This is a genomic window from Duganella zoogloeoides (assembly GCF_034479515.1).
GTDB classification, from domain to species: domain Bacteria; phylum Pseudomonadota; class Gammaproteobacteria; order Burkholderiales; family Burkholderiaceae_D; genus Rugamonas; species Rugamonas zoogloeoides.
On the sequence record NZ_CP140152.1, the window covers coordinates 3,437,691 to 3,495,361 of the forward strand.

Below are 57,671 nucleotides of genomic sequence, written 5' to 3' on the forward strand. Positions count from 1 at the left end.
GCCTCCACCGACGCCAGCTGATCCTTGTCGCCAAGCAGGATCAGGGTGGCGGTGGACGGCAGCGCCGCCAGCAGCGCTGCCATCATTTCGAGGTGAATCATCGACGCTTCATCGACGATCAGCACATCGACGTCAAGCTGGTTGCCGGCATGGTGGCGGAAGGCGCGCGTATCGGGCCGGGCGCCGAGCAGGCTGTGCAAGGTGCGCGCGGCGCCCAGTTCGCGCTGCGGCATCACCGCCCGCACGCGATGGTCCAGGCCGGCCAGCGCCACGTCGATCGACTGTTTCAGGCGCGCCGCCGCCTTGCCGGTGGGCGCGGCCAGCGCTACCCGCAAGCTCGACTCCTGGCCGCCGCTGGTGGCAAACAGCAGCGCCAGCAAGCGCGCCACCGCATACGTCTTGCCGGTGCCAGGTCCGCCGGTGATGATGCCAAGCTTGCCGCGCATGGCCACCGCGCAGGCGGTCTTTTGCCAGTCCACGCCGTCCGCGTGGGCGCCCGGTGCGAACAGGATGTCGAGCCAGTGGCGCACGGCCCCGGTCTGGTCGTCGGCGTCGCTGGCGACCAGGCCGCCCAGCGCCCGGGCGCGCACCGCGTGCGCCACCTGGGTTTCATCGCGCCAGTAGCGGCGCAGGTACAGGCGTTCGCCGTCGAGCACCAGCGGTTGCTGGAAATCGAGGTCGCCCACCGGCCATACCTGCTCGCACCTGGCCAGCAGCGTACGCCAGGCGGCGACATTTTTCGGCCACGGCCCGGCAGCGGCCACTGCCGCGCGCAGCGCCGCCCACTCTTCGGCGTCCAGCCCCAGCAGCGGCGCCGGGTCGCCAGCGAGTTCGGCCAGCATCAGGCAGCTGTGGCCGCGCCCTTCCAATTCGGACAACAGCACGCAGGCGATCATCAGTGGCGGCGAGCCGCCGCCGATCGAGGCGATAAAGCGGGCAAAAGCTCCGCTCAGGCGCCGCAGCCGGCCGTTTTCGGTCAGCGCATCGACTTGGGCCAGCAGTGGTGCGGATAATTCAGGCGTCATGGTGGTCATTCGTGTCAACTAGTGCGGCTGGTTGCGCCAGCGCCGCTGCGGGTTCAGGGCGCGCGTGGCGGTTGCTGCCGGCTGGCGCCCGGACTTCTGCCGGCAATGGCATGCATCGCTCAGGCGTCATGGTGGCTCCCGGCGTCGAACAATGCGTCCAGTTGCCGTAGCAGTTCCGGGTCGGGCGCGATCCAGTAGCAGCCGCGCGTGGTTGGGTTGGCGATTCCGCGCAGGAACAGGAAGACTGCGCCGCCCAGGTGTTCGGCCGGGTCGTAGTCCTCGCCCAGGCGGCTTTGCAGCAGCCGGTGCAGCGCCAGCATGTAGATGGCGCCCTGGATGTCGTAGCGGTGTTCGGCCATGGCCGCCATCAGCGCCGGCTTCTGGTAGGCGGCGTCGCCGGCGCCCAGCGCATTCGATTTGTAATCGAGCACCCAGTAGCGGCCTTCATGTTCGAACACCAGGTCGGCGAAGCCCTTGAGCATGCCGTGCAGTTGGCGCTCGGGCAGGGACGGACGCGCCATGCCGTCGAGCAGCCGCGCCACGCACAGGCGGTCGAGCGCACCGGTGGACAGCCGCTCGCTGGGGAACCAGAACTCCATTTCGGCCAGCGGCGTGTCGATGCCTGACAGCGGCGTTTCAAGATATGGCAGCGGCGTACGGGCGATTTCGCGCACCCACGCCAGCGTGTCATCAAGGCGGTTGCCCCAGCCGGCGCGCTCCACCCGGCGCGTGAGGCGCGCATCGAAGTGCTCGTCATCGACCGTATAAAACCCTTCCTGCCCCAGCCACTCGAGCTGCTCGTGCAGGAAGTTGCCGGGGACGGAACCACGCGGGAAGCGGTGCCACGGCGCGTCTTCGACCTTCATGGCCGGCACGGTGGCCGGCAGGTCGGCATCTTCGAGCACTTTTTCCTGGGCCGCGTCGCGTGGCACCGGCAACGCAGTCACTGGATCGCCGCCGATGGTGGCGGTGGGACCAGTGCGCCGCGCGAGCGAGCTGAAACTGCCCACCGACCAGTCGCGCTCAAAGCGGCCCGTGTAATGGGGGGCGTCGACCAGCTGCGGGCGGTCGTCCACCCGGTGCAGCATGGTGGGCGGCATGCCATCGCCCTTCAGATCTGCGATGCTGATCGCCGGGCAGTCCTTGCAGGTGTCGTTCCAGCGCCCGATCATCGCATCGGTTGGCAATGGCGCGCCGCCAGTGAGCAGGTAGCCGAGCGCCGAGTCGTGCAGGCCGTTGGCGCCACCCTTGCGCGCGCCCAGCGCGGCCACGCCCAGCCACAGGAAGTGGCGCGCGCGGGTGAGCGCGACGTACAGCAGGCGCAGGTCTTCCTGCAACCGGGCGTTTTCCACCAGCGCCAGCGCGGTGTCGGTGAGCGCCATGTCGATGCGGCGCGTGCCGTCATCGTCGCTGAATTCGAAGAAGCTGCGGTTGCGCCGGTCCACCTTGCGCGCCGTGACGGCGAACGGCAGGTACACCAGCGGGTATTCGAGGCCCTTCGATTTGTGGACCGTGACCACCTTCACCAGTTCGGCGTCGCTCTCCAGGCGCAGCACCCGCTCGTCGCCCTCCCCGCCAGCGCCACCCTCGATCTGTTCCGCCAGCCAGCGGATCAGCGCCTGTTCGCCATCGAGCTGGCGGCTGGCCGATTGCAGCAGTTCGGCCAGGTGCAGCAAATTGGTCAGGCGCCGCTCGCCGCCCGGCTGCAGCAGCAAGGCGGCCGGCAGTTGCAGCTCGTGGATGAAGCGGCGCAGCATGGCCAGCACGCCCTGGCGCTGCCAGACGATGTGCAGACCCTTGAGCTGCTCCACCCGCGCTTCCCACGCCAGTTCGTCGGACGACAGCGCGGCCAGTTCCGCCAGCGGCAGGCCGGCGGTGCGGGTGGCGTATGCGGCGCGGGCCAGGCCGCCGTCGAGCGGATTGGCGACTGCCGACAGCCAGCGCAGCACGTCGCCCGCCTCCTCGCTGTTGGTGACCGAGTCCTTGTCGGACAGGTACACGCTGGCCACCTTGCGCCGCTGCAGCGCGCGGCGGATGGCAGCGGCTTCGTTGCGGTCGCGTACCAGCACGGCGATGTCGGCGGGTTTCAGGCGCTGCAAGCCGTCCGGGCCGGCAAAGCCGGCCTTGGCGTCGTTGAGTCGGGCGACGATGTCTTCGGCGCAGTGATTGGCGAAGAACTCGCGGTATTGGTCGCTTTTCAGTTCCAGCCCGGTGCAGGCCACCACCAGCGCCGGTGCATCGCCAGCGCCGCCCACCAGCCGGTCGGCGCGTCCTTGCGCCGCCACCGCCTCGAACGGCAGCGGATTTTTGCGGGTGCCGGGATCGCGGAAGCGGAACGCGCCGCGCCCGAAACCGCCCGCACCGGATGCGCCTTCGGCATTGAGGAACAAGTGGTTGACGGCAGCGACCACCGGGCCGGTCGAGCGGTAGTTGGTGCCCAGCTGATAATGGCGCCCCTCGGTGGCGGTGCGCGCCGACAGGTAGCTGTGGATGTCGGCGCCGCGGAAGCCGTAAATCGACTGCTTGGGGTCGCCGATCAGGAACAGGCCCGTGTTACGGTCGTTGTCCGCCACCCGGTACAGCAGGTTGAAAATCTGGTACTGGTTGGGCGCCGTATCCTGGAACTCGTCCACCAGCGCCACCGGGTACTGCTCGACGATGCGCTGGCGCAGCGCTGCCGCATTCTCGCCCTGCAGCGCCGCGTTCAGGCGGTCGAGCATGTCGGCAAAGCCGAACTGGCGGTTGCGCTTTTTCAGTTCCGCCATGCGCAGCGACACCGATCCCGCCGCGTGGCGATACAGCGCATGCGCGAGCGGCTCGAACTCGTCGAGCGCTTGTTTCAGTTCGGCGATGGCGTCGAAGTCGTCGGGCACCACCGCGTGGCTGTCCTTGGAAAACGCATCGGCGATGCCGTCCGGCGTGAGCCGGTTCCAGGCGGTGGCGGTAAGGTCCGGCATGACAGCGGCCGGATCCTGGGCCCAGGACCGCAGCGCTTCGAACCATGCCGCCACCGACGCGGCGCGCATCTTGACGCCATTGAAAAACTTGGGCGTGGCGGCGGTAAGCTGGGCGATCCACTGCTCCATGCGGTTGGCGCGGTCCACCCAGCCGGTTTTCAGAACAGCCAGCGCGGCCTGCTGTTGGCGCTGCACGGCGGCGATCAGCGTGCCGAGCGATCGTTGCAGGTCATCGTCGCCGATGATGTCGGCGCGGCGCACCAGGTCGCGAATTGATTTTTTCAGCACCTCGACATCGCCCCAGCAGGCCAGCAGCGCTTCGAGTTCCGGCGCGGCCAGCGGATACACCTGCTGGCGCCAGTAATCGTTGGCGGCATCCTCGAACAGCGCCTGCTCGTCGCTGACCAGTTCCTCGTCGAACAGGCTGCCACTGTCGAACGCGTGCTCGCGCAGCATGCGCTGGCACCAGGCATCGATGGTGAAAATCGCCGCTTCATCCATGGTTTCCGCCGCCAGCATCAGGCGGTGTGCGGCGCGCTGGCGTTCGCCCCGGTCCGGGTACGATTGGAGGATGGCGTCGAGGTAGGCATCCGGTGCGATGGTTTGCGCTTCGTCGCTGTCAACGTGGCGGAAGTACGCGGCCGCTGCCACCAGGCGCTCGCGCACGCGGTTGGACAGCTCGCGCGTGGCGGCGCGGGTAAAGGTCATCACCAGGATGTCGGCCGGCAGCAGCGGGCGGACAAAGCCGTCGTCGCCGCCGTGCCCCAGCACCAGCCGCACGTACAGCGCGGCGATGGTCCAGGTTTTACCGGTACCGGCGCTCGCTTCGATCAGGCGCGAGCCGTGCAGCGGAAAGGTGAGCGGTTTGAGCTCGTTGGCGGTGTTTGGTACGGTGCTCATGCTGCGTCCTCGCCGTCGATCGGCGTCATGGTGATACATTGCTCGAGCCAGCGCGCCAGCGGTCCGTACAGTTCCTGCGACACGCGTTCGAAATCCGGCTGCGCCGATAAGGCGCTGTAATCGGGCCACAGGCGCGCCAGGCACAGGTCCTGGTTTTCGCCCTGCAGTTCGAAGCTGCCGTCGTATGCGGTCCGGGCGTTGGCCTTGTTCTCCCCGCTACCGCCATCGCCACCGTCGCCAACCAGCGCCAGCGCCGTCTTGCAGGCGGTAGGCAACGGACGGTCCATGCCATCGCGCCACCACGCCGCCAGCACGCGCAGCGCCTGCAAGGCTTCGTCGCGGTCCAGCGGCGCCATGGTGACGACCATGTCGCGCGCCACCAGGTAACCGGTCACGGACAGCCCGGCAGCGGCGGCCGCCAGCTGGCGCACCCACATTGCGATCAGCTTGTCGCCACGGGCTTTACCCTGCTTGTCAGCCACGCGCGAGGACAGCTGCATCAGCCACACGGTTTGGGCGCCATCGCTGCGCAGCTGGTCGAGCCAGTCGTCGAGCTGCACCGGACCCAGGTCCAGGCTCAGCGCCAACTTGGCGGCCGGCTTGCTGTAGCGCTGGCGCAGCGTCAGCCACGCATGGCGCACGGGCGCCAGCGAAGTGACAAGCTGGCGCTGGTACTGGCGGCCGATCAGGCCGATGGGCAGCACGCCTTCGCGCGCCAGCTGTTCGGCGCGTTCGGTGAGCTTGTCGTGGATTTCGTCGAGCTGCTCGGTGTCGGCGTCGTTGTCGAGCATGGTGTCTTCAAGCAGGTAGCGCTCGAGCGCATTGAACGAGAACGGTTCCTCGTCGTCGCCCAGCTGCGCCGCCTCGCCGAACACCACGGCCAGGCGTTCGCGGAAGAAGTAGCGCACCGGCTGGAGCAGAAAGCCCGCCAGTGCGCCGAGCTTAAGGCGGTATTTTTCGTCCAGCGCGAACGGTGGCAGCACGTCGGCGGGCGCATCGGCGTCCGCCTCGTCGGCATAGTCAACGTCGTGCGCCGCCCGCCATTCGCGCGCGTACGTGAGCAGGCCGTCGCGCTCGAAATAGCGGCGGCTGAACGGTTGCAGCGCGTGCTCGGTGGTGCGCTCTGCCAATGTCATGTTCCAGCCGGCTTTCAGGTAGTCGCACAGTTGCGAGACCAGCACCGATGGCGGCTGCTCGCTGTTGTCGCGCACATTGCGGCCCACCCAGCTGATATACAGCTTTTCGCGCGCAGCCAGCACGGCTTCGAGCATCAGGTAGCGGTCGTCGTCGCGGCGCGAACGGTCGCCCGGGCGCGCCATGCCGGGCAATGCCAGCAGGTCGAAGTCGGCCTTGGGGGCGCGACGCGGGAAGTCCCCGTCGTTCATGCCCAGCAGGCACACCACGCGGAACGGCACCGCGCGCATCGGCATCAGGGTGCAGAAGGTGACGCCGCCGGAGACGAACTGGTGGTTCAGCGTGGGCTCGTCCATCAGCCCGAGCCACGCTTCGCGCAGCACCGCCAGCGGCACTTCCTCCTGGAACTGCGCGCTGTCGCAGGTTTCCAGCCAGTTGTTGAGCGCATCGTCCAGTTGCGCCAGCGTGAGGCGGTCGCCCTCCTCGCCGGCCTTGAAGAACGCCGCCATGAGCGCGCGCGCCTGCACGCCCCAATCGGCGGGCGTGCGCGCCTGCGCCAGCGCCGCGCGCCAGTGCAGCAATGACTCCACCATTTGCGCCAGCGAACCGGCCAGCGCGGCGTCCAAGCCGCCCACTTCGCCGTATGGTTCGATGCCGGCAAAGCTGGCGGTGGCGCCACCGCCCCCGCCGCCACTGGCGTAACCGAGCAGCATGCGGCGCACGCCGAAAATCCAGGCATTCTGTTCGCCGGCGGAGCCGAGTCCCAGCCCGCTGCGGTGCTCGATATCGAGGCCCCAGCGCACGCCCGAGCCTTCGATCCACTGGCCCAGGGTGGCCAGGTCGTCGTCGCCGAGGCCGAAGCGCGCCGCCAGTGCCGGCACGTCGAGCAGGTCGCGGATTTCGCTCTGGCGGCAGCGCTGCTGCGGCAGCCGCAGCAGCCACTCCAGCGCGACCAGCAGCGGATTGACGCTGCGGTCGTTGACATCGCCGATCTCGAACGGAATGTAGCGCGGGTCGCTGCGGCGGTGCTGGGCGAACACGGCGTGGATGGCGGCGGTAAAGGTGTCGATGTCGGGCACCATCACCACCACGTCGCGCGGGCGCAGTGGCGTGCCGCCGTCCGGCGTCGCCGCAAACATTTGCAGCAGCTGGTCATGCAGCACCTCGACCTCGCGCTGCACGCTGTGGGTGACGTGGAATTCGATCGAGCGGTCCGCCGCACCGGGCGGAACGTGCGGGTGCTCGGACAGCGGCAGCAGGTCGCGCACGGCGGCCTGCACCTGGGCCAGCAGCGTGCCGCCGTCCTCATCGCCGAACAGGTCCACGCGCAGCGGTGTCACCGCGTCGTCATCGCCGGAAGCGGCTGCGGCATGGGCCGCCGCTTCGTCGAATTCGTCGAGCATGCGGATGAAGTCGCGGCCCTGGCGCCCCCAGCTGGCCAGCAGCGGATGGCTGTGGGCGTGCAGCTCTTCGAGCGGCAGCGCGCCCAGGTCCTGGCCGTTGCGCAGCTGCTGACGACGGTACGCGGAGCGCAGCAGGTCGCGGCCCTCGATGATGTCGCCCCAGTAGTAGCGGCACGGGTTGGGCACGGCCAGCACCACCTGGGTGTGGCGCGCCAGCGTGGCCAGCGCTTCGAGCGTCTGGTACGGCAGCGCCGAGACGCCGAAGATGACGATGCGGCGTGGCAGGCGGCCCAGCGGCAGTTCGCCGGCCGCGCTGGCGCGCACGAATTCGGTGTGGACGGTGGCGCGGCCCAATGCGCGTTCGTGCGGTTCGACGTCGTCGATCACCGCGCGCCACAACTGGCCCTGCCAGCGCTGCTCGGGCGGCAATGCGATGATGTCGCCACGGGCGCAGCGCAGCTGGTCGCGGCCGCCGGCCCAGTCGTCGAGCCAGTCGGCGCGGTACACCTGGTACTGGTCGAACAGGTCGGCCAGCCGTTCGGCCAGTTGCAGCCGGCGTTCGGCCTCGCCGTCGGCCAGGAAGTGGCGCAGCGGCGCAAAGACCGGGTCGGCCAGCAGCGTGGGCAACAGGCGCATCAGGCGCCAGGTGAGCGGGCCCTTGTCGAACGCGGAGCGCCGGGGGACGCGGTCGCGCCCCAGCATGCCGCGATAGGTCTCCCACAGGAAGCGCGCCGGCAGCGCCACGCGGGTGGCGGCGCACACGCGCATTTCCTCGGCCAGCGCGATCTTGAGCCACTCGGCCACGCCGTTCGATTGCACCAGGAAGGTTTCCGGCTCCAGGGGCCCCAGCGGATGGTTGTGCAACCACTGGAACACGGCCGCGCGCAGCTGCTCCATCTGGTTGCCGTGCAAAATCAACAGGCCGGGGGTGATGCTGGAATGCATAGGGCTCTCGAGGGCGTGACGAAACGCGTATTTTTAAAAGCCCTATTATCTCCCTAGCCGGGATCGTAGGCCAGCAGTTCCTGTTCCATGTGCGGGCCTAGCACCAGCAACAGCGCGTGCATCTGCGCCACCAGCGCGCCAGCCCTGGCCGTGTCGGCGTCCTGGCGGCCCTGTTCCAGCGCCAGGCACAGGTTACCGAAGCGCATGGCGCCCACCGCGCGGGCCGACGACTTGAGACGGTGGCCCAGTTCCGACAGCCGCGCCAGGTCGGCAGCGGCCAGCGCGGCATCGATTTCCACCATGGTGTCGCGCGCGGAGTCGAGGAACAGCTGGGTGTACTTGCGCATCTTGTCCGGCTTGCCGGCAAAGGTCTGCGCCAGCGCGGCGATGTCGAACAGTTCGCCTTCGGCCGGCGGCGCTGACGGCGGTGATGGCGGCTGCGGTGATTGCTGTGATGGCGGCCGCGGTGATTGCGGCGGTAGCGCTGTCGGCGGTGTTGGCGCGCCTGGCGCAGCGGCCGGCCCGTGCGCCGCCAGGCTGTCCGCAGCAGCGGCCTGCGGCTCAGCCGCCTGCAGCACCACCGCGCCAGCGGCCGTGGGCTGGCCGTCGGCCATGGTGAAGAACGACGGTGGCGGCGGCACCACCGGCCGCAGCGCCGCTTCCGGCGTGGCGGCGCGCTGGTCCAGCCACTTGGCCAGCACCGCAAACAGCAGCCGCGGCGCCACCGGCTTGGTCACGAATTCGTCCATGCCGGCGTCCATGCAGCGCTGCTGGTCGTCGCGGCCGGCGTTGGCGGTCATGGCAATCACCAGGGTGCCGGACAGCCTGGGGTGGGCGCGGATGAGGCGCGTGGCCTCGAAACCGTCCATCACCGGCATCTGCACATCCATCAGCACGCAGTCGAAGCGCTCCTTGAGCAGCAGGTCGATCGCCTCCTTGCCGTTGTTGGCCACGCACACGGTGGCGCCGCCGTCTTCCAACAGTTCCTGCCCCACCTGCTGGCTGAAGATATTGTCTTCCACCAGCAGGATCGAGGCGCCTCGAATGCTCTCGAACAGGCCCGCCTGCTGCGGATCGTACACATTGGCGCCATCGCCGCTATCGCCGCCATCAGCTTCGTCGGACATGGCGCGGGAAGGCCGGTCCAGGCGCGCCGTGAACCAGAACGTGCTGCCTTCGCCGAGCCGGCTCTCCACGCCCACCCGGCCGCCCATCAACTCAGCCAGCTGCTGGCTGATCACCAGTCCAAGGCCGGTGCCGCCGTAGCGGCGCGTCGTGGAAGTGTCCGCCTGGTGGAACGACTGGAACAGCTGCGCCACCTCGTCCTCGCTCATGCCGATGCCCCGGTCCTGCACCTCGAAACGCACCACCATGTGATGGTCGCGCTCTTCGAGCAGGCGCGCGCGCACGTGCACCCTGCCCTGCTCGGAAAACTTGATGGCGTTGCTGGTGAAATTGATCAGCACCTGCTCCAGGCGCAGCGGATCGCCGCGCAACTGGCGCGGCAGGTCGGGATGGATCTCGTACACCAGCTCCAGCCCGCGCGCGGTGGCCACCTCGCCCAGCTGGCTGGTGAGGTTGGTGAGCAGCATGTCGATGGAAAAATCGAGCACCTCGAGGTCCATCTTGCCCGCCTCGATCTTGGAAAAATCGAGGATATCGTTGATGATGCCCAGCAGGTGCTGGCCCGAGTGATAAATCTTTTGCAGGTAGTCGCGCTGTTTGGGGTGGGTGACCGTTTTCAGCGCCAGATGGGCCATGCCGATGATGCTGTTCATCGGTGTGCGGATCTCGTGGCTCATGTTCGACAAAAAATCGCTCTTGGCGCGGTTGGCGGTATCGGCCCGGTCCTTCAACTGATGCAATTCCGTGACATCGGTCGAGACGCCAATCACCGCCGTCACCGAGCGTCCCAGCGTGACCGGCACCCGCACGTTCCAGTGGTACTGCGCCACACCGGCGGGACAGGCGAACTGGGTTTCGCTGGCGCGCTTGACGCCATCGGCAAACACCGGCTGCTCCAGCGCCCACGCGGCATCGGCCTTCTCCTCGGGCATCAGCTCGCGGTCGCGCCGGCCCACGATTTCCGCTGCCGGCAGCCCCAGGTGCTCGGCCATCTTCGGGTTGACATAGATGTAGCGGCGGTTCTGGTCCTTCATGTACACGTGCGCGTCGAGGTTGTTGAGCACTGTATCGAGCAGCACGCGGTGCTTGACCGCACGCCGCCGTGACAGGTACAGCACCGCCAGGTAGCTGTAGAGCAGCAGCGTGCCGGCCCCGCCTACCAGTGCGGATGCGAGCGGGAAGTACACATCGAAGCCGTTGCGCAGCGCCGTCTTGCGCACCTGGAACCGCGCCTTCCACAAGGCGCCGTTGAAATCGACCGGCAGCACCGACTCGAAATAGTCGCCATCCGCCAGCGCCGCAGCGGGCGCCGCACCGTGTTCGCTGAACAGCAGCCGGTCGCGCGGCTCGATCACCAGCCGGCGGCGGTCGGGATCGACGCTGCCATCGGCGTACAGATCGAGGCGCACGTCGCGCACCATGGTTTCATCGAGCACGATCTGCATCAGCTTGGCGACCGAAAAATTCAGGCCCGCCATGCCGCGATAAGCGGCGCGGCGCTGGGCAGCATCATCCTGCGGCATGCCATCCCGGTACACCGGCAGGCCGATACCAAACTCGCCCCCGGCGCCGGCATGGCCGGCAGGATAGGCGCCCTGGTAGGCGACGAAACCGGCGCCAGCCTCGGGTTCCCAGGTCATCGCCACCACGGCGGGAAACTGGCGCGGCAGGTCCAGGCCGGCGACATACTGCTGGAACTGGCGGCGATCGAGCGCGTCGTTGGTCTGCAACAGCGCCGCCAGCCCGCGCGTGACATTGGCGTACGCCTTGATGCGCACGGACATCGCATACTGGGTGCTGCGGGCCAGGTGATCGAAACGCTGGCGGGCATCGGCATCGACAATGCGGTCGCCCACGCAATATGCGGCAACGCCCACGGCCATTGCCAATGCCCAGCCGGCGCCCCACAGCAGCAGGCGCGCGCTGTTGACAGATTTCGTGTTAATACCCGATGTGAGCATGAGATCGCTTCTCGAATGCAAAAAGTTGCAGCGGAAGCATACTATTAATGCCGAAATGTAACCAGTAGAAGAATTGGTGAGAATTGTCATGTAGGATACTCGCTTGATTTAGTCACATTGAGATCGCATGACCGACAATACCTTTGACCCCGCTGCCGCCACCGCGCGCCTGCAGAAAGCCGGCCGCACGGCGCAACTGCTGGTCGCCCTGCCGCCGGACGAGCGTCCCGCCACCGTGGACGACGGCTACCTGGTGCAAACCACCGTGCTGGCGGCGGGCGGCGAACCGGTGATCGGCTGGAAGATCGCTGGCGCCTCGCCGCGCTGCCTGCGCGGTGAACTGCCGGCCGTGCCGCTGATCGGCGCGGTGGTGCCGTCGCGGCTTGTGCACGCCGGCGCCACGCTGGCCATCCACGCCGGCGCGCCGCTGACGCTGGAGGCGGAAGTGGCGGTATCGTTCGCGCGCGGCGTGGTACCGGCCGACGAACCATTCGACCACGCCATGGTGGACCGGGTGTTCGCTGCGATCGAAGTGGTGCGCAGCCGCTTTGTCGACCGCAAGGCCGTGGGCCAGCCCAGCTTTGCTGCCGACAACGTGGGCTTTCACGCGCTGGTATGCGGCGACGCCGTGGACCTGTCGCGCACCGAGCCGTTCCTGGCCCCTGTCGAAATGCGCTTCAACGATGAAGTGATTGCCACGTCGCTGCAAGGCGATGACCGCACCGAGCCCTTCGCGGCAGTGGCCTTCCTGTGGAGCGAGTTCGCCCGCCGTGGCATCACAATTCCGCGCGGCGCGGTCATCACCACCGGGACGCTGACGGCGCCGGTGGACGTGACCGGACCGGGCCTGGTCGAAGCGCGCGTGGGCGGCGTGCGCGTGGCGCTGCATCTGACCCAGCGGTGAATCCCATGACCGGTCCGGACGACCGGCTTGACGCCGGCTTGTTGCTGCAAACGCTGACAGCCCTGAAAAACGGCGATTTTTCCGCCCGCATGCCGTCCGGCGGCGCCGGGGTGGCCGGCCAGGTGGCGGACACGCTCAACCAGATCATGGCGGCCAGCGAAAAAATGGATGCCGACAGCCGGGCCGGCGCCCTGCTCACGCAGTCGCAATCGCTGGCGCAGGAACTGCGGCAGACCAACCAGGAACTGGCGGAAAAGGCGCGGCTGCTGTCGGAGCAGAACATCGAGGTCGAGCAGGCCAAGCTGGCACTGGAGGAAAAGGCCACCCAGCTGGCGCTGTCGTCCAGGTACAAATCCGAGTTCCTGGCCAATATGTCGCACGAGCTGCGCACGCCGCTCAATTCCCTGCTGATCCTGGCGCAGCAACTGGGCGACAACCCGGACGGCAACCTGTCGGACAAGCAGGTGGAATTCGCCCGCACCATCCATGGCTCCGGCTCCGACCTGCTCACCCTCATCAACGACATCCTCGACCTGTCCAAGATCGAATCGGGCACGGTCACGCTCGAGTTTTCCGAATACCGGTTCGAGCACCTGCACCAGTATGTCGAGCGCACCTTCCGCCACATGGCCGAGGCCCGGCACCTGGATTTTTCGATCGAACTGCAGGGCGACCTGCCCGCCGCCCTGATGACCGACACCACGCGCCTGCAGCAGGTCCTCAAAAACCTGCTGTCGAACGCGTTCAAGTTTACCTCCCACGGCCGCGTGGCGCTGACGATCGGGCTGGCCGACGGCGGCTATTCCAGCGACCTGCCCGCCCTGTGCCGCGCCGATGCGGTGCTGGCGTTTGCCGTCACCGACACCGGCGTGGGCATCGTCGCGGACAAGCTGCAACTGATCTTCGAGGCGTTCCAGCAGGCCGACGGCTCCACCGCCCGCAAGTACGGCGGCACCGGCCTGGGACTGTCGATCTCGCGCGAACTGGCGCGCCTGCTGGGCGGCGAGATCCGGGTAGAGTCGGTGGTGGGCGGCGGTTCCACGTTTACCCTGTTCCTGCCATGGTATCGGGCCGGCTGTGTTGCGTCCGAACCCGCACTGGAACCGGCGCCGGCGCCCAGGGCCGTGGCAATGCAAGTCGTGGAACTGCCGGAGCTGCTCCACGAGGAATCGGCAGACGAGATCGACTACCACGACGACCGCGCACTGCTGGCGCCAGGCGATCCGTCGGTGCTGATCATCACCGACGACGAGCGGCTTGCCGCGATGCTGCTGGACCTGGCGCGCGCTCATCGCTTCAAGGGCGTGGTGACCCCCAACGGCGACTCGGCCCTGAGCCTGGCGCGCGACTACCTGCCCTCGGCCATCCTGCTCGACCTCGACCTGCCCGACATCGACGGCCTGACCGTGCTTGAACGCGTGAAACGCGATCCGGGCACGCGCCATATTCCCGTGCATGCAGTGTCCAACCGTCGCGAGCAGGAACGCGACCGGCAGCAGGCGCTGCGCCTGGGAGCCCAGTCCTATCTGTACCTCTACCTGAATCTGTACCAGTACCAGCCGGCCGACCGCGAAGCGCTGCGCGACCTGTTCGCGCGCATCCGCGCCTTTCTTGCGCGCATGCAGCGCAGCCTGCTGGTGGTGACTGACGACGCCACCGGGCGCGACGCCATCGTGGCGCTGCTCGGCGCCGCCGACCTGGACATCGTGGCCGTAAATACCGGCATGGCCGCGCTGGCAGCACTGCGCACGCGGCGCTTCGACTGCATGGTGCTCGACCTGGCGCTGCCCGACATGAGCGGCTTCGAACTGCTGGGCGCCATCGCTGCCGACCGCGCGCTGCGCGACCTGCCGCTGGTGGTCAACACCGCTGGCGACATCGATCGCAAGCAGCTCGACCGGCTCGCCCGCCTCGAACGCGGCGCCAACGGCATCGTGATCCGGGAAGCGCGCACGCCCGAACGTCTGCTCGACGAGACCGCGCTGTTCCTGCACCGGTCACCGGCCAATCTGTCCGAGTCCCAGCGCCGCATGCTCGAAGATATCCACGAAGCCGAGGGCAGCCTGGCCGGGCGCAGTGTGCTGATCGTCGATGACGACGTGCGCAATATCTTCGCCCTGTCGTCGCTGCTCGAACGCCAACAGATGCAGGTATCATTCGCAGAAAACGGCCGCGATGGCATCGCGGTGCTGGAGCGCGATCCGTCCATCGAGATCGTCCTGATGGACATCATGATGCCGGAAATGGATGGCTACGACACGATGCGCGCGATCCGGCGCATCGCCAGGTTCCGTTCGCTGCCGATTATTACGCTTACCGCCAAGGCCATGAAGGGCGATCGTGACAAATGCATCGCCGCCGGCGCGTCGGACTACATCAGCAAGCCGGTCGATGTGGGGCAACTGCTGTCGCTGCTCAGGGTCTGGCTGAATTAACCATTACAAGGAAAACCATGCAACGCAGTTTGATGTCGATCGCCGTGACGGCGGCTCTGGCCCTGGGCCCTGTCCTCACCCATGCAGCGCAGGCAGGACCAGCGACCAAATCCAGGGCAGCCGCGCAACAGACTACCCAGCTCCCGCGCAATGCCGCGCCCACGCACTACGCGGTGTCGCTCACGCCGGACGCCGCCAGCCGCACGTTCAGCGCCAGCGTCGTCATCTCGCTCGATATCACGCAGGCGACCGACCGCCTGGTGCTCAATGCCGCCGACCTGGCATTTTCCAGCGCTGCGCTCAGCGCCGGCGCCGGCCAGCCGCCACAAGCGGCTACCGCCATCGACCTCGACGCCGACCAGCAAACCGCCACCTTCCGCTTCGGCCGCACGCTGCAACCGGGCAGCTACCAGCTACAACTGGCGTACACGGGCCTGATCGGCACCCAGGCCGCCGGCCTGTTCGCGCTGGACTACCAGAACGGCGGCGCAGCCAGGCGGGCGCTGTACACCCAGTTTGAAAACTCCGAGGCGCGCCGCGTGATCCCGTCATGGGACGAGCCGTTTTATAAAGCCACGTTCGCACTGGAGGCGACCATTCCCGCCGGCCAGATGGCGGTGTCGAACATGCCGGTGGCAGCGACCACCACGCTGGCCGACGGGCGCGAACTGGTGCGCTTTGCCACGTCGCCGAAGATGTCCACCTACCTGCTGTTCTTCGGCCTCGGTGAATTCGAGCGCGCCACCACGTCCGAAGGCGGCACCGAGATCGGCGTGATCACGCAAACCGGCACGCTGAACCAGGCCCAGTTCGCGCTCGACTCGTCGCGCGCCGTATTGCGCGAGTATAACGACTACTTCGGCGTCAAGTACCCGCTGCCAAAACTGGACAATATCGGCGCGCCGGGCCAGAGCCAGTTCTTCAGCGCCATGGAAAACTGGGGCGCCATCTTTACCTTCGAATACGCGATCCTGCTCGACCCGCGCACCGCCACCCAGGAAGACCGCGAAGGGGTGTTTGTCACCGCCGCCCACGAAATCGCCCACCAGTGGTTCGGCAACCTGGTTACCATGGCCTGGTGGGACGACCTGTGGCTCAACGAAGGTTTTGCATCGTGGATGGAATCACGCACCACCGCGCGCCTGCACCCGGAATGGGACTGGCACCTGCGCGCGGTGCACACGCGCGAAGGCGCGATGGCCAGCGACGCCCTGGCCTCCACCCACCCGGTGATACAGCGCATCGCTACCGTGGAACAGGCCAGCCAGGCCTTCGACAACATCACCTACCAGAAGGGCGAAGCGGTGATCCGCATGCTGGAAGAATACGTGGGTACGGACGCCTGGCGCAACGGCGTGCGCGCGTACATCGCCAGGCATGCATACGGCAATACGGTGTCCGACGACCTGTGGCGCCAGGTGGAAAAGGCGGCGCACAAGCCGGTCACCGCCATCGCCCACGACTTCACGCTGCAACCGGGCGTGCCGCTGATCCGCGTGGCTGATGCCGTATGCAGGAACGGCAAGGCCACCGTCGCCCTCACCCAGGGTGAATTCGCCAAGGACGACACCCCCCGTAAACCTTTGAGCTGGCGCGTGCCGGTCATCGCCGGGACCGTGGGCGGCGCCACTGTGCGCACGGTGGTTGCCGGCGGTAAGGCCACCATCACCCTGCCCGAGTGCGGCGCGGTGCTGGTCAACGCCGGCCAGAGCGGCTACTACCGCACGCTCTATACGCCGAAGGGCTTTGCCGCGCTGGCCGGGCGCTTCGCCCACCTGCCGGCCATCGATCAAATGGGGTTGCTGGCCGATGCCGCCGCGCTGGGCATGTCCGGCCACATGCCGGCGCCCGGCTACCTGGAACTGGTGGCCACCACGCCGGTGGCAGCCGCGCCTCAGGTGTGGGAAGACATCGCCGGCACGCTGGCCGGCCTGCACGCCAGCTACGAGGGCAAGCCGGAACAGCGGGCCGCCTTCGACAGCTTTGCGCGTGCGCGCCTGGCGCCGGTGCTCGCGCGGGTAGGCTGGACAGCCGTCCCCGGCGAGGCCGCACCTGTCGCCAACCTGCGCGCCACGCTGATCGCCGCCCTCGGCGACATGGGTGACGCTGGCGTGCTGGCCGAAGCGCGCCGCCGCTATGCGCTGCGCCACAGCGACCAGGACGCCATGCCGGTGACCTTACGCCGTCCGATCCTGGGCGTGATCGCCGCCAACGCCGATGCAGCGACCTGGGATGCGCTGCTGGCCGAGGCGCGCGCCGAAACATCGGCCATGGTCAAGGCCGAGCAATACGGTTTGCTCGGTTCCAGCCGCAACCCGGCACTGGCCCGCCGCGCGCTGGACCTGGCGCTGACCGACGAAGCCGGCGCCACCAACAGCGCCAGCATGATCAGCCACGTCGCCAACCAGCATCCGGACCTGGCGTTCGACTACGCGGTGGCGCACCGCGAGCAGGTGGAACAGAAGATCGACGCCACGTCGCGCAGCCGCTTCTTCCCCGGCCTGGCCCGCCGCTCGGCCGATCCGGCCATGGTGGCCAAGCTCAACACCTACGCCGACCAGCACCTGGCCGCCGACGCGCGCGGCGACGTCAAGATCGCGATCGCCTCGATCGAGTACCGCGTCAAGGTGCGCAAGGAGCGGCTGCCAGAAATCGACGCCTGGCTGGCGCACCATCGCTGAAGCGTCTGAGGCCTCGCAAACCGTAGCGAGCGGCCCGATATCGTCTTGAGTAGCGCAAGCGTACGGAGGTACGCTGAGCAACGGATAGGCGATAGCGGGCCGCGCAGTAGGTTTGCGAGCCCCCACCATCAAAAAAAAACCAGCGCCACCGTGAGGTGATGCTGGTTGCAAAACGCTCGAAAGCGTGGGGATGGCCGGTGGTCCGGCGGCTGGTCTGCGCCGCCTGGACTGAATTTGTGCCGGAATGAAGGTCCGGCAGCCGGGCGCTTGGTTTAACCGCGCGCTACAGGTATTACTTTGCCAGTTAATCGAAAAGACAGGCTTAGGACTTCATTAAACTTGATGAAGCCTGCCGTTGGAGGGGGCATTGAGATGATTGAATTGGTGCCGGTGTTACAGGCCACCGGCAAGCCCGCTGAGCGATGTTCCGTGAAATCCCGTGCCAACCTGGACACGGCGACCAGCTGGAAGATGCTGGGACCAGCGCTACGCATCATAATCGGGCAATATGACGAGCCAATGACGGATACTACAATGCACACAACCATGTTATCGACATCACCACTGCGCGCGTACCTGCTGGCGGCCCCGTTCATCGTGGCGCTGGCCGCCTGCTCGCCGCTGCCGCCTTCCACGCCCGCCACCGCGCCGGCGACGATCACGCAGGCGCCACCGGCCGAGCCGGCGCCGCCAGCCGCTCCAGCAGCGGGGGCACTCGCCATCGACAGCGCCAACTCGCTGATCGCCGTCACCGTGCGGCGCGGCGGTGTGCTGGCGCGCCTGGGCCACGACCATGTGGTGGCCGCACGCACTATCACCGGCACCGTCACGCCGACCGACAATCGCGCGCAGTTCCAGTTCCGCCTCGACCAGATGACGGTGGACGAACCGGCGCTGCGCCAGGTCGCGGGGCTGGAAAAGCAGCCTTCACCGGAAGCCGTCGCCGGCACCCGCACCAATATGCTGACCAGGGTGCTCGACGCCGACCGCTATCCGCTGGTCACCGTGCGCGCCGAACGCATTGCCGACGACCAGCCGCTGGGCGTGGCCATTACCCTGCACGGTGTCACACGCGCGTACCAGATCCCGGTGGTGTTCGCCCGCGAAGGCAATACCCTGACGGTGAGCGGCACGGTCGATCTGAAGCAGACCGATTTCGGCCTGGTGCCGTTCTCGGTGATGGGCGGCGCCATGGCGGTGGAAGACCGGATGGAGCTGCGCTTCACCGTGGTGGCGAAATAACGGCGCGATAAAAAAAAGCCCGCGGCACAAACGGCGCGGGCTGAAAGGTTTCAAATCGGGAGAGACTTGAAAGAGCAAGTGCAGTATCTCCCCTCAACATGACGGCGTGATGACATCAACACGCGCTATCTCGAAATAATCAGTTTTAATCCCAGGCCCACGAATACTGCCCCCGCCACCCGGTCCATCCACATCCCGGCGCCGGGGTGGCGATTGATCCACGCCCCCACTGCGCCGGAAAAATAGCCGAGCAGCGAAAACAGCACCGCCGCCTGCACCGTGAACAGCAAGCCCAGTTGCGCCGTCTGCCAGCTGGCATCACCGCGTTCGGCCACCACGAACTGCGGCAAGAACGACAGGAAGAACAGCACCACCTTGGGATTGATGGCATTGGCGAACAACCCCTTGACGAACAGCCGCCCCAGGCTTTCGTCAGGCAGGCCGGCTTGCGCCACGCGCGCTCCGCCCCGGCTGCGCAATGCACCGATGCCGAGCCACACCAGGTAGGCGCCGCCGATGATCTTCAAGGCGCCAAACGCTGTCGGGGAAGCGGCGATCAGCGCGCTCACGCCCAGTGCGGCCAGCACCGTGTGACTGAGGCAGCCCAGCGCGCAGCCGATGCCGAACACCATGCCCTGGCGGCGGCCGCGCGAGACGCCCACGCTGAGCACCATCAGGTTGTCGGGCCCGGGCGAGATCGTAATCAGCAAGGCGGCGCTGAGAAAACCGATGAACTGTTCTGGCGAAATTAACATGTGGGTGCTCGGTAAAGGCTGGAACCCGTGATGATAGCTGTCGCATCGTTATGTCACAATGCCAATGAAGACTTCGAGACGCGTCCAAAACCCTACAGACCGCATTAGTCCCAGAGCATTGGATTTCTACTATGGCTGGAATGGTCTGATCTGGTCTGGGTTTCCGCCCAAATTTCGCCCACGTTTCCCGATATAGTGCACACGTACCGCCATCTCAAGACGTAGATCAAAACCCACTGTCGGCGACCTGCCATCGTTTGGTTTGATACCGACAACTTACAGGGGCGAGCGTGGCAAAACATCAACAGTGCAAACGACCTACGCAGGGACTGGCGGCAGTCGAGTTCTGCCTGGTATTGCCGCTGCTCTTGGTCATGCTGGCGTTCCCGCTCTACTTCGGGCGATATTGCTACCATTACAGCGTCGCCCATGCGGCGGCTACTAGTGCTGCCACCTTCATGTCGAAAGTACCCCTGGGCGATATGCTCAACACAACGAAGGCGCCCGTCGCCATCTCAGTTGCCAAGGAGATTATTGGCGCGATGACGGCCGAGTTAAATCCAGGGCCGTCGAAGCCTTTCATTGCGATCGACTGCGTGCAGAGTAATTGCGGAGGAAATTCCAAACCCAACGTTGTACGGGTGTCCATCGAAATGACGATGGAGGATATTTTTTTTCGTGATGTCACTCAACTGAGTCTGCCCATATATGTTTCGATCACGCTACCCTATCGAGGACGGTGATCGCGTGGATTCGCACGAACACTATGCACGCCCAGACCGCGCCACCGAGCGCGTGGTAAATGAGGGGCTGGCCATCGCTGAACAGAGACGAGGCGCTCGTCCGTGGCGCCGCCGATCGTCAGCTTGCCTTCGCTGGCATAGGATGGTCGATCCACAAGCTGGCGGCGCGGTAGCGCCAGGCCACGATCGTAGATACCGCGCATGCGGTACCCGACCACGTGAAGCGGCTCGTCGAGCTTGCACAAAGGGGGGAGCGTTTGGCCTCTCAATCACTTCCCCAAAATCTGGCGACGTCTGGATGTGCCGGGCGAGATGAAGAAAACCCTTACCAAATAGTTTTGCGAGATTTCGCCCACGTTTCGCCCACGTGCGGACGTAGTTCGCACGCAGCCCTTGCGCCTACTGGCTCCGGTCACGATCGACGTAGTTATGTCACAACTACATCATATTTTCTGAAAACAACATGTTCTCGTATAAAATGACCGAATTCCTGCCTCCGCAACGGCGGCCGACATCCCTACATATCAATAACCGAAGCTTGCAAGATGTACCACGCGCTGAGCGCCTTTGCGGGCCAAGTCCCCCGCCACCTGTCGTCGCCGCTGCTGTTGTTACGCATCATGGCGCTGCTGCTGGCCGCACTGTGCATTGCCGGTCCGGGGCGCGCGCAGGCGCTGCCGTTGTCAACGATCCCGCTCACCCACGCCGGCGCCGATATCGCCCGCACCGGTAAGCTCTACCTGGACGAAGGCGAACTGGCGCCGGCCAATGCCGGTGCGCTGCCGGCACTGGTCGCCGGCCTGCGGCCTGCGGACAAGGTGGATTTGCTGGGCGGCGGTTACTGGCTGGTGGCCGAATTGCGCAACGACGGCGTGCTGACCGACTGGGTCATCGATCCCAACGACACCCTGATCGACGTGGTCGATATCTACCTGTACCAGCCCGACGGCACGGTGCGGCTGCTGAAAACCGGCTACCGCCAGCCGCACGACTACCTGCTCCACTACGGCAAGGACGTGCAGCTCGAACCGGGCAAGAGCTACCCCGTGCTGATCCGCTTCTCCAGTCCCTATTACGCGCGCACGCCCATGTTTACCGCGCTGCCGCGCAGCGACTACCAGCGCCTGGTGGCGCGCGAAAACGTCATGATCATCGGCTCCATCGGCGCGCTGCTGGCGCTCACGGTGTTCAATTTCTTCATCTACTCGATCACGCGCGACCGCTCGTCGCTGTACTACTCGCTGTACGTGCTGTGCTACGCGGTGGCCTGGGGCATGACCTTCCACCTGTCGGCCGACATGTTCGACTGGCACAACCTGCACTGGCACTACGTGCCGTTCTTCCTGCTGCCGGTGATCAGCACCCTGTTCTACACCAGCTTCCTGCGCCTGCGCGAGACCGCGCCGCGCCTGTTCCTGCTCAGCCGCGTCAACATCGTGCTGCCGCTGCTGACGCTGCCCTCGTGCTTTTTGGCGCTCAGCTACGCCCACACCATCGCCACCGTCGTCATTGCGATCTGGGTGTCGATGGCGCTGGTGACCGGCATCGTGGTGTGGCGCCGGGGCTACCAGCCGGCGCGCTTCTTCGTGCTCGGCTTCCTGGCGCTGCTGTTACCAAGTTTGCTGATCCTGCCGGCCAACGTGGGCCTGATCCCGGCGCTGGTGACCAACGCCCAGCTCTTCACGCTGCTGGGCGGCACGCTCGACGGCGTGCTGCTGGCGTTTGCGCTGGCCGACCAGATTCGCCTGCTGCGCAACACCCTGGAACAACGCGTGCAGGAGCGCACGGCCGAACTGACCGAGGCCAAGGAACACGCCGAGGTGGTGAGCCGCCACCGCATCGATTTTCTGTCGGCCATGAGCCACGACATCCGCACCCCGCTGGCCGGCGTGATCGGCATGATCAAGTTTGCCATGCGCGACCAGTCGGTGCGCGGCCGGACCGAGGAATACCTGCGCATCGGCCTGCAAAACAGCGAGTCGCTGCTGGCCATCCTCAACGACATCCTCGATTTTTCCAAGATCGACGCCGGCCGCCTGTCGATCGAAACCGTGGACTTCGATCTGATCGCGCTGATCGACGACGCCATCGGCATCCTGCAAGGCCAGGCCGACGCCAAGAGCCTGCTGCTGCGCTGCGAACTGGCGCCGGACCTGCCGCGCTTCGTGCGCGGCGACCCCACCCGGCTGCGCCAGATCCTGCTCAATTTGCTCGGCAACGCCATCAAGTTCACCGACCGGGGCGAGGTGCGGCTGCATGCCTCCGCGCTCGATCCGGTGGCCGGTCTCACCAGCGTCAGCTTCGAAATCATCGACACCGGCCCGGGCATCCCGCCCGACACCCTGCCGCGCCTGTTCCAGAAGTTCGAACAGGCCGATCATTCCACCACGCGCCGCTACGGCGGCACCGGCCTGGGACTGGCCATCTGCAAGGAGCTGGTGGAGCTGATGGATGGCGCCATCGCCGCCGAAAGCCGGGTGGGCGTGGGCTCGACCTTCAGCTTTACCCTGCCGCTGGCGGTGGGCGCCGCGCCGCTGGCCGGTCCGGACACGGGCCCGCACCGCGAGTACCACGCCTACCGCCTGCGCATCCTGTGCGCCGAGGACGTGCGCACCAACCAGATCATCGTCAGCACGCTGCTCGAGAACATGGGCCACGACATCCGTATCGTGGAAAACGGCCTGCAGGCGCTGCATGCACTGGCCGAATCGGACTACGACCTGGTGCTGATGGACGGGCGCATGCCGATGATGGACGGCGAACAGGCCACGCGCCTGATCCGCGCCGGCGGCAACGAGGACTACCGCATGCGCGACGCCGGCATTCCGATCATCGCCCTCACCGCCAACGCCAGCGACCATGACCGCGCGCGCTACCTCGGCGTGGGCATGGACGGCTTCCTCAGCAAGCCGGTCGATGAACGCCTGCTGTACGACCAGATCGAAAAGATCATTGCCCTGCACCTGGCCCGTGGACGTCCGCTGCGTGCGGTCGATCCGGCGCAGCTGCCGTCCGCTTGCCATGCGGACCTCGACGCCCAGTTCGGCGTGGCGCCGGCGGCCTGCGGTGAAGATTCCGGCGCCGGCAAGGCGGTGCAGATCATGCCGCTGGCCGGCCTGTCGCACAAGCATTTGCAGCGCATTACCGACGCCTTCCTCGACGAAGCGCCGCGCCGCCTGCGCACCGCGCGCGCGGCGGTCAGCGCCGGGAACGCGCAGGCGGCAGCCGCCGCCATCCACGCCCTGAAGGGAAGCGCCGGCTACCTCAGTTCCAACCACCTGCACGCGCTGTGCGCGGAACTGGAAGCGGAAGCGAACGCCGGCCGCATCGACCACGTGGAGCACATGCTGGGGGAAGTAGAAGCGGCACTGGACCAGGCCTGTGCCGATTTGCAGGCGTCGAACCGGACCTGCACTTCCTGACCCATCACAACGCCGTGCCCCAGCCAAGCGCCTGGTACAGTGAGATCGCCTCGACATACGAGGCGGTTTCCGCCTGCAGTGCGGCGCGCCGGATCGCGTGCAGCGCGCGCTGGTTTTCCAGCACCGACTGGTAACTGCCGGCGCCGGCCGCGAACCGGGTATTGGCGATGCCGAGCGCGGCGCCGCCGTGGCTGGCCGATTGCGCCAGCGACGCGAGCCGCGACTGGTTCTCCACCAGCCGGGTGACCGCATTTTCCACTTCTTCCTGCGCCAGCAACAGCGCCTGCCGGTACCCTGCCAGCGCGCCCTGCGCCTCGGCCCCGGTGGCGCGCACCCTGGCCCTGGCGCTGCCGATGTGCAGCGCCGGCAGCGTGACCGCCGGGGTTACCTCGAACGCGCGCGCCCCGGCATCGAACACGCTGCTGCCGCGCAGCGCGAAAAAGCCCACGAAGCCGCCCAGACCCAGGCGCGGATACAGGTCCGCCGTCGCCGCGCCCACTTCCTCATTCGCGGCGGCCAGCAGGCGTTCGGCGCGCACCACGTCGGGCCGTTGCCGGATCAGGGCATTGACGTCGCCCAGCGGCAGCTGGCCGGCCAGCGGCGCGCGCTGCCAGGCACCCGGGGCGAACATGGTGGGGCCGGGCGCCCTGCCCTGCAGGACATCGAGCCGGTACTGCGCCCGCTGCAATCCTGCCTGCAGGGCCGGCAACTCGGCCTCGCTGCGCGCCAGGTTGGCCGAGGCGTTCTGCAACTCTTCCGGCAGGCCGCTGCCGGCGGCAATACGGGCCGACAGCAGCGCCACCGTCTCGCGCCAGCTCGCGATATCGGCGGCGGCAAGCGCCAGTTCCTGCTGGTAACCGAGCGCTTCGTAATAGTTGCGCGCCACGTCGGCCGCGATCACCAGGCGCGCCTGGCGCAGGTCCGCTTGTGCGGCGTCGGCCCGGGCCTGCGCCGCGCGGCTCAGGTGCGCCAGCCGGCCGAACAGGTCGATCTCCCATTGCGCATCGAGACCCACGCGGCTGGCGGCGGTGGCGCCGCGCGCCTGCGGCGTGACCTGCTCCACGCTGCGCTGCCACTGCGCGCGGCCGGTTACCGCCGGCAACCGGTCCAGCTGCCGCTCGTCGAATACCGCGCGTGCAGCAAGCAGGCTCGCTTGCGCGCGCGCGATATCGTGGTTGTGCGCCAGCGCCCGGTCGACCAGTTGCGCCAGGCGTTCATCATCGAAAAAAGTCCACCAGGCGGCGTTGCCGGTAACGCCCTGGCCGGCGGCAAAACGTTCCTGCTGCGGGCTGGCCAGCGCGATGACCGGGGTATCGGGCGTGGCATGCGGCGGCGTGACAGCGCAGCCGGCCAGCAGCGCGAACAATACAGGTACGGTACGGCGATGTGTGATCATGAAGGTTCCTTGGTTGCCGAGGCGGCGTGGTTGCGGGCCAAAAACGCATACATGGTGGGCAGCACGAACAGCGTAAACAGCGTGCCCACCACCATCCCCGAGACGATCACCACGCCCAGGCCGAAACGGCTGTTGGCGCCGGCGCCCGAGGCGAACAGCAGCGGCACCAGGCCCACTACCATGGCAGCCGTGGTCATCAGGATCGGCCGCAGGCGCAGGCGCGCGGCCTTGACGATGGCGTCCACCCGGTTCAGCTGCTCGTGCACCTGCAGTTCGTTGGCAAATTCCACCATCAGGATGCCGTGCTTGCTGATCAAGCCGATCAGCGTCACCAGCCCGATCTGGGTGTAGATGTTGACCGTGGCCCAGCCCAGCGCCAGCGGTATCAAAGCGCCGCAGATCGACAGCGGCACCGTGATCAGGATGATCAGCGGATCGCGCAGGCTTTCGTACTGCGCCGCCAGCACCAGGTAGATCACCACCACGGCCGCCAGGAACGCCATCAGCAGCGCATTGCCTTCGGTGGCGAACTGGCGCGCATCCGACTGCCAGTCGTAGGAAAAGCCCGGCGGCAGCGTCTTGCCCACGCCGTCGAGGAACGCCACGGCGTCGCCCAGCGTAACGCCGGGCGCCGGCACGCCCTGGAACGTGGCCGCGTTCTGCTGGTTGAACTGGGTGAGCCGGTTCGGCTCGATTTCCTGCGCGACCGACACCACGTTCGACAGCGGCACCAGGCTGCCGTCGCCGGCGCGCACGAACTGGCGCGTGAGCGCCGGCGCCGTCAGGCGCTGCTCGCGCGGGCTCTGGGCGATCACGTCGTAGGCGCGGCCGTCCAGGCCAAAGCGGTTCAGGTAGTTTTCGCCCACCAGCACCGCCAGCGACTGGCCGATGTCCTCCATCCCGATGCCCAGGCTGCCGGCCTTGCTGCGGTCCACCCGCACTTTCACGACCGGGTTGTTGTAATCGAGATCGCTGTCCACCACCGCGAACAGGCCGCTGGCGCGGGCGCGCTGCTTGATGTCTTCCATGGTGCGGAACACGGTGGCGTAATCCTGGGCGCTGCGCAGCACCATCTGCACCGGCAGGCCGCCGCTCGATCCCGGCAGGGGCGCCAGCTGGAAGGCGAAGATGCTGGTGCCCTCCACGTCGCCCGCCGCCTGCTGCAATTCGGCCTGCACCACGGCGGCGCTGCGCGCGCGCTCGCCCCACGGCGTCAGGTTGATGCCGCCGATGCTCGACGCCGGCCCGTCGCTGCCGTTGATGATCCAGCGCGACGCGGTTTCCGGCATGCTGCGGTAGATGCCATCGAGCTTGGACGAAAAGCGCTGGACGTAATCGAGGCTGGCGTGCTGCGGCGCCTTGATGGCGGTGAGCACGCTGGCCTGGTCCTCGGACGGCGCCAGCTCGCGCTGCGGCATCAGGTACAAAAACGGCAGGCTCACCATCACCACCAGCGCCACGCCGCCGCCGAGCCAGCGGCGCTGCAACGAGCGCTCCAGCAAATACGTGTAACGGCGCGCGAGGCCGCCGAAAAAGTGTTCTGCCGCGCGCGCCATGCGGCCCTCGTTCTGCTTCGGTTGCAGCAGCAGGGAACTCATCACCGGCGACAGCGTGAGCGCCACCACGCCCGACACCACCACCGCGCCAGCGAGCGTGAGGGCGAATTCCCTGAACAGCGCACCGGTCAGGCCGCCCATCATGCCGATCGGCGCGTACACCGCCGCCAGCGTGATGGTCATGGCCACCACCGGACCCGCCACTTCGCGCGCACCGGCCAGGGCGGCCGCCACCGGCGTCTTGCCTTCCTCGATGTGGCGGTGGACGTTTTCCACCACCACGATGGCGTCATCCACCACCAGGCCCACCGCCAGCACCATGGCCAGCAGCGTCAACAGGTTGATGCTGAAGCCGAAGGCGAGCATCAGCGCGGCCGCGCCCAGCATCGACAGCGGAATCGTCACCACCGGGATCAGCACCGACCGCAGCGATCCCATGCAGAGATAGATCACCACCACCACGATCAGCAGCGCCTCGATCAGCGTGCGCGCCACTTCGTCGATCGATGCCTGGATGAAGCGCGCGGTCTCGAACGCCAGCTCCACCTTCACCCCGGGCGGCAGGGTCTTTTCGATCTCGGGCAGCAGCTGCCGGATGCCCTCGACGATCACCAGCGGATTGCCGCCCGGCGTGGGAAACACGCCCAGGTGCACGGCCGGCACGCCGTCCATGCTGGCGCTGGTGTCGCTCGAGGCCGCGCCCAGCTCCACCGTGCCCACGTCCTTCAGGCGCACCAGCGCCCCGCCATTGCCTTTGCCGACGACCATCTCGCGAAAGCCGGCCACGCTGGCCAGGTCGGTATCGACGCTGAGGTTCGACACCACGTACTGCCCTTTCACCTTGCCCGGCGCGGCCTGGTAGTTATTGCGCCGCACGCTGTCGGCGACGTCGGCGGCGGTGAGGCCGCGCGCGGCCAGCTTGTCCGGGTCGATCCACAGCCGCATGGCCAGTTGCTGGCCGCCGAACACCTCCACCTTGGCCACGCCCGCGATGGTGGAAAACATCGGCTGCACCACGCGCGCCAGGTAGTCGGTGAGCGCGGCGGCGGATACGCTGTCGCTGGCAAAGCCCACGTAGGCCACCGCCGTGGCGTCGCCGGCCGTGCGTTCGATCACCGGATCGAAGGCGTCGGCGGGCAGCTTGTAGCGCACCTGGTTGACCTTGGCCATGACTTCGGTGAGCGCCTGGGTGGAGTCGCGGTTCAGTTCCATGCGCACGGTGACCAGGCTGGCGCCCTGCACCGACGACGACGTCAGGTAGTCGATGCCTTCCACCGACGACACGGCCTGCGCGATCGGCTGCGTGACGAAACCCTGCATCAGGTCCGCCGACGCGCCGGGATAGGCGGTGGCGATAGTAATGGTCGATGATTCGAGCGTCGGATACTGGCGCACCGGCAGCTGCTTTACCGCCAGCACGCCAAGCATCACGATCAGGGTGCTGATCACCAGCGCCAGCACGGGGCGGCGCACGAACAGGTCGGTAAATGTCATTGCGGGCGTCCTTTACCGGGCGCCTGGTCGAGCGTGTTGGCCACCGCCTGCACGGCCATGCCGTCGGCCAGCCGCAGCTGGCCCGACGCGACCACCTGCTGCCCGGCGCGCAAGCCGCGCACGATTTCCACCCTGCCATCGGCCCGGTCGCCCAGCGCGACGGCCACGCGCCGCACCGCCAGGGCCGGCGCGCCCGCCTTCGTGCTGCGCTCGGCCAGGAAGACCGTGTCGCCATAGGCGCTGTACGTGACCGCCGTTTCCGGCACCGTCAGTTGCTGCGCGCCGGTGGCGCGCGCCACCCGCACGGTGGCGTACATGCCGGCCTTGAGGGCGCTGTCCGTGCCGCCAAGCGTGGCCTGCAGCTGCACCATGCGCGAGCGCGCAATCAGCGGGTCGATGGCATGGATGGTGGCCCGGTACACCTTGCCCGGCCGGGCATCGACCAGCACCTCGATGTCCTGGCCCGGCGCCAGTGCGGCGCCGCTGTGCTCGTCGAGCGCAAAGTTCACCAGCAGCGCGGACGTATCGACCAGGCTGGCCACCGGGTCGGCGGGATTGAGGTACTGGCCCGGGTGCACCCTGCGGATCCCCATGCGACCGGCGAACGGCGCGCGGATGGCCTTCTGGTCGATCAGGGCCTGGGTCTGGCGCAGCTCGCCCTGCGCCGCATCGCGCGCGGCCAGCGCGGCGTCGAGCTGCTCTTCGGTGGCGGCCTTGCCGGCCACCAGGCTGCGCACCCGCTCGTAGCTGCTTTCGGCATTTTTCAGCTGGGCGCGCAGGCGCACCAGCGCGGCCTGCTCGGGGGCGTCGTTCAGTTGCACCAGCAAGGCGCCGGCGGCCACCTGCTGGCCCGACTCGAAATCGATGCGGGCGATGCGGCCGCCCGCCTCGGCCGCCACCTGCACCTGGCGCACCGCTTCCAGTTCGCCCACGCCGGTGGCCACGCGCTGCTGCGCACCGGCCGTCACCGGCGCCAGCGCCACCTTGGTGGCCGGCGGCGCACTGGCCGCAGCGGCCTGCACGTCGGCGCGCGGATAGCCTGCCAGGGCCGCAGCCAAGGCAAGGGAAAGGGCCAGCGCGCCCGCGCCGGCAAGTTTGGTGTTCATGATGGTGTCCTTAAAAATTAAACAGGAAAAACAGCGCCAGGGTCCACAGCAGCAGCACCAGGTGCGTCGTCTGCAAGCCTTCCTGGGCGATCCAGTAGCCGAACCACAAGCCGCCCAGGTGCATCAGCAGCAGGAATGCGGCCATCGCGCACAGGGCCAGGTTGAACCAGGCGCGCGCGTCGGGCAGGCCCGCCACGCACAGCAGCGCTGCGCCGAGCCAGGCAGCGCAGGCGCCCAGCACTTGCAGCACCAGCACGGTGGCCAGCGCCAGCCGGTGCAGCCACAGCGATGTGACGGCGCGGCGCAGCAGCGGGGTCTCGACGGTGGGATCGCGGCGCAGCGGGTCCATGCGCATGGTGTTGCCGACGGCCCAGACCGAACCGTGGAAAGCGACCAGGTTGTTCAGGGCAGCCAGGCTGAGCCAGGTGGCCAGGCCCAGTGCGCAGATCAGTTGAAACAGCCAGATGGTGTGATGGAGATGCATGGTTGATCCTGTCGTGGGTTCATGGTCTGCCGGCATGCAGGCGTGGAAATGCTCGACAGCGCAACCCCATCAGCCTATTATGCAAGCAATCTCTTGTATAACTGATCGAATCATAGTTGAGTAAAATGAATTACACAAGTAAACACTTGGATAATAGCGAGGGCGCTGTGCCGGCGCCGTCCACCCAGCGCATCCTGTATTTCGTCAAGAGCCGGGGGCCGGTGTCCACGGGCATGCTGGCAAAAGCGCTGGACATGACTGGCGAGGCGGCGCGCCAGCACGTGCAAAAACTGGTCGCCGCCGGCCTGCTCGAAGGCCGCCAGGAAGCCCAGGCAGGCGCCGGCCGGCCGCGCCAGAACTGGGTGCTGACGGCGGCCGGCCATGCACGCTTCCCCGACACCCATGCGCAGCTGACCATCAAGCTGATCGGCTCGGTGCGCGACCTGTTCGGCCAGGAGGGCCTGGACAAATTGATCGCCCAGCGCGAGCAGGAAAGCCGCGCCGCGTATGCGCTGGCCTGCGCTGCGCCCGACCTGCCTACGCGTTTGCAGCAACTGGCGGCAGTGCGCGACGACGAGGGCTATATGGCCAGGCTGGAAGCCGACGGCGACGACTGGCTGCTGATCGAGGACCACTGCCCGATCTGCGCAGCGGCCCGTACCTGCCAGGGTTTCTGCCGCTCCGAGCTGCAACTGTTCCAGGAAGTGGCCGGGCCCGGGGTGAGCGTCGTGCGCGAGCAGCACATGCTGGCCGACGCTTTGCGCTGTGTTTACCGGATCCGCGCCGTGTAAAGCCGGGCCAGTGCCTGCAGGCGCGGCCATTTTGCGCGACAATGACAGGCTCAGTCACAGCAAGCATCGGATTCGTATGACCACCACTTCCCTGGCCGACCGCGACGGCCTGCCGCCCGATGCGCGGCGCTGGGCCATGCTGTCGGTCGCCATCGGCGTGGGCATGGCCTCGCTCGACACGGCAATCGCCAACACCGCGCTGCCGGCCATTGCCGAACAATTGCATGCCACCCCGGCCGCCTCGGTCTGGATCATCAATGTCTACCAGCTGGCGATGGTCGCCACCCTGCTGCCGTTTGCCGCGCTCGGTGAAGTGATCGGCTACCGCAAGGTGGCCATCTTCGGCATGGCCCTGTTCACGCTGGCGTCGCTGGCCTGCGCGCTGGCCTGGTCGCTGCCGTCGCTGGTCGTCGCCCGGTTGTTCCAGGGCGTGGGCGGCGCGGCGCTGATGGGCGTCAACACCGCGCTGCTGCGGGCGATCTACCCGGCCAAGCTGGCCGGGCGCGGGTTCGGCTTCAATTCGCTGGTGGTGGCCACGTCGTTTGCCATCGGCCCCACTGCCGCGTCGCTGATCCTGGCGGTGGCGTCGTGGCCCTGGCTGTTCGCCATCAACGTGCCGCTGGGGCTCGTGGCGATTGTCATGGCGCGCCGGGCGCTGCCGGCCACCGCGCTGGCCGGCCACAAGATCGACGTGCTCACTGTCGTCTATAACATGTTCGCCTTTGGCCTCCTGATCCTGGCGTTTGGCGAGGGTGCGCACTTGCAGGACTGGCATACGCTGGCGCCGGAGATCGCGCTGACGGTGCTGTTTTTCGTGCTGCTGCTGCGGCGCCAGGCCGGCCATACGGCGCCGATGCTGCCGGTGGACCTGTTCCGCCGGCCGCTGTTCGCGCTGTCGTCGCTCACCGCCATGTGCACGTTTGCCGCGCAGGGGCTGGCGTTCGTGTCGCTGCCGTTCTTCTTCGAGCATACGCTGGGCCGCTCGCCGATCGAGACGGGATTCCTGATGACGCCGTGGGCGGTGCTGGTGGCGGTGATGGCGCCGATTGCCGGGCGCCTGAGCGACAAGTATTCGCCCGGCGTGTTGGGCGGCATCGGCCTGGCGCTGCTGTCTTCCGGCCTGGTGGCGATGCTGCTGCTGCCGCCGGCGCCCACCGCGTTCGACATCGGCTGGCGCATGGCGTGGTGCGGCATCGGCTTCGGTTTTTTCCAGGCGCCCAATCTGAAAGCCATCATGGGCAGCGCACCGAAGTCGCGCGCGGGCAGCGCCAGCGGCATTGTCGCCACCTCGCGCCTGACCGGCCAGGCCACCGGCGCGGCGCTGGTAGCGTATTGCTTCACCATCTCGGCCACCAACGGCACCCGCTACGCGCTGATGCTGGGCGCAGCATTTGCCGGCGTAGCCTGCGTGGCCAGCTTCGCGCGTCTGGCTTTTGCTGCTGTCGACGACTGAGAGCGCCTGAAGAACCTCCAAAGCTGCGTCGCTGCGCCTTGCTCTGAAGGCTATTCAGGCGCTCCCTAGCGCTGCTTCCAGGGCATCTATGAACACGCGGGTCTTGGCCGGCATCAGCCGCCGCCCCGGAAACACGGCCCAGGCGGTCACCTGCGGGAACGACCACTCGGGCAGCACCCGCACCAGTGCCCCCTTCTCCACGTACGGCCGTGCAATCGGCTCGGTGGAGGCGCCGATGCCGATACCGACGCTGGCCATGCGCACCACCAGCTCCGGCGAATTGGCCAGCACCCGCACCGGCAACTCGCGCTCCCAGCGCACTTTGCCGCGCACCAGCGTCCAGCGTACCAGGCCGTTCAAGCGTGGCGGCAAGCTCAATATGTCGTGGCGAAACAGGTCGTCGGGATGCTCGGGCAGGCCGCGCACGCTGGCATAGCCGGGCGCCGCGTACAGCGCCAGCGAACTGCCCAGGATGCGGCGCGCGGCCAGCGTGGCGTCATCCGGCAGGTCGCCCATGCGGATCGCCAGGTCGTAGTTCTCCGCCACCAGGTCCACCCGGCGCGGCGACAAGTCCAGCTCCAGCGAGATCGCCGGATATTTTTGCAGGAACGTCGCCAGCATGTCGCTCAGCGCCAGGTTGGCAAAATCGGCCGGCATCGATACCCGCAGCAAGCCGCTCGGCGCCCCCTGCCGATGCTGCGCCAGCGCGCCCGCCGCCTCGGTTTCGTCGGCCACGCGGCGCGCGTGCTCCAGCAGGCTCGAACCGAACTCGGTGAGCATCAGCTTGCGCGTGGTGCGCTGGAGCAGGCGCTCGCCCAGGTGCGCCTCCAATAAAGAAATGCGGCGCGAGACGGTGGACTTGGGCAGCTGCACGCGCTCGGCAGCCAGGCTGAAACTGCCGCATTCGACGATGCGGGCAAACAGCAGCAGGTCGGCGGGATCGATATCCATGGTGATTGTTCCACTGGTGGATGAATGTTATCCATTTTAAGGGATTCCGCATTGGTTTTGAAACGATTAAAGTAACTCCATCGCCGCACACAACGTGCACAACCAATACAGGAGCCCCACCATGAACATCTTGCAAATCAACTCCAGCGCCCGCAGCACCGGTTCCGAATCGACCCGCCTGGCCGACGCCATCGTCGCCAAGCTGCAGGCCGCCAATCCCGGCGCCACCGTGGCGCGCCGCGACCTGGCTGCCACGCCGCACCCGGTGCTGGACGAAGCCGCGCTGCAAGCGCTGTTCACCCCGGCCGACCAGCGCACCGCCGAACAGGCCGCCCGGGTGGCGCTTGACGACGCCCTGATCGCCCAGGTGCAGGCGGCCGACGCCATCGTGATCGGTTCGCCGATGTACAACTTCGGCATCACGGTGCAGCTGAAAGCCTGGTTCGACGCGATTGCCCGCGCCGGCGTGACGTTCAAATACGGCGCCACCGGTCCCATCGGCCTGGTCACCGGTAAAAAAGTGTATGTCGCGATCGCCCGTGGCGGTTTGCACCGCGATGGCCCGAGCGACACCCAGTTGCCGCACCTGAAAATGTTCCTGTCGTTCCTGGGCATGACCGATGTCCAGTTCGTGTACGCGGAAGGCCTGGGCATGGGTCCCGAAGCCGTAGCAAAAGCGCAGGCGCAGGCCGATGCCGACATCAACGCCGTGCTGGTGTAATCGACTTTGTCATCAATGTTAAAAGGAGCAGCGCCATGAACAACGTAGCAAGTGATACCGTCACCCGCGAACGCGGCGTGGAGCGCGTGCTGGCCGGCCAGTCCGTGATGGATGGGGCTGGCGTGAAGATCAACCGCGTGGTCACGCAGCCGCTGCAACGCCGGCTCGATCCGTTCCTGATGCTCGACAATTTCGCCAGCGGCGAAGCCAACGACTACATCGCCGGCTTCCCCAGCCATCCGCACCGGGGCTTCGAGACCGTGACCTATATGCTCGAGGGCCGCATGCGCCACAAGGACAGCGCCGGCAACGAGGGGCTGCTCACCAACGGCGGCGTGCAATGGATGACCGCCGGCCGTGGCGTGATCCACTCCGAGATGCCCGAGCAGCAGGAAGGCAGGATGGAAGGCTTTCAGTTGTGGCTCAATTTGCCGGCCAGGGACAAGCTGCGCGACCCGTGGTACCGCGACTTCAACGGCGACGAGCTGCCGCGCTTTGTCACCGCCGCCGGCGTCCATGTCAAGGTCATCGCCGGCAGCAGCCATGGCGTGGCGGGCGCGGTGCAGCGCGAGGTGACCGAGCCTGTTTATCTCGACGTGGAGATACCGGCCGGCGCATCGTTCAGCCAGGTGCTGCCCCCCGGGCATAATGCATTCGTGTTCGTCTATCGGGGCGCAGTGCGGTTGGGCGACAAGGACGTGGCAGCGGGCCGCCTGGCGATCCTGGCCAACACCGAAGGCGCGGACGGCATCAACGTCCATGCGCTGGAAGCGAGCCGTTTGATCCTGGTGGCAGGCAAACCGCTGAACGAGCCGATCGCCCAATACGGTCCGTTCGTGATGAACACCCAGGCCGAGGTGTTCCAGGCGGTGGAAGACTTCCGGGGCGGCAAACTGGGCGAAGAAGCGCACGCTTGATCAAGGTAGTGCACGGCGTGTGCGCACAGTTTGCCGGTTCTGAACAGTCTGGTGCGCTCCCGGGGCGCCGTGCATAATGCGGCAACAACCTCGGGAGCACCTCATGAAGAACTGGCTTTTCCTTGTCATCGCCATCGTTTCGGAAACCATCGCCACCTCGGCACTCAAGTCCAGCGCGGGTTTTACCAAGCTGCTGCCATCGCTGCTGGTGGTGGCCGGCTACGGCATCGCCTTCTATTTTTTGTCGCTCACCTTGCGCACCATCCCGATCGGCATCGCCTACGCGGTGTGGTCGGGCGTGGGCATCGTGCTGATCGCGCTGGTGGGCTGGCTGGTGTTCGGACAGAAGCTCGATACGCCCGCGCTGCTGGGGATGGGGCTGATCGTGGCCGGGGTGGTGGTGATGAACGTGTTTTCCAGGACCGCCCAGCATTGAAACGGGCTGTCTCGGGATAAAATACGCGGATGAATCCCTTAATCCTCAAATGGCTGCGCAAGCTGAGCTACATGCTCGGCTTTGAAACCGTATCGTCCTTCCCGCCCGGCCATCCGTATGAGCGCACGCGCTGGAACGGCGCCTACTTCGACATCGCGTCCTACGTCAAACCCGACGAGATCGAGCACCGGCTGTGCGAAGCGATCACCAACACGCCGCTGGTGTTCGGCCAGATCGACAATCCCACGCCGCGCATGCAGCGCGCGCTGCTGGCCGTGCTGGAAGAACGCATGCGCCACAACCGCGGCCGCGCCACCGAGCTGGCCGTGCAACTGGTACACGCCTACGACAGCGCCCACATCACCGAGGTGATCCCCGGCCTGCGCGCCCAGGTGGCCGGCACCCGCCACGACGACATCGGCGAACGGGCCCGCAGCGTGATGGCCTTTCTCGCCTCCACGCAGTCGCCGTTCGACGTCATCGACATGCCGGTCTAGGTTTTTAATTAAAGAATCTGGAAAAAGCCGGTAGGAAAACCCTCATTGCTGCGCGCCAGCTCGACGTGGATGCGGCGGCCGTCGTCAACCGGCAGCACTGCGGGCGCCAGTTGCTTGAGGTTGAACGACTCGAACTTCGACGCATCGGGCGCCGGCTGGGTCTTGTCCGGCGCCGGCGCCAGCCAGCTCAGCGTCGCCAGGCCGGCACTGACCATGGCCTCGCAACACGCAGCCGAGCCGTACACCCCGACCTGGTATACCGGCTCGCCCGGCCGTGCCGCCTTGAACGCCTGGTTGATACCCTCGAAATAGCGCGTGATCGGACCGGCGATATCGTCCGAGTTGGGATTGCAATCGACTTCGAAATAGATGGCCGAGCCCGACGGCTGGGTGATGCCCGACTGCGCCATCAGGTAGGCCGCCGCGCCATCGGCCATGCCCTGGGCCCGGCTGAAAGAATGCAGGTGGGCGCCGATGGTTTCCCACACCACGCCGATGTGGATGCCGGCATCGGTGAGCGCGCGCGCTTCGGCCATCGACAAATTCTTGCTCGCGCTATGGCTGTAGTAGCGAATGGCAAAATCGATCCCCTGTTGCTTGATTGATATCGCGTGCTGCGTCAGTTCGAAAGCGGCTTTCACGCCGGTGAGGACAACCATGGGTGCTCCAGTGGGAATGGTGGATGAAGGCGCCGGAACCGACCGCAGGCGTGGCATCGGACCAGGCAGTGTCGCAGGCTCGACCCGCTCGATGCGCACCCGGTAGCCGTGCACCGGCACGCGGATGCGCAGCGGATTGCCGCGTCCCTCGCCGACGTAGTACTGGGCGAGCTTGCTGCGCAGGCGCACCAGTTGCAGCCCGACCACGGGGTCGTCGGCGGGGTCGAAGTCAGCGGGCGAGCGGCCAAATACCTCGACCCCGATCGAGTAAGCGTTGTAGAGCTGCTCGTCGCGGTGACGCACCAGGTAGTCGAGCAACTGGCAGCTGACACCGGCGTGAGCGAAGGTACGGCTGACCGCGATCCGGTGCAGTTCGGCATGCACATCGTTGGCGTGCGGCGCGCTGGCGGCAAACGGCGCGCGGCGCGCCGATGTCACACTTAACGCAACAGTGGAAGAAGAATGTTTAATAGTTTCTCCAGCTTAATGTTATATTCTCAAAAATGATGCAGCGATGAAAGAACTTTACCCGGGCAGCATCAAAACCGCCTTCCGGTAACCTTCCCTGGCTTAAGTCTTTGATTAATTGGCGTTTTATTTCTTTCGTAGAAGGTTAGTTTGAACCATAAGAGCTTCCGTTTTGGACAATGGCGTGTCGATCCCGCCACCAATACGCTCAACTCGGGTGAACTCAGCCGGCAGATCGAGCCGCGCGCGATGGATGTTTTGTTACATTTGGCGCGGCATCCGCACACGGTAATCTCGGCCGAAACCCTGCTCGACGCCTGTTGGGGCGACTCCCCGGCCAGCGATAACGCGGTTCATAAAATCATCACCCAGCTGCGCCGGGCGCTCGACGATTCGGCCTCCGAGCCACGCTATATCGAAACCATCCGCAAGCGCGGCTACCGCCTGGTTGCCGAGCTCAGCTATGAAGACGACGTCAGCCAGGGCAGCTGGACCCATGCCTCGCCGTTCCGTGGCCTGGAAGCATTCGAGGAACAACACGCGGCGATTTTCTTTGGCCGCAAGCTCAGCGTCGACCGCCTGGTGCAGGTCGTGGTGGGCCAGGTGCAGGCCGCCTGCGCGATGGTGCTGGTGCTGGGACCGTCCGGCGCCGGCAAGACCTCGCTGATCCAGGCCGGCCTGATTCCCGCCCTGAAAGCGGGCGCGGCCCCGGCCGAGGCGGGCCTTGCCATCACCGATCACGTGCAGATCGACTGCGCCGACATGGGCCAGTCCGGCCTGCTGGAAACCCTGGCCAGCACCCTGCTCGACGCCGAAATCGATGGCCAGCTGCTGTTCCGGAACACCAGCGCCACCGCCCTCGCCCAATACATGGAGCAGGATTTGCCGGGCTTGATCGCCCATTTGCAGGCGCAATTGCCGGCGCTGCGGCTGGCCGTGTTCATCGACCGCTTCGAAGCCGTGTTCCGGTTGCCGCACATTACCGAAGCCGAGCGGGTCGTCTTCATCAATGTGCTCGACCAGCTGGCACGCTCCGGCTGCATGCTGCTGATCCTGGCCTGCCGCAACGATTTTTACCCGCACCTGACGGCCTACCCGGCGCTGATGAACATGAAGCTGCGCGGCGGCCATTTCGACCTGGCGCCGCCCGGCAGCGCCGACATTGCCCAGATCGTGCGCCACCCGGCGCAGGTGGCGCAGCTGCGCTACACGGTGGACGAGCACGGCGAGGCGCTGGACGACCTGCTGTGCCACGCCGCCAAGGCCGGCCCCGACACCCTGCCATTGCTGCAATACTGTCTACAGGAATTGTACCGCCAGCGCACCCCGGCGGGCGAATTGACGCATGCCGCGTTCCACCAGATGGGCGGCCTGGAAGGCGCCATCGGCGCCCGCGCCGAGCAGGTGATATCGAGCCTGGGCCCCGCCCAGATCGCGGCCCTCCCGCAGTTGCTGTCGCGGCTGGTGCTGGTGGCGGAAGACGAAGCCACGGTGACGGCGCGCCGCGTGCCCTGGTCCGATGTGTCGAACGGCGACGAAACCAGGCTGGTGCAAGGGTTGGTGGATGCCCATTTATTCGTGAGCGACCTGCACGGCGGCGCCCCCGCCTTCGGCATCGCCCACGAAGCACTGCTGCGGCGCTGGCCGCGCGTAGTGGCGTGGGTGGAAGAACACCGGCAGGCGCTGCAAACCCGCAGCCGCATCAGCGCCCAGGCGCGGCGCTGGCAGGACAGCGGCCGCAAGCGCGACATGCTGCTGCCGTCGGGCACGCAGGCGAACCAGGCGCGCGAGCTGGTCAAGACGGCGATGTTCAGCTTTACTGGCGAAGAGCGCAGCTTTATCGATTTGTCCCTCAACGGTGCGCGGCGGGCGGAGTGGCTGCGGATAGGCATCATGATGACGATCACCAGCCTGGCATTGCTGGCGGTGGTGCTGGGGTTGAAAGCGCGTACAGCGCAGGTTCAAGCCGAAGCCCATCGTGCCGAGGCCGAAGGCTTGACAACATTTATGCTGGGCGAATTTGTCGAGAAATTGCGTCCATTGGGGAAGCTGGACTTACTCGATACGATCAGCACCAGGGCGCTGTCGTTCCTGTCCGTATCCGATAGAACCAACACCAGTGATATCGATTTGACCCAACGCGCAAAGTCCCTGCAATTACTGGCAGAAGTACGCAATGCCCGGGGAGACTCCAGCGGCGCTGTCAACGCATTGTTAACCGGCAGCGAAATCCTCACGCGGGTACTGCAGAGCAGCCCAGCGGACAGAAGCGTTCTCAAGACTGCCGGTGAAAATGCATTCTGGCTCGGGCAGATCTATTTCGACCAGAGGGACTGGATCAAGGCCACGCACCATTTTGAGCAGTACCGACTGCTGGCTGACAGAATCGCTGCCCTCGCGCCTGACGAGATTGATAGCTGGGTCGAGCAATCTTACGCGCATAACAGTTTGGGAAGTGTCGCCCTCAGACAAAATAATCTTCCACTGGCAGTGAAAGAATTTTCTCGCTCGGTAGAGTTGAAATTGCAGGCCTATGCAAAAAAACCGGACGACAAACAACTGGCAGCAAGCCTTGCGGATAGCCTTTCCTGGCAAGCCAGTGCAAAAATCCAGTCGGGCCAGTTAGCCGAGGCAAATTCTCTGCAGGCGCGTCAGCTGGAATTATTAACCGTTCTGCGTGAAAAGTTCCCGGAAGATACCAAATGGGCAAAACAACTGGCGGATACCTTGGCCAGGAAGTCCGAGCTGAGGCAGGCCATGGGCGACATGAACGGGAGCCATGACAGCGCTGCTGCATCCCATGCTCTACACATAGACATGTCTGCACGGGATCCGAGCAACAGCGTTTGGAAACAGCTCATGCATATCCTGGAACTGCGCGTCATCACTACCGACCTGGCGCCAGTCTCACCCGCAATCACCAATGCTCGTTTGGATACGCTGCAAAAAAATCTGAACGATTTAATTGCCAAAGAGCCCAAAAAGCTGAACCTGAAGATAGCGCTGGCGCGCGCCCAACTTCGCGAAGCTGTTAATTTTTCTTTACTGGGTAATCTGCCTAAAGCCAGGAAAGCGCTTTTACAGGCAAATAATTCCTTGGCCGAACTCCATAAAAATTCGCCAACCGATAAATTTGTTACTTATGCCTGGATTGATGCTGTGTTGCTTGGCGCAGAAACGATAGAACCTGGGCGCAGCTATTTCTCTGAGTGCAATATCGCGCGCACCGTACTGGAACCTGAGGTCGCCCAAAGTCGCGACTTCAACGTATTAACCAGATGGGTAAAATTAAGCTACTGCCTGGGCAGGAACAGAGACGCCTTCGATGCCCAGGCAAAGCTCGCATCCATGGATTATAAAGATCCGTCTTACCTCAACTCTACCCTGCTACACCTACCCAAGAAAGTAAATCAATGACAAAGTCTATTTCCACCACTCCGTTCATTAATGTTCTGGTTCGCGTAAAAAAACATCAGGATGCCGACACGTATGACGTAACGTGCGAACCAAGCATTCCTAAGGTCGTACAAAAGGATACGGTAATTAATTTTCAGATTGTCGACACCTTCGGTCAAGACATTGTTTTCAGTGGTCTGACGGTAACGCCCAAGGAGTCCAATCAAATCAGTGCTCCGGCAATCTCGACAAGCGGCAAGTTACTGACGGTCAGCGATTCGTGCAGTCATAACTGCTGGCTCAATCTCAACCTGGAGTTCACCAACAAGACCGCAGGCCACCGTTTCATGCATGATCCGCAGGTGGAGAACGACTCCGAAGGTTGAGCCACGCTGTGTTTGCGGGAACTCACTGCGCTATTCGCCGAGAAGTGTGTGACAATGCGGTCGACACCCGCGAACGATAGCCGATACAAACATCAATCAATGAAAGATGACCCGGACCCTGCCAACGCGCTTCCAGATACCGCAGTGTCATGAATTTGGCGGCGAGCCCGGCCCGCGCCTGATGGTCACCGGCGCCATCCACGGCAACGAACGCTGCGGCACCGAGGCCATCACCCGCGTGATGGCTGAACTCGACAGCGGCACGCTGTCGCTGCGCAGCGGCTTGGTCACTTTTGTCCCGATCGCCAACCCGCTCGCGTATGCCAACAGCACGCGCAACGGCGACCGCAACCTGAATCGCCACCTGTTCCCCACCAGCACGCCGCAAGACTACGAAGACCACCTCGCCAACTGGCTGTGTCCGCTGCTGGCGCAGCATGACGTGCTGCTCGACCTGCATTCATTCAACGCGCCCGGTGAACCATTCGTGATGGTCGGCCCGCGCAACAACGACGGTCCGCGCGAACCTTTTCAGCATGCACAGCAGGAACGCGCACTGGCGCGCCGGCTTGGCGTGCACCGCTTTGTCGATGGCTGGCTGCGCACTTACGGCGACGGTGTATTACGCCGCGTGCCCGATCCGCAGCAACAGCAAACCGAACTGCGCTTCGGCGTGGGCACCACCGAGTACATGCGCAGCACCGGCGGCTATGCACTCACGCTCGAATGCGGCCAGCACGACGATCCGCAGGCGTCCGAAGTGGCCTATCGCGCCATCCGCAACACCCTGGCCTTCCTCGGCCTGATCGACGCGCCATCACCGCCCGCCATCGCGCCGGACCAGATGCAAGCGCTGAGCATGGTGGCGGTGATCGACAAGATCTGGGCCGACGACAACTTCACGCGGCCATGGTCCAGCTTCGATGCCGTTGCCAAAGGCGAGCAGATCGGCGTGCATGCCGATGGCACGCCAGTGCTGGCGCCGTTCGATGGCCGCATTTTGTTTCCCGACAGCGCAGCGGTGGCTGGCGGCGAATGGTATTACCTGGCGCGGGAAAATGGCGATTTCTGTTTGCCGTAAATCCGGCGATAATTGTCGCTTAATAATAAACCCGGAGCACCCATGAATTTACTGGCCCAGATCGTCACCGCCCTCGTCGCCCTGATCCACATTTACATCGTCTTGCTGGAAACAGTATTGTTCGATTCCCGTGGCCGCAAGGTGTTTGGCCTCAGCCGCGAGAAAGCCGAGATCGTGCGGCCCGCGATGTCCAACCAGGGCTGCTACAACGGCTTCCTGGTCGCGGCGCTGGTGGTCGGCTTTGCCCATCCGAATACCGTGGTGGGCTCGGCGTTCACCGTGTTCGGCCTGTGTTGCGTGGCGGTGGCCGGCGTGTGGGGCGGCCTGACCGTCAAGCGCAGCATCCTGCTGATCCAGACCTTGCCGGCGGTGGTGGCGCTGGCTTTGCATTTCGCGGCGTAAAGCATGATTCGCTGGTTGTACAATCTTCTCTACGGCACCACGCCAGCCCAGTTCCACAGCCCCTATTCCATCGATGAAGCTGCTGCCCTGCTGTCCAACAAGGTAAACCGGACGCCCGGTCACGGCGCGGTTGGCACGGTCACGGCGCAGCAGGTGGAACTCACGCGCGAACGAGTGTTCTCGCGCAATTCAGGTCGGGCAATTTTCACGGGCACATTTGAAACCGAGCACGGCCAGACCGTGCTCAAGGGCCAGTTTGGGATGACAGTCACGGCGACGCTCTCCATGTCATTCGTGATGGGGCTCATCCTCTTGTTTACCGTGGTTGCCACGATCAAGGTGGTCGAGCAGCCGGCCAACTATGCATTTCTGCTGGGCTGCATCGGATTATTCCTGGTCGCCACGCTGGTATGCCACTCCGCGAAACTGGATATCGAATTCGCTCATGCCTGGCTGGCCAAAATCATGGGCGCGGCGCTACACTCAGACTCGGCAACACCGTCGCCGGCGTCGCCGGCACCGATTCCACCGGCGGCTTGACGCCGGTGCCACGCAGCGCCAGCAGCCAGCCCACGCCGTCGAACCAGAACGGCGCACCGAGCGACGAGGCGAATGCCGTCGTGATCCATCCCAGCAGCGCAAACCCCAGCGCCAGCAGCCACGCGCCAGCGTCCTGCCCGGCCAGGTTCTCGAAGCGCGACGACGGCCAGCCGACCGGCAGGCCCGCCACCTTGTCGATTTCCTTTTGCGCGGCGACGGCCTGGCCCAGCGCCTGCGCCGGCGTGGCGTTCGCGTCGATCTTCACTCGGCCGGTGGCGATGGTCTCCGCGCTGGTCTTGGCCAGTTCGGCCGCCACGCTGTCGTCCTGCCACAGGCGCTGGCTCAGCACCAGCGCATCGATATTCATCGCGCCCGCATAAAACAGGCCGATACAGAACAGCACCAGCTGCGAGCGGCGCTTGTACCAGCCGGTGATGCGCTCCATTACCGTCTCGTACCAGATGCGCACGGCATTCTCGAGCGCGGCGGCATCGTCGGGCCCTTCTCCCATGATCGCCAGCAGGGTGCGCGCCAGGCCGTCGTTGCCGGTGCTGGCCAGCAGCAGTTGCGCCGTGTGGCCCTTGCCGTAGCGCGCGATCAGCGTGGCAACGAACGCGCGCGCAAAAATCGGCGCGGGAATGTAGGACGGCATGCGGCCGCGCTGCGCCATGCCGACGATTAGTGGATGGCGCATGACGTCGGCGGCCAGCGAAGCATCGCCAAGCCGGTCGAGACCGAAGCAGTTATCACGCCGCAGCAAACGCGCAAGCGAGGGACCGATGCCGCGCAGGCGCGGCTTCGCTGCCGACTCGTGCAACATCGTCAGCACGCCATCGAGCAGCACCTTGGCGCGGGTTTGAAACAGCGAGGCGATCGCTTCGCGCGTAGCGCTGCATAGCAAGCTCATCGCCAGGAACGTGAACGACAAGCCAATGGCAACGTCGAGATAATGGTTGGACATGACGCTCTCCCGAGCCGATTTCGATACCCGTACACTAATTGATTTCACAGGCTCAAGCACGTTTTTCTGCTTCCTTTCCCCCACAAAATCATATCGTCCCCGCGCGTGATCGTCGTCAAATTTGAGCCGAACGCGACTTCTATACTCGACTGACGACTTGGCCATTTCCGGCCCAACCGCAGCGAGGATCACATGTTTTTACGCGTCATTTTTATTGCGGCAACAGTGCTGTATGCGCTACGCGCCGCTGCTGCCGATGCCGAGCCGCCGCGCGCGGTGGGCGTGATCACGGTGCAGACCATGACCACCGCCGGCCACGATTTTTCCCAACACTTTCTGGCGGCCTGGCGCGACCAGGACGGCAGCGACCAGGTCACGCTGGCGATCCGCGAGCGGCCGTCGGCGCGCTTCGGCAGCGAAATGTGGATCGACTATGCGCAGCGCACCGTGCTGCAACTGCGCCTGCCGCCGGCCCGCGCAGCCTTGCCGGAACTTGCCGCCAACGCCGTGCAGCACGTGTGGGCCACCGTGCAGCGCACCGATGCCGAACGCAAGCTGTTCCACGACGCCGACCTGGCGCCCGATGAATTCTGACCTCACAACAAGGAGACCATGATGCGCACGCACTCCCTTCGCACTGGCATGCTGCTACTGCTTGCCGGCGCCATGCATTTCCACGCCAGCGCCACCGAATTGGTGTACCAGGCCGTGAACCCGTCGTTCGGCGGCTATCCCGCCAACGGCCAGCACCTGCTGGCCGTGGCCAGCGCCACCAACAAGCACGTGGACAAGGGCCTCGGCTACTCGTCGCTGCTGGACCAGTCGCCGCTGACGCAGTTCAACCAGACCCTCGAGCGCACCGTGCTCTCCCAGCTGGCGTCGGCCGCCACGTCCAAGCTGACCGGACCCGACGGCAAGCTGCTGCCCGGCACCTTCCAGACGTCCAACTTCACCATCACCGTGACCGACCTGGGCGGCGGCATGCTGCGCATTACCACCGTCGATAAAACCACCGGCGCGTCCACCTCGTTCGAGGTGTCGCAATGAAGCCGCGCGCAATCATGCTGGTCCTGGCCGTGGCGCTGGCCGGCACCGGCTGCGCCGTCTCGCACCCGCCGTCAACGCCGCGCGACGAGGCCGGGTCGGTGGCGCAACTGACCACGCTTACCGCCGCCAGCCGCGACCTGCTGCAGCTGCCGCCACCGAAGGGCAAGATCGCGGTAGCCGTGTATGGCATCCGCGACCAGACCGGCCAGTACAAGCCGTCGCCGGACAGCTCGTTTTCCACCGCCGTCACGCAGGGCGCCTCGTCGCTGCTGGTGAAAGCCCTCAAGGACTCGGGCTGGTTCGTGCCGGTGGAGCGCGAGAACCTGCAAAACCTGCTCACCGAACGCAAGATCGTGCGGGCGCTGGAAATGCCGCAACCGGCCGATACGCCGCCGGTGCACATGCCGCCGCTGCTGGCCGCGTCGGTGCTGGTCGAAGGCGGCATCGTCGCTTACGAGAGCAATGTGCGCACCGGCGGCGCGGGTGCGCGCTTTCTCGGCATCGGCATGTCGTCGCAGTACCGGGTGGACCAGGTCACGGTCAACCTGCGCACGGTCGATATCCGCGCCGGCCAGATCCTGCAAAGCATTTCCACGACCAAGACCATCTATTCGTACGAACTGCATCCGAGCATTTTTAAATTCGTCAGCGTGAAGGACCTGGTGGAAGTGGAAGCCGGCATGACGCGCAACGAACCGGCGCAGCTGTGCGTGAGCGAAGCGATTGCCGCCGCGCTGGGCCACCTGATCGTGCAGGGCGTGCGCGAGCAGCACTGGGCCCTGGCCGACCCGGCCCAGTGGTCGAACCCGGTGGTGCAGCGCTATGCCGGCGAATATCTGGCCGCGTATGCCCCGCCGGCAGCAACGCCCGCTGCGGCCGCAGCGCCGGCCACCGAACAACAGAGTTTTACCCGGTAGTACCAGCAGTACCAGTAGTACAAGTAGAACCAGTAGAACCAGTAGTACCCACTCAACCCAAGGAGATACTGTCATGAGAACCACCATTGTTTCCGGCGCCGTCGCCGCCGCCCTGAGCCTGATGTGCGCAATGCAACCGGCCTCCGCCCAGAGCAACCGCGCCACGCTGACCCAGAACGGGTCCAACAACCTGGCCAACATCGAGCAAATGGCCAGCGCGCAAAACGCCGTCGCCACCATCACGCAAACCGGCAACTACAATGTCGCCGGCACGCCCGGTGGCGCTGCGGGCATCATGCAAATGAACTCGCAAAACGTCACCGCCACCATCAACCAGAACGGCAACTACAACCAGGCTGGCGTGGTGCAGGACGACGTGGACAACAGTACCGCCGCGTTCGCGCAGATCGGCAACAACAACGAAGTGGCAGCGCGCCAGGAAGCGGCCAGCTATTCCAACATCTCGGCGCGCCAGGAAGGCAACTATAACTTCGCGGAGTTCGCACAGTCCGAAGTGGCGACCGGCACCGTGACCACCCGCCAGGTGGGCAACAACAACGAGCTGTCGGTGCGGCAGGAACGCGCCGGCAACACGTCGCCGGTGGTCGAGCAGCAAGGTACGGCCAACGTGGCCAATATCCAGCAGGTGCTCGACTACTATTCGAACCCGTCCATTTACCAGAATGGCATGCGCAACGAAGCCAACGTGGTGCAGAACAACGCCCGCGACACCCAGAACATGACGGTGCGGCAAACCGGCATGGACAACCGCGCCAATGTCAGCAACAGCGGCATGCGCAACGCGTCGATCGTCGAACAGACCGGCAACAACAACCTGGCGACCGTCAACAAGACCCAGAATTTCAACGAATCGGAGATCCGCCAACTCGGCAACCTGAACACCGCCACCATCACCCAAACCGGCACCGCGATGACGGCCGCACAACCGAACGTGGCCATGATCATGCAACTGGGTAACAACGGCAATGCCGCGCTCGCCCAAACCGGCAGCAACAACCGCGCGACCATCGTACAACGTTGATCGTCAGCGTCACCACAGGGAGTCCCCACCAGGGGCTCCCTGTCCGTGCGGCGCCACGCAGTACCCGATCAACATCGCATTCAAGGCAGCCGACAGGGAGCCATCATGAAACACCATTCCACCGCCAGCGGCACCGACAGCGTCCAGGGCACCATCGACCAGGCGGCGACCGTGCGCAGCAGCGCTTTCGGCAGCGGCTTGCGTATCACCCAGAAGGGCGCGCGCAACCTCGCCACCACCGAACAGCGCGGCAGGTTCCAGGACGCCACCATCACCGAGGACGGCGGCAACAACCGGGGCGCCGTCGTCCAGCACTAGTCCGCCCCACCACCGAAGGAGTGACCATGAAAACTACCCTCACTGCCCGCAACGCCGCGCTGCTGGCCACTGCGCTGACGTGTTCGTTGTGCGCCGCCCAGGACGGCAACAACGCCAGCGCCAGCCAGTCCGGCGCCGGCAACCGCGCTTACATCAGCCAAACCGACAACCTGGGCGGCATCTTCGCCATGGTGGTCCAGAATGGCAACAACAACCTGGTGGGCAACCCGGACAGCCAGAGCGGCGGCGTGCGGCAGTACGAAGCGTCGAACCTGCGCATGGAAATCCGCCAGACCGGCGACGGCAACCGCGCCACCGGCACCCAGCGCAGCGGCGAGCGCACCTGGTTCATCCTCGAGCAGGCGGGCGCCGCCAACATTACCGCGGTGCGCCAGGATGCGGCCTTCGAATCGGTGACGCGGGTGCGGCAAGCGGGCACCAACAACCGGGTCGATGGCGACGCCGCCAATACCCTGGCCAACGGCTTCACCGCGTCGCAGACCGGCGCCGACAACACCGTCAACATCTTCCAGCGCCGCAATGGCTTTTCCGACTCCAACATGGACCAGAACGGCACAGGCAATCAGATCGTGGGCGAGCAAACCTTTGCCGACTATACGCAGTACGACATGGCCCAGTACGGCGAACGCAACCAGATTACCGCCTTGAGCAGCGAATCCCTGTTCACCGATTACACCATCGCCCAGAACGGCACCGAGAACCGCGCCACCACGCGCACCTCGGCCGAGGCCAGCGGCGGCGACCTGCTCCAGACCGGCATAGGCAACATGGCAAGCACCGACCAGCAAGGACGCAGCAGCGAGTACAGCGTCACCCAGAGCGGCACGCTCAATACCGCGGCCCTGACCCAGACCGGTAATATGTCAGCGGAAACCAGCAACCTGGCCACCATCCGCCAGAACGGCCAGCGCCTGAACGCCAGCCTGGTTCAGACCGGTGGCGGCAACCAGGGCGTCATCGCCCAGCAATAAACTCCGTTTTTTCACTGGCGCCTGCATTTTTACGCGGGCGCCAGCACGTTTTCGATTTATATCGTAAGATCACGATATTGGCATCGGAAAAAGACGATATGCATGTCGTTCCACCCCGAAGTCATGCTTGAAGGAAATACGATGAATATCGACGCGATCCACAAAGCCCTGGCCAATCCCACGCGGCGCCAGATCCTGGCGTGGCTGAAGGACCCCGAGCAATTCTTTCCGACCCAGTCGCACCCGTTCAGCAATGGCGTGTGCGCGGGCCAGATCGACCAGCGCGTCGGGCTGTCGCAATCGACCGTGTCGGCCCACCTGGCAATTTTGCTCAAGGCGGGGCTGATCACGTCGCAGCGCGTCGGCCAGTGGAACTATTTTCAACGCGATGAAGCCACGATCCGGGCTTTCATCGACCAAATGACCCTATAAAGGAAACACATGCCTACCCTCTTCGACCCGATTACCATTGGCGACCTGACCCTGAAAAACCGCATCGTCATGGCCCCGCTCACCCGCGCCCGCGCCATCGGCGGCGCCCGCGTGCCGAACGCCCTCATGGCCAAGTACTACGAACAACGTTCCACCGCCGGCCTGATCCTCTCCGAAGCCACCTCGGTCACGCCGCAAGGTGTCGGCTATGCCGATACGCCGGGCCTGTGGTCCGACGAGCAAGTGGAAGGCTGGAAGCAGGTCACCGCTGCGGTGCACGCGGCCGGCGGCGTGATCTTCGCCCAGCTGTGGCACGTGGGCCGCATCTCGGACCCGAGCCTGTTGAACGGCGACGCCCCGGTGGCGCCGAGCGCCATCGCAGCCGAAGGCCACGTCAGCCTGCTGCGCCCGATGCGCCCTTACCCGGTGCCGCGCGCGCTCGATACGGAAGAGCTGGCCGGCGTGGTAGCCGCCTATAAACTGGGCGCGGAAAACGCCAAGAAGGCCGGCTTCGACGGCGTGGAAATCCACGGCGCCAACGGCTACCTGCTCGACCAGTTCCTGCAAGACAAAACCAACCAGCGCACCGACAACTACGGCGGCACCATTGAAAACCGCGCCCGCCTGATGCTGGAAGTGACCGACGCCTGCATCGCCGTGTGGGGCGCCAACCGCGTGGGCATGCACCTGGCGCCGCGCCGCGATGCGCACGACATGGGCGACTCCGATCCGGCCGCCACCTTCGGCTACGTCGCGCGCGAGCTGGCCAAGCGCAAGATCGCCTTTATCTGCGCCCGCGAAGCCGTGGGTGAAGACAGCCTCGGACCGTTGCTGAAAAAAGAATTCGGCGGCGTGTACATCGCCAACGAAAGCCTGGACAAGCAAGGCGCCCAGCAACTGCTCGATAACGGCACCGCCGACGCAGTAGCCTTCGGCAAGGATTTCATTTCGAATCCCGACCTGCCCCGCCGCCTGGAAACCGATGCGCCGCTGAACAAGTGGAATGCGGAGACGTTTTATGGCGCATCGGCTGAAGGTTACACCGACTACCCCGCCCTGGCCGCCTGAGAACGACTGAAAAACCTCCAGAGCGGCGTTGCTGCGCCTCGCTCTGAAGGTTATGCCAGGCGCTCTGTCACGCTGGCCCCGCCAGCCGCGCGGGGCGCTGTAACCGCTTAACGCGGCTGCGTGTAGCTGACCGGCACGAACTGGTAAGCCTTGCCGCTGGCACGGACATGGCCCAGTGCCGGGAACGACAAGTGCGCCGCGCCGACCAGGTAGCCGCCTTTGGCCGCTGCCGCGAACGCCGCGTTGCGCTCCTTGATCGCCACCGAGCTGTCGGTATCGAAGGCGATGCCGACATTCGGATCGTCAAACTGCACCGACTGCACATGCAGCAGGTCGCCCAGCAACACCAGCTTCTGTCCCTTGCTCTCCACCACGTAACTGATATGCCCCACCGTATGGCCGCCGTTGAACTGCGACCGGATGCCGGGCGCCAGTTCGCCATTGGCGGTAATCGGCTGGAACTTACCGGCTTTCACGTACGGCGTAAGCGACACCATCGGTCCTTCGAAATTGGCCTTCGCATCGGGCTTGGCCTGGTCCAGGTTGGCCTGGCTCAGGTAATAGTCGGCATCCTGCTTGCCAGCGCGGACAATGGCATTCGGGAACACGCGCTGGTCCTTGCTGGCCAGGCCACCGACGTGGTCGCTGTGCATGTGGGTGATGTAGATTTCATCGACCTGGTCCGGCGTATAGCCGGAAGCCTTGAGGCTGGCCGCCAGCTGGCCGGCGGTGGGGCCGAACAGGCCGGCGGCGCCGGTGTCGATCAATATCAATTTGCTGCCGGTGTTGATCAAAAAGGCGTTGACCGAGGTCTGCAGCGGTTCCTTGAGGAACGATTTGTCCAGCGCTGCGCGGGTTTTCGCTTCCGGCTGCTTGAGCAGCTTGCTTACCGGCAGGTCGAGCGTGCCATCGTTGAGCACCGTCACTTCGAAGTCGCCCAGCGTGGTGCGATAAAAACCGGGCGCCTGGAACTTGGCAAACGGCGCGGCGGCTTGCGCCGGCGCCATGGCGCCGGCCAAGACGGCGGCGGCAGTCGCCATGGCAACCCGGGAAGAACGAGCGATGTTGATCATGATTTCACCTGATTGTTGATATTTTGGAACCTGACAGCATACCGCATCGGCACACCAACACCTGCCTCGAAAGGATGAATAACTTGCCCCCCATCCGGCCCCAATATAGAATGCGCCGAGTTTTTTGACGAGGAAGATGTCGCCGTGTCAAGAGTATAAATAAACCAATACAGGATGCATGACATGAGCGAATTCGAACTACAGGTAGCGGCACTGCCACGGTGGCGCCAGCGCGCGGCGCTGCGGGTATTGAACTTTTTCGGCTGGAAGCTGCTGTTCCGCCCCCTGCCCGGCCCGCGTGGCATTTGCGTGATTTATCCGCACACGTCGAACTGGGATTTCCCGATCGGCTTGCTGGGCAAATGGGCGATGGACCAGCCATTCCGCTTCCTGGCCAAGGATTCGCTGTTCAAGTCACCGTTGGGGCCGTGGTTCCGCTGGCTGGGCGGCGAGCCGGTGCAGCGCGGTGCGCCGCAAGGCACCATCAAGGCCCAGGCCGAGCGCATGAACGCCGCCGATTTTTATTGGGTGGGTATCACGCCCGAAGGCACGCGCGCGTACCGCCCCAACTGGAAGAGCGGCTTTTACCACCTGGCGATGGAAGCGAAAGTGCCGCTGGTGCTGGTGTTCATGGACTATCCGAGCAAGACCCTGAGCCTGGTCGATCACATTTACCTTACCGGCGACCAGGAGGCCGACATGGCGGCGATCCGCGCGGTGCTTGAGGGTCACCAGGGCCTGCACCCGGAGAATGCGGCGCCGATTATCCTGGCGGAGCGGCGCGCGGAGCCGCGCGGCTAGCCTTTACAGCGCCGCAGCAAGCACCATGCCGGTCGCGGCAATCCCCGCACCGGAAAACTTGACCGCCAGCGCCGGTCCCACGCGGCCCAGCTGGCGGCCACCGTACACCAGCATCGCACTGGCGACGAGCAAACCCAGCGCGCTCGATACGGCCGGCAGTTCCAGGCCGTGCGCATTGCCGTGCAAGAACGCAAACGCGCCCACCATCGCCACACTTGCCGCCGCCGGCAAGCGCGCGGCAAAGGCGATCAGCGCACCGAGCGCCGCCACGGTCAGGGCGATGCCCAGCTCCAGTCCAGGGATTGCCATGCCCAGCGCGCCGGCCAGCATGCCCGCCATCACCATGCCGATGAACGTCGGCGGCAGCCACTGCGCGTTGGACTGGCGCGCGCTCCACACGCCCACCGCCAGCATCGCCAATAAATGATCGATGCCGGTGAACGGATGGGCGACGCCGCCGAGGAAGCCGTGCGCATGAAAGCCCGCCTGCGGGTGGGCGACGGCGGCGGTGCTGGCCAGCACCAGCGTCAGCGCTGGAACGAGGATTTTGACGGTGCGTTTCATTTGGTCTCCTGGGCAAAGTGCGGGGTCGAGCCGAGCAGGCCCTGTTCGCGGATAAAATCGATGACAGCGGTGACGCCGTCGCCGCTGCGCAGGTTGGTGAAGATGAACGGCCGGCTGCCGCGCTGCTGCCTGGCGTCGCGCGCCATCACGTCCAGGTCCGCGCCCACGTGCGGCGCCAGGTCGGTCTTGTTGATGATCAGCAGGTCGGAGCGGGTGATGCCGGGACCGCCCTTGCGTGGAATCTTTTCGCCACCTGCCACGTCGATCACATAGATCGTCAGGTCGGACAGCTCGGGGCTGAAGGTGGCGGCCAGGTTGTCGCCGCCCGACTCCACCAGGATCAGGTCGAGATTGGGGAAATCGGCCTGCATGCGGGCGATGGCTTCCAGGTTGATCGAGGCATCTTCGCGGATCGCCGTGTGCGGGCAGCCGCCCGTCTCCACGCCCATCAGGCGCTCGGCCGGCAGCGCGTCGGCGCGCAGCAGGATTTCCATGTCTTCCTTGGTGTAGATGTCATTGGTGATGACCGCCATGTCGTAGTGGTCGCGCATGCCCTTGCACAGCATTTCGCACAGGGCGGTCTTGCCGGAACCGACCGGGCCGCCGATGCCGACGCGCAAGGGATTGGAAGTCATTTGAGTCATATCGTTTATCTCGTTTTTGTAAAATTATGATCGGTAAAGCCGGCTGTACTGCACCTCGTGCTGCATCGACAGCAGCGACAAGCCAGGCGCCCAGTTGCACATGTCGTCGTCAGGGACGGTTTGCGCGTAACGGGCAGCGGCCTCGATATCGTCGCGCAGGGACAGCAGCATTCGCTGCCCCGCCACCTGCCCCAGCGGCACGGATTTCACGCACACCAGCACCTGGTTTTCGGCCCACGCGAACAGCATGGCCAGCAGCGCGGCGTCGTGCGGAATCTTCAGTGCCGCCACGGCGCAGGCAAACGCGGTGGGCAGCGCCACTTCGGGTTCGCGCTGCAAGTGGGCTTTGGCGTCGGCATCGAGGATATCGAGTTCGCCCAGCAGCTTGACCAGCGAGTAGCCCATCTGGATGGTCTCGGCGCGGAATTCCGCACTGTCGCGCGAGGCGATGAAGCGCTCGCTCCAGTCGTCCACGGCCTGCCAGTCGCGGTTGGTCCACGCCTGCATCAGGCGCCAGGCGACCGGCGCTTCCCATTGCGCCACGACTTCGTGCAGGTGGCGCAAAATCCAGGCGCGCGCCGTGGGCGCGTTGTGCACGGTGCCGTTTTCCAGCGCGGCCTCCAGGCCTTGCGAGTAACTGTAAGCGCCGATGGGCAACGCAGGGCTGGCGAATTGCAGCAGGTTGAGCAGTGCAGAGGCTTGCATTATTTAGCCACCGTCAGACCCGTTATCCTCGCGAACGCGGGGATCCATGCGGAGCCGGAATGCACGCCGATGCGGGATGATGGATTTGGTGCTTTCAATTGGAATCACCGGGCCGGTGTATCTTCTGCCGCACCGGGATCGGCGCCAGCGGATGGTTGTCGTGGTGATGGCCATGGCCGCCGCCATACGCGCCCGACTCCGGCTCGAACGCAGCCGATTCTTCCACCACCACCGCGCCCAGCCCCGCCAGCATTTCCTTCAATACCGCATCGGCGCGGATGCGCAGGAAGCCGTCGCCAACCTGCGCCTGGGTGTGGCGGTTACCGAGGTGGAAGGCGCAGCGCAGCAGCGTGTGGGCGTCGGCGCACGTCACCTTGTAGGTGGGCTCCGCCGCCGCCACCACGGCGATCACGCGCCGGTCTTCGCCGGTGAGCAGGTCGCCGTCGCGCAGCACGGTGCCGCGCGTGGTGAAGACTGCCACGTCTTCACCGTTGTCGAGGGTGGCGCGCAGGCGGCATTTTTCGCGCAGTTCGTAGGGCAGTACCAGCCGCGCGGCGATGGGGCCAGCTTCGGCCGCTGAAATCTTGGTGTGAAAGGTGAACATGTGGTTTGCTTAGAACAGGAAGTAACGCTGCGCCATCGGCAGCACGCTGGCCGCTTCGCACACCAGCAGCTCGCCATTGGCGCGCACTTCGTAGGTTTCGGGGTTGACGTCCATCCTGGGCGCCAGGTCGTTGTGGATCATGTCGGACTTGCGCAGCGCGCGCATGTTCTTCGCCACGATCAGCGTTTTATTGAGCTTGAGCCGCTCGCCAATGCCGTCGTCGTACGCCGACTGCGAGACAAACGTAAACGACTTTTTCAGGCCGCCGCCAAAGGCGCCGAACATCATCCGGTAGTGCACCGGCTGCGGCGTGGGGATCGACGCGTTCGGGTCGCCCATCGGCGCGGCCGCGATCATGCCGCCCTTGATGATGGTGGACGGCTTGACGCCGAAGAACGCCGGCTTCCACAGCACCAGGTCGGCGATCTTGCCCACTTCGACCGAGCCCACCGCATGCGCAATGCCGTGCGTGATGGCCGGGTTGATCGTGTACTTGGCGATGTAGCGCTTGACGCGGAAGTTGTCGTTGTTCGACGAATCCTGCGGCAGCGGACCGCGCTGCACCTTCATCTTGTGCGCGGTTTGCCAGGTGCGCAGCACCACTTCGCCCACGCGGCCCATGGCCTGCGAATCGGACGACATCATCGAGATGGCGCCGATGTCGTGCAGGATGTCTTCGGCGGCGATGGTTTCGCGGCGGATGCGCGATTCGGCAAACGCCACGTCTTCCACGATGGCGGGATCGAGGTGGTGGCACACCATCAGCATGTCCAGGTGTTCGTCGAGCGTGTTGACGGTAAACGGCCGGGTGGGATTGGTGGACGATGGCAGCACGTTCGATTCGCCCACGGCCGCGATGATGTCCGGTGCATGGCCGCCGCCCGCTCCTTCGGTGTGGAAGGTGTGGATGGTGCGGTCCTTGAACGCGGCGATGGTGTCGGCCAGGTAGCCGCCTTCGTTGAGGGTGTCGCTGTGGATGGCTACCTGCACATCCATGTCGTCGGCGACAGTGAGGCAGTTGTCGATGGCGGCCGGGGTGCTGCCCCAGTCCTCGTGCAGTTTCAGGCCGATGGCGCCGGCCCGCACCTGTTCTTCCAGCGGCGCGGGCAGGCTCACATTGCCCTTGCCGAGGAAGCCGAGGTTCATGGGAAAGGCATCGGCCGCCTGCAGCATCGAGTGCAAATGCCACGGGCCCGGGGTGCAGGTGGTGGCCGAGGTGCCGGCCGAGGGACCGGTGCCGCCGCCGATCATCGTGGTCACGCCGCTCGTCAAGGCTTCCTCGATCTGCTGCGGGCAGATGAAGTGGATGTGGGTGTCCACCCCGCCAGCGGTGACGATCTTGCCTTCGCCGGCGATGATCTCGGTGGCGGCGGCGATGATCATCGTGACGCCGGGCTGGATGTCCGGGTTGCCGGCCTTGCCGATGGCGGCGATCATGCCGTCGCGCAGGCCGATGTCGGCCTTGACGATGCCCCAGTGGTCGATGATGACGGCGTTGGTGATCACGGTATCCATCACCAGCGGGTCGGTGCGGCAGCGCTGCGACTGGCCCATGCCGTCGCGGATCACTTTGCCCCCGCCAAATTTCACTTCTTCGCCGTAGATGGCGTAATCATGTTCGATTTCGATAAACAGTTCGGTGTCGGCCAAACGGATGCGGTCACCAACGGTGGGACCGAACATCTCCGAATAAGCGCGGCGCGAGATTGTAGCCATGTCTGCCTTTAGCTGAGTTTTTATTCTTTGGGGGGATTCGGGTCCAGCTTGCCCATGACTTTGCCGCTGAAGCCATAGACTTCCATGTCGCCCGACAGCGTGACCAGTTCCACCGTGCGTTGCTGGCCCGGCTCGAACCGGACCGCAGTGCCGGCGGCGATGTTGAGGCGCTTGCCGTAAGCCTTCCAGCGCTCGAACTTGAGCTCCGTGTTCACTTCAAAAAAGTGGAAGTGCGAGCCGATCTGCACCGGGCGGTCGCCCTGGTTGGTCACCACCACCGTGGCGGTCTCGCGGCCTTCGTTGAGACCGATCTCGCCTTCCTTGAGTCGATATTCACCGGGAATCATTGCGATCTCCTCGTTCAGGGTATGGGATTGTGGACGGTGACAAGCTTGCTGCCGTCGGGGAAAGTGGCTTCGACCTGGATGTCCGGGATCATCTCGGGGATGCCATCCATGACATCCTTGCGCGACAGGATGGTCTGCCCCTCGGACATCAGCTGCGCCACGGTCTTGCCGTCGCGCGCGCCTTCCATGATGGCGCAAGTGATCAACGCCACCGCTTCCGGATAATTGAGCTTCAATCCGCGCGCCAGGCGGCGCTCGGCCACGATGCCGGCGGTGAAGATCAGCAGTTTGTCTTTTTCTCTGGGTGTCAGTTCCATGTGCTTCCAGTCATATTCGTATTCTGTTCGTCGGCGGTTCAGGTTTGCCAGATGCGCGGCGTGACCGCTTCGCGCTCCAGCAATTGCGGGCGCACGCGGCGCCACACCGCCAGCATCAGGCGGCGCGCGGTCTCGCTGTCGTCGCCCAGGTGGCGCGCCACGAGCACGCCCCTGGTATGGGTAACGCCGAACACATGCCCACCGTTGACCACAGCGCCGGCCGAGCCGTGGGCCGCAGCGTTTGCCGCACCGTTGGCAGCAGTAACGGCCGCACCGTCCGCCGCAATGTCGGCGCGGATATCGGCCAGCAGCTGGTTCATCTGCGCCGCCGGCAGCGCCTTGCCCGCCGCGATCAGGGTGGCGCACACGGTGCGCCCGCCCAGCGCCAGCGGGCTGTCGAGCCGCCCGCCCAGCATGGCGCCCTGCTCCCACCACAGCAGCTTGCCCTCGCGCCGGATGGTGCTGCGCTGGGTAATGGTGCCGGTGTTGAACACTTCGCCCGAGCCGCGCCGGCCCATGCACAGGATCTCGCAGCCGATGTAGGTGGCCCCAGGCGCCAGCTCCACGTGCTGGTCGAGGATGACGTCGGCCGTGTCGAAGAAAATCGTCTCCTGCGGCAGCCATTCCAGCGCGGCGTGCTGGTTCACATGCAGGTGCACGGTCTGGCGCGAGCGCTTGCCGTTGGCCTGGTACCACTTGGCCGCGCCGGGCGTGGTAATGCAGGCATGGGCGTGGTCGCCCACGCCGATGTCGATGGCCAGCTGGTCGCCGCCCACCACGCCGCCCGGCGGATGGACCACGATGGCGTGGCAGACTTTTTCATCTTCCGGGTACAGCGCCTTTTGCACGCGCAGCGGGCCGTGGTGGCGGTTGTTGAACAGGCGCGTGGTGCCGCCGTCGTCCGCGAAACCGAGCGTGAGACCGGCCTGCCAGGCGGCGGCTTGGCGGGCAGTATGGTCGCTCGGTGAGGTGCAATCTGGCATGGCGCAATCGTTGATAAATAATGTCGTGTCGTATGCAAGCTGCGTGCCAGCCTGCCAAGATTATTCATAGCGGTTTTAGAAACATCACGCACCGTAAAGGTGCATTTGCACCAATGTAGCGCAATTCTCACGCCCGCAAATAAATGTTGACATCGAAATCGATTCCTATATCCTGACTAAATCGTTGCACTAAATCGATTTAGTAAGGCTCAGACCGGACAGATCGCCTCATTAGTGTATCGATGCAGTAGAGGCCCACTATAAAAACCACAACGGAGACAACCGATGGTCACAACACATTCCGGCAGCCAGCTGCCGCGCTATCCCAACATGAAGCCCATGGCTGCAGCCCTGGCGCTGCTGCAAATGTCGTCGCTGGCCCAGGCCCAGGAGGCCGCCCAGACCGGCGCACCGCAACTGGAACAGGTAATCGTCTCGGCCAACCGCCGCATCGAAAAGCTCGAAGACGTGCCGCAATCGATCTCGGTGCTGACCGGCGAAACGCTGGAGCGCAACAACGTGCGCGAGTTCGACGACATCGTCAACCTCTCCCCTGCCCTGACCATTTCCACCGGCACCCAGGTGGGCACCAACAGCATCAATATGCGCGGCATCGGCACCACGTCCAACAATATCGGCATCGAGGGCGACGTGGCCGTCATCGTCGACGACATGCCGTACGCCCAGGCGCAGCAGGCGTTCCGCGACCAGTCGGATGTCGCGCGGGTGGAAGTGCTCAAGGGTCCGCAAAGCACCATGTTCGGCAAGAGCGCG

Annotated in this window: 48 protein-coding genes (2 of these 48 cut by a window edge); 27 read left to right on the forward strand and 21 right to left on the reverse strand. The window is 65.4% G+C overall.

All coding sequences use genetic code 11. The annotated features are described in order from the left end of the window. From recD to SR858_RS15195, 4 genes are all read right to left on the reverse strand, one after another. Positions 1-1,034, reverse strand: the 5' portion of a protein-coding gene (gene recD / locus SR858_RS15180; protein ID WP_019919848.1) for an exodeoxyribonuclease V subunit alpha. 949 nt of this gene lie to the left of the window's left edge; only the first 1,034 of its 1,983 coding nucleotides appear in the window; the start codon lies at positions 1,032-1,034; its stop codon lies beyond the left edge, outside the window. A gap of 110 nt (positions 1,035-1,144) precedes the next feature. After that, a complete protein-coding gene (gene recB, locus SR858_RS15185) occupies positions 1,145-4,882 on the reverse strand; it encodes an exodeoxyribonuclease V subunit beta (protein WP_019919849.1) in 3,738 nt (1,245 codons plus the stop codon). Then, positions 4,879-8,364 carry an exodeoxyribonuclease V subunit gamma gene (recC, locus tag SR858_RS15190; RefSeq protein WP_019919850.1) on the reverse strand — a complete coding sequence of 1,162 codons (3,486 nt, stop codon included), beginning with the start codon at positions 8,362-8,364 and terminating at the stop codon, positions 4,879-4,881. Before recC ends, recB begins: the two co-directional genes overlap by 4 nt. Before the next feature lie 53 nt (positions 8,365-8,417). Next, positions 8,418-11,450 carry a hybrid sensor histidine kinase/response regulator gene (locus tag SR858_RS15195; RefSeq protein ID WP_040377274.1) on the reverse strand — a complete coding sequence of 1,011 codons (3,033 nt, stop codon included), beginning with the start codon at positions 11,448-11,450 and terminating at the stop codon, positions 8,418-8,420. Between the two features lie 127 nt (positions 11,451-11,577). Between SR858_RS15195 and SR858_RS15200 the strand changes: the two genes are divergently transcribed. The 4 genes from SR858_RS15200 to SR858_RS15215 all read left to right on the forward strand — a co-directional run bounded on the left by SR858_RS15200 (position 11,578) and on the right by SR858_RS15215 (position 18,712). Next, positions 11,578-12,354, forward strand: coding sequence for a hypothetical protein (locus tag SR858_RS15200; RefSeq protein ID WP_019919851.1), 777 nt, complete (start codon positions 11,578-11,580; stop codon positions 12,352-12,354). 5 nt (positions 12,355-12,359) lie between these two features. Continuing rightward, complete coding sequence (locus SR858_RS15205; RefSeq protein ID WP_019919852.1) at positions 12,360-14,789, forward strand: hybrid sensor histidine kinase/response regulator; 2,430 nt, start codon at positions 12,360-12,362, stop codon at positions 14,787-14,789. 17 nt (positions 14,790-14,806) lie between these two features. Further along, complete coding sequence (locus SR858_RS15210) at positions 14,807-17,470, forward strand: M1 family metallopeptidase (RefSeq protein ID WP_019919853.1); 2,664 nt, start codon at positions 14,807-14,809, stop codon at positions 17,468-17,470. A 534-nt stretch (positions 17,471-18,004) separates the two neighbouring features. Beyond that, the gene (locus SR858_RS15215; RefSeq protein ID WP_322533653.1) at positions 18,005-18,712 is read left to right on the forward strand and encodes a YceI family protein; all 708 of its coding nucleotides are present in this window, start codon (positions 18,005-18,007) and stop codon (positions 18,710-18,712) included. Between the two features lie 125 nt (positions 18,713-18,837). On the opposite strand, the gene SR858_RS15220 is transcribed toward SR858_RS15215, so the two are convergent. After that, positions 18,838-19,467, reverse strand: a complete 630-nt coding sequence (locus tag SR858_RS15220; protein WP_019919855.1) for a LysE family translocator — start codon at positions 19,465-19,467, stop codon at positions 18,838-18,840. Positions 19,468-19,757: 290 nt separating this feature from the next. On the opposite strand from SR858_RS15220, the gene SR858_RS15225 reads away from it, so the two are divergent. Further along, on the forward strand, positions 19,758-20,210 hold the full coding sequence (locus SR858_RS15225; protein ID WP_084669772.1) for a TadE/TadG family type IV pilus assembly protein: 453 nt from the start codon (positions 19,758-19,760) through the stop codon (positions 20,208-20,210). A gap of 545 nt (positions 20,211-20,755) precedes the next feature. Continuing rightward, positions 20,756-23,632 (forward strand): hybrid sensor histidine kinase/response regulator, encoded by a 2,877-nt coding sequence (locus SR858_RS15230; protein WP_019919857.1) that lies wholly within the window; start codon positions 20,756-20,758, stop codon positions 23,630-23,632. Positions 23,633-23,636: 4 nt separating this feature from the next. On the opposite strand, the gene SR858_RS15235 is transcribed toward SR858_RS15230, so the two are convergent. Genes SR858_RS15235 through SR858_RS15250 form a run of 4 tightly spaced genes read right to left on the reverse strand, consistent with a single transcriptional unit; the run spans position 23,637 to position 29,668 of the window. Then, positions 23,637-25,028, reverse strand: coding sequence for an efflux transporter outer membrane subunit (locus SR858_RS15235; RefSeq protein WP_019919858.1), 1,392 nt, complete (start codon positions 25,026-25,028; stop codon positions 23,637-23,639). Beyond that, positions 25,025-28,078 carry a MexW/MexI family multidrug efflux RND transporter permease subunit gene (locus SR858_RS15240; protein ID WP_019919859.1) on the reverse strand — a complete coding sequence of 1,018 codons (3,054 nt, stop codon included), beginning with the start codon at positions 28,076-28,078 and terminating at the stop codon, positions 25,025-25,027. Before SR858_RS15240 ends, SR858_RS15235 begins: the two co-directional genes overlap by 4 nt. Then, positions 28,075-29,184: an efflux RND transporter periplasmic adaptor subunit gene (locus SR858_RS15245; protein WP_019919860.1), complete on the reverse strand. Its 1,110-nt coding sequence runs from the start codon at positions 29,182-29,184 to the stop codon at positions 28,075-28,077. Before SR858_RS15245 ends, SR858_RS15240 begins: the two co-directional genes overlap by 4 nt. A gap of 10 nt (positions 29,185-29,194) precedes the next feature. Further along, complete coding sequence (locus SR858_RS15250; protein ID WP_019919861.1) at positions 29,195-29,668, reverse strand: DUF2165 family protein; 474 nt, start codon at positions 29,666-29,668, stop codon at positions 29,195-29,197. A gap of 125 nt (positions 29,669-29,793) precedes the next feature. Between SR858_RS15250 and SR858_RS15255 the strand changes: the two genes are divergently transcribed. Together SR858_RS15255 and SR858_RS15260 are read left to right on the forward strand one after the other, a co-directional pair. Continuing rightward, entirely contained in the window at positions 29,794-30,459 is a 666-nt protein-coding gene (locus tag SR858_RS15255) for a helix-turn-helix transcriptional regulator (protein WP_051120246.1), read from the forward strand. Between the two features lie 76 nt (positions 30,460-30,535). Further along, positions 30,536-31,912 (forward strand): MFS transporter, encoded by a 1,377-nt coding sequence (locus SR858_RS15260; protein ID WP_019919863.1) that lies wholly within the window; start codon positions 30,536-30,538, stop codon positions 31,910-31,912. A gap of 54 nt (positions 31,913-31,966) precedes the next feature. Here the strand turns inward: SR858_RS15260 and SR858_RS15265 are convergent, their stop codons facing one another. Next, positions 31,967-32,863: a LysR family transcriptional regulator gene (locus SR858_RS15265; protein WP_019919864.1), complete on the reverse strand. Its 897-nt coding sequence runs from the start codon at positions 32,861-32,863 to the stop codon at positions 31,967-31,969. Between the two features lie 121 nt (positions 32,864-32,984). On the opposite strand from SR858_RS15265, the gene SR858_RS15270 reads away from it, so the two are divergent. The 4 genes from SR858_RS15270 (at position 32,985) to SR858_RS15285 (ending at position 35,434) form a co-directional block, all read left to right on the forward strand. Beyond that, entirely contained in the window at positions 32,985-33,584 is a 600-nt protein-coding gene (locus SR858_RS15270) for an FMN-dependent NADH-azoreductase (protein WP_019919865.1), read from the forward strand. Between the two features lie 35 nt (positions 33,585-33,619). After that, positions 33,620-34,501 carry a pirin family protein gene (locus SR858_RS15275; RefSeq protein ID WP_019919866.1) on the forward strand — a complete coding sequence of 294 codons (882 nt, stop codon included), beginning with the start codon at positions 33,620-33,622 and terminating at the stop codon, positions 34,499-34,501. Between the two features lie 103 nt (positions 34,502-34,604). After that, entirely contained in the window at positions 34,605-34,937 is a 333-nt protein-coding gene (locus SR858_RS15280; protein WP_019919867.1) for a DMT family transporter, read from the forward strand. Between the two features lie 29 nt (positions 34,938-34,966). After that, positions 34,967-35,434 (forward strand): hypothetical protein, encoded by a 468-nt coding sequence (locus SR858_RS15285; protein WP_019919868.1) that lies wholly within the window; start codon positions 34,967-34,969, stop codon positions 35,432-35,434. Between the two features lie 8 nt (positions 35,435-35,442). Here SR858_RS15285 and SR858_RS15290 read toward each other — a convergent pair whose 3' ends face one another. Further along, a complete protein-coding gene (locus tag SR858_RS15290; protein WP_019919869.1) occupies positions 35,443-36,531 on the reverse strand; it encodes a DUF1906 domain-containing protein in 1,089 nt (362 codons plus the stop codon). Positions 36,532-36,711: 180 nt separating this feature from the next. On the opposite strand from SR858_RS15290, the gene SR858_RS15295 reads away from it, so the two are divergent. The 5 genes from SR858_RS15295 to SR858_RS15315 all read left to right on the forward strand — a co-directional run bounded on the left by SR858_RS15295 (position 36,712) and on the right by SR858_RS15315 (position 42,366). Beyond that, on the forward strand, positions 36,712-39,978 hold the full coding sequence (locus tag SR858_RS15295; protein ID WP_019919870.1) for an nSTAND1 domain-containing NTPase: 3,267 nt from the start codon (positions 36,712-36,714) through the stop codon (positions 39,976-39,978). Continuing rightward, positions 39,975-40,343 carry a hypothetical protein gene (locus SR858_RS15300; protein ID WP_019919871.1) on the forward strand — a complete coding sequence of 123 codons (369 nt, stop codon included), beginning with the start codon at positions 39,975-39,977 and terminating at the stop codon, positions 40,341-40,343. Before SR858_RS15295 ends, SR858_RS15300 begins: the two co-directional genes overlap by 4 nt. A 106-nt stretch (positions 40,344-40,449) precedes the next feature. Further along, positions 40,450-41,424 (forward strand): succinylglutamate desuccinylase/aspartoacylase family protein, encoded by a 975-nt coding sequence (locus tag SR858_RS15305; protein ID WP_019919872.1) that lies wholly within the window; start codon positions 40,450-40,452, stop codon positions 41,422-41,424. Positions 41,425-41,466: 42 nt separating this feature from the next. Continuing rightward, a complete protein-coding gene (locus tag SR858_RS15310) occupies positions 41,467-41,826 on the forward strand; it encodes a DUF1304 domain-containing protein (protein WP_019919873.1) in 360 nt (119 codons plus the stop codon). 3 nt (positions 41,827-41,829) lie between these two features. Continuing rightward, entirely contained in the window at positions 41,830-42,366 is a 537-nt protein-coding gene (locus tag SR858_RS15315; protein ID WP_026636920.1) for a hypothetical protein, read from the forward strand. Here SR858_RS15315 and SR858_RS15320 read toward each other — a convergent pair. After that, positions 42,290-43,327, reverse strand: coding sequence for a hypothetical protein (locus SR858_RS15320; RefSeq protein WP_019919874.1), 1,038 nt, complete (start codon positions 43,325-43,327; stop codon positions 42,290-42,292). The genes SR858_RS15315 and SR858_RS15320 overlap by 77 nt on opposite strands. A gap of 192 nt (positions 43,328-43,519) precedes the next feature. On the opposite strand from SR858_RS15320, the gene SR858_RS15325 reads away from it, so the two are divergent. The 8 genes from SR858_RS15325 to SR858_RS15360 all read left to right on the forward strand — a co-directional run bounded on the left by SR858_RS15325 (position 43,520) and on the right by SR858_RS15360 (position 49,143). Next, the gene (locus SR858_RS15325; RefSeq protein ID WP_019919875.1) at positions 43,520-43,921 is read left to right on the forward strand and encodes a CsgE family curli-type amyloid fiber assembly protein; all 402 of its coding nucleotides are present in this window, start codon (positions 43,520-43,522) and stop codon (positions 43,919-43,921) included. Positions 43,922-43,939: 18 nt separating this feature from the next. Next, positions 43,940-44,374 (forward strand): curli assembly protein CsgF, encoded by a 435-nt coding sequence (locus SR858_RS15330; protein ID WP_322533655.1) that lies wholly within the window; start codon positions 43,940-43,942, stop codon positions 44,372-44,374. After that, positions 44,371-45,291, forward strand: coding sequence for a CsgG/HfaB family protein (locus SR858_RS15335; RefSeq protein ID WP_019919877.1), 921 nt, complete (start codon positions 44,371-44,373; stop codon positions 45,289-45,291). Before SR858_RS15330 ends, SR858_RS15335 begins: the two co-directional genes overlap by 4 nt. Positions 45,292-45,364: 73 nt before the next feature. After that, positions 45,365-46,333 (forward strand): hypothetical protein, encoded by a 969-nt coding sequence (locus SR858_RS15340; protein WP_026636921.1) that lies wholly within the window; start codon positions 45,365-45,367, stop codon positions 46,331-46,333. A gap of 105 nt (positions 46,334-46,438) precedes the next feature. Beyond that, positions 46,439-46,651 carry a hypothetical protein gene (locus SR858_RS15345; protein WP_019919878.1) on the forward strand — a complete coding sequence of 71 codons (213 nt, stop codon included), beginning with the start codon at positions 46,439-46,441 and terminating at the stop codon, positions 46,649-46,651. Between the two features lie 26 nt (positions 46,652-46,677). Next, positions 46,678-47,643: a hypothetical protein gene (locus SR858_RS15350; protein WP_026636922.1), complete on the forward strand. Its 966-nt coding sequence runs from the start codon at positions 46,678-46,680 to the stop codon at positions 47,641-47,643. A 141-nt stretch (positions 47,644-47,784) separates the two neighbouring features. Further along, positions 47,785-48,075, forward strand: a complete 291-nt coding sequence (locus SR858_RS15355) for an ArsR/SmtB family transcription factor (protein ID WP_019919879.1) — start codon at positions 47,785-47,787, stop codon at positions 48,073-48,075. Between the two features lie 9 nt (positions 48,076-48,084). After that, entirely contained in the window at positions 48,085-49,143 is a 1,059-nt protein-coding gene (locus SR858_RS15360) for an alkene reductase (RefSeq protein ID WP_019919880.1), read from the forward strand. Positions 49,144-49,250: 107 nt separating this feature from the next. On the opposite strand, the gene SR858_RS15365 is transcribed toward SR858_RS15360, so the two are convergent. Beyond that, positions 49,251-50,216, reverse strand: a complete 966-nt coding sequence (locus SR858_RS15365) for an MBL fold metallo-hydrolase (RefSeq protein WP_322533656.1) — start codon at positions 50,214-50,216, stop codon at positions 49,251-49,253. A gap of 183 nt (positions 50,217-50,399) precedes the next feature. Here SR858_RS15365 and SR858_RS15370 point away from each other — a divergent pair, with 183 nt between their 5' ends. After that, positions 50,400-51,017 carry a 1-acyl-sn-glycerol-3-phosphate acyltransferase gene (locus SR858_RS15370; RefSeq protein ID WP_019919882.1) on the forward strand — a complete coding sequence of 206 codons (618 nt, stop codon included), beginning with the start codon at positions 50,400-50,402 and terminating at the stop codon, positions 51,015-51,017. Between the two features lie 3 nt (positions 51,018-51,020). On the opposite strand, the gene SR858_RS15375 is transcribed toward SR858_RS15370, so the two are convergent. The 8 genes from SR858_RS15375 to SR858_RS15410 all read right to left on the reverse strand — a co-directional run bounded on the left by SR858_RS15375 (position 51,021) and on the right by SR858_RS15410 (position 56,897). Then, positions 51,021-51,581 carry a HupE/UreJ family protein gene (locus SR858_RS15375; RefSeq protein ID WP_019919883.1) on the reverse strand — a complete coding sequence of 187 codons (561 nt, stop codon included), beginning with the start codon at positions 51,579-51,581 and terminating at the stop codon, positions 51,021-51,023. Next, positions 51,578-52,225, reverse strand: coding sequence for an urease accessory protein UreG (gene ureG / locus SR858_RS15380; protein ID WP_026636923.1), 648 nt, complete (start codon positions 52,223-52,225; stop codon positions 51,578-51,580). The genes SR858_RS15375 and ureG overlap by 4 nt, the downstream gene beginning before the upstream one ends. Positions 52,226-52,249: 24 nt before the next feature. Beyond that, on the reverse strand, positions 52,250-52,930 hold the full coding sequence (locus SR858_RS15385) for an urease accessory protein UreF (protein WP_019919885.1): 681 nt from the start codon (positions 52,928-52,930) through the stop codon (positions 52,250-52,252). A 94-nt stretch (positions 52,931-53,024) separates the two neighbouring features. Continuing rightward, the gene (ureE, locus tag SR858_RS15390; RefSeq protein WP_019919886.1) at positions 53,025-53,534 is read right to left on the reverse strand and encodes an urease accessory protein UreE; all 510 of its coding nucleotides are present in this window, start codon (positions 53,532-53,534) and stop codon (positions 53,025-53,027) included. A 9-nt stretch (positions 53,535-53,543) separates the two neighbouring features. Beyond that, positions 53,544-55,250: an urease subunit alpha gene (gene ureC / locus SR858_RS15395; RefSeq protein WP_026636924.1), complete on the reverse strand. Its 1,707-nt coding sequence runs from the start codon at positions 55,248-55,250 to the stop codon at positions 53,544-53,546. 20 nt (positions 55,251-55,270) lie between these two features. Continuing rightward, complete coding sequence (locus tag SR858_RS15400; RefSeq protein WP_019919888.1) at positions 55,271-55,597, reverse strand: urease subunit beta; 327 nt, start codon at positions 55,595-55,597, stop codon at positions 55,271-55,273. A gap of 14 nt (positions 55,598-55,611) precedes the next feature. Next, positions 55,612-55,914: an urease subunit gamma gene (locus SR858_RS15405; protein WP_019919889.1), complete on the reverse strand. Its 303-nt coding sequence runs from the start codon at positions 55,912-55,914 to the stop codon at positions 55,612-55,614. Positions 55,915-55,952: 38 nt separating this feature from the next. Continuing rightward, the gene (locus tag SR858_RS15410; RefSeq protein WP_019919890.1) at positions 55,953-56,897 is read right to left on the reverse strand and encodes an urease accessory protein UreD; all 945 of its coding nucleotides are present in this window, start codon (positions 56,895-56,897) and stop codon (positions 55,953-55,955) included. A gap of 285 nt (positions 56,898-57,182) precedes the next feature. Between SR858_RS15410 and SR858_RS15415 the strand changes: the two genes are divergently transcribed. After that, positions 57,183-57,671, forward strand: the 5' end (the start) of a protein-coding gene (locus tag SR858_RS15415; protein WP_019919891.1) for a TonB-dependent receptor. The gene runs 1,923 nt beyond the window's last position; 489 of the gene's 2,412 nt are visible here — the first part of the coding sequence; it begins with the start codon at positions 57,183-57,185; the stop codon falls past the right edge of the window.

What these genes read in the sequence shown, in the direction of transcription:
- recB (WP_019919849.1), bottom strand. Translation starts at nt 4,882, where the DNA reads ATGAGCACCGTACCAAACACCGCCAACGAGCTCAAACCGCTCACCTTT.
- recC (WP_019919850.1), bottom strand. Translation starts at nt 8,364, where the DNA reads ATGCATTCCAGCATCACCCCCGGCCTGTTGATTTTGCACGGCAACCAG.
- SR858_RS15195 (WP_040377274.1), bottom strand. Translation starts at nt 11,450, where the DNA reads ATGCTCACATCGGGTATTAACACGAAATCTGTCAACAGCGCGCGCCTG.
- SR858_RS15200 (WP_019919851.1), top strand. Translation starts at nt 11,578, where the DNA reads ATGACCGACAATACCTTTGACCCCGCTGCCGCCACCGCGCGCCTGCAG.
- SR858_RS15205 (WP_019919852.1), top strand. Translation starts at nt 12,360, where the DNA reads ATGACCGGTCCGGACGACCGGCTTGACGCCGGCTTGTTGCTGCAAACG.
- SR858_RS15210 (WP_019919853.1), top strand. Translation starts at nt 14,807, where the DNA reads ATGCAACGCAGTTTGATGTCGATCGCCGTGACGGCGGCTCTGGCCCTG.
- SR858_RS15215 (WP_322533653.1), top strand. Translation starts at nt 18,005, where the DNA reads ATGCACACAACCATGTTATCGACATCACCACTGCGCGCGTACCTGCTG.
- SR858_RS15220 (WP_019919855.1), bottom strand. Translation starts at nt 19,467, where the DNA reads ATGTTAATTTCGCCAGAACAGTTCATCGGTTTTCTCAGCGCCGCCTTG.
- SR858_RS15230 (WP_019919857.1), top strand. Translation starts at nt 20,756, where the DNA reads ATGTACCACGCGCTGAGCGCCTTTGCGGGCCAAGTCCCCCGCCACCTG.
- SR858_RS15235 (WP_019919858.1), bottom strand. Translation starts at nt 25,028, where the DNA reads ATGATCACACATCGCCGTACCGTACCTGTATTGTTCGCGCTGCTGGCC.
- SR858_RS15240 (WP_019919859.1), bottom strand. Translation starts at nt 28,078, where the DNA reads ATGACATTTACCGACCTGTTCGTGCGCCGCCCCGTGCTGGCGCTGGTG.
- SR858_RS15245 (WP_019919860.1), bottom strand. Translation starts at nt 29,184, where the DNA reads ATGAACACCAAACTTGCCGGCGCGGGCGCGCTGGCCCTTTCCCTTGCC.
- SR858_RS15250 (WP_019919861.1), bottom strand. Translation starts at nt 29,668, where the DNA reads ATGCATCTCCATCACACCATCTGGCTGTTTCAACTGATCTGCGCACTG.
- SR858_RS15255 (WP_051120246.1), top strand. Translation starts at nt 29,794, where the DNA reads ATGAATTACACAAGTAAACACTTGGATAATAGCGAGGGCGCTGTGCCG.
- SR858_RS15260 (WP_019919863.1), top strand. Translation starts at nt 30,536, where the DNA reads ATGACCACCACTTCCCTGGCCGACCGCGACGGCCTGCCGCCCGATGCG.
- SR858_RS15265 (WP_019919864.1), bottom strand. Translation starts at nt 32,863, where the DNA reads ATGGATATCGATCCCGCCGACCTGCTGCTGTTTGCCCGCATCGTCGAA.
- SR858_RS15270 (WP_019919865.1), top strand. Translation starts at nt 32,985, where the DNA reads ATGAACATCTTGCAAATCAACTCCAGCGCCCGCAGCACCGGTTCCGAA.
- SR858_RS15275 (WP_019919866.1), top strand. Translation starts at nt 33,620, where the DNA reads ATGAACAACGTAGCAAGTGATACCGTCACCCGCGAACGCGGCGTGGAG.
- SR858_RS15280 (WP_019919867.1), top strand. Translation starts at nt 34,605, where the DNA reads ATGAAGAACTGGCTTTTCCTTGTCATCGCCATCGTTTCGGAAACCATC.
- SR858_RS15285 (WP_019919868.1), top strand. Translation starts at nt 34,967, where the DNA reads ATGAATCCCTTAATCCTCAAATGGCTGCGCAAGCTGAGCTACATGCTC.
- SR858_RS15300 (WP_019919871.1), top strand. Translation starts at nt 39,975, where the DNA reads ATGACAAAGTCTATTTCCACCACTCCGTTCATTAATGTTCTGGTTCGC.
- SR858_RS15305 (WP_019919872.1), top strand. Translation starts at nt 40,450, where the DNA reads ATGACCCGGACCCTGCCAACGCGCTTCCAGATACCGCAGTGTCATGAA.
- SR858_RS15310 (WP_019919873.1), top strand. Translation starts at nt 41,467, where the DNA reads ATGAATTTACTGGCCCAGATCGTCACCGCCCTCGTCGCCCTGATCCAC.
- SR858_RS15315 (WP_026636920.1), top strand. Translation starts at nt 41,830, where the DNA reads ATGATTCGCTGGTTGTACAATCTTCTCTACGGCACCACGCCAGCCCAG.
- SR858_RS15320 (WP_019919874.1), bottom strand. Translation starts at nt 43,327, where the DNA reads ATGTCCAACCATTATCTCGACGTTGCCATTGGCTTGTCGTTCACGTTC.
- SR858_RS15325 (WP_019919875.1), top strand. Translation starts at nt 43,520, where the DNA reads ATGTTTTTACGCGTCATTTTTATTGCGGCAACAGTGCTGTATGCGCTA.
- SR858_RS15330 (WP_322533655.1), top strand. Translation starts at nt 43,940, where the DNA reads ATGATGCGCACGCACTCCCTTCGCACTGGCATGCTGCTACTGCTTGCC.
- SR858_RS15335 (WP_019919877.1), top strand. Translation starts at nt 44,371, where the DNA reads ATGAAGCCGCGCGCAATCATGCTGGTCCTGGCCGTGGCGCTGGCCGGC.
- SR858_RS15340 (WP_026636921.1), top strand. Translation starts at nt 45,365, where the DNA reads ATGAGAACCACCATTGTTTCCGGCGCCGTCGCCGCCGCCCTGAGCCTG.
- SR858_RS15345 (WP_019919878.1), top strand. Translation starts at nt 46,439, where the DNA reads ATGAAACACCATTCCACCGCCAGCGGCACCGACAGCGTCCAGGGCACC.
- SR858_RS15350 (WP_026636922.1), top strand. Translation starts at nt 46,678, where the DNA reads ATGAAAACTACCCTCACTGCCCGCAACGCCGCGCTGCTGGCCACTGCG.
- SR858_RS15355 (WP_019919879.1), top strand. Translation starts at nt 47,785, where the DNA reads ATGAATATCGACGCGATCCACAAAGCCCTGGCCAATCCCACGCGGCGC.
- SR858_RS15360 (WP_019919880.1), top strand. Translation starts at nt 48,085, where the DNA reads ATGCCTACCCTCTTCGACCCGATTACCATTGGCGACCTGACCCTGAAA.
- SR858_RS15365 (WP_322533656.1), bottom strand. Translation starts at nt 50,216, where the DNA reads ATGATCAACATCGCTCGTTCTTCCCGGGTTGCCATGGCGACTGCCGCC.
- SR858_RS15370 (WP_019919882.1), top strand. Translation starts at nt 50,400, where the DNA reads ATGAGCGAATTCGAACTACAGGTAGCGGCACTGCCACGGTGGCGCCAG.
- SR858_RS15375 (WP_019919883.1), bottom strand. Translation starts at nt 51,581, where the DNA reads ATGAAACGCACCGTCAAAATCCTCGTTCCAGCGCTGACGCTGGTGCTG.
- ureG (WP_026636923.1), bottom strand. Translation starts at nt 52,225, where the DNA reads ATGACTCAAATGACTTCCAATCCCTTGCGCGTCGGCATCGGCGGCCCG.
- SR858_RS15385 (WP_019919885.1), bottom strand. Translation starts at nt 52,930, where the DNA reads ATGCAAGCCTCTGCACTGCTCAACCTGCTGCAATTCGCCAGCCCTGCG.
- ureE (WP_019919886.1), bottom strand. Translation starts at nt 53,534, where the DNA reads ATGTTCACCTTTCACACCAAGATTTCAGCGGCCGAAGCTGGCCCCATC.
- ureC (WP_026636924.1), bottom strand. Translation starts at nt 55,250, where the DNA reads ATGGCTACAATCTCGCGCCGCGCTTATTCGGAGATGTTCGGTCCCACC.
- SR858_RS15400 (WP_019919888.1), bottom strand. Translation starts at nt 55,597, where the DNA reads ATGATTCCCGGTGAATATCGACTCAAGGAAGGCGAGATCGGTCTCAAC.
- SR858_RS15405 (WP_019919889.1), bottom strand. Translation starts at nt 55,914, where the DNA reads ATGGAACTGACACCCAGAGAAAAAGACAAACTGCTGATCTTCACCGCC.
- SR858_RS15410 (WP_019919890.1), bottom strand. Translation starts at nt 56,897, where the DNA reads ATGCCAGATTGCACCTCACCGAGCGACCATACTGCCCGCCAAGCCGCC.